Source organism: Halobacterium rubrum (assembly GCF_021729015.1).
In the GTDB taxonomy this organism is placed as follows: domain Archaea; phylum Halobacteriota; class Halobacteria; order Halobacteriales; family Halobacteriaceae; genus Halobacterium; species Halobacterium rubrum.
The window spans coordinates 220,301-274,355 of record NZ_JAJQQZ010000003.1; the positions used below are offsets into that span (position 1 = coordinate 220,301).

The 54,055-nt window shown below is 70.5% G+C and carries 63 protein-coding genes (2 of these 63 cut by a window edge); 38 read left to right on the forward strand and 25 right to left on the reverse strand.

Annotation, left to right across the window (positions count from 1 at the left end):
* A protein-coding gene (locus LT971_RS12525; RefSeq protein WP_237007275.1) for a 3-hydroxyacyl-CoA dehydrogenase family protein crosses the window boundary here: on the reverse strand, positions 1-633 show its 5' portion. 237 nt of this gene lie to the left of the window's left edge; only the first 633 of its 870 coding nucleotides appear in the window; its start codon is at positions 631-633; the stop codon falls past the left edge of the window.
* Between the two features lie 250 nt (positions 634-883).
* Between LT971_RS12525 and LT971_RS12530 the strand changes: the two genes are divergently transcribed.
* From LT971_RS12530 to LT971_RS12545, 4 genes are read left to right on the forward strand one after another with little or no spacing between them, the layout of a single operon-like run.
* A complete protein-coding gene (locus LT971_RS12530) occupies positions 884-1,108 on the forward strand; it encodes a hypothetical protein (protein ID WP_237007276.1) in 225 nt (74 codons plus the stop codon).
* Complete coding sequence (locus LT971_RS12535; RefSeq protein ID WP_237007277.1) at positions 1,083-1,358, forward strand: hypothetical protein; 276 nt, start codon at positions 1,083-1,085, stop codon at positions 1,356-1,358. Before LT971_RS12530 ends, LT971_RS12535 begins: the two co-directional genes overlap by 26 nt.
* A gap of 54 nt (positions 1,359-1,412) precedes the next feature.
* A complete protein-coding gene (locus LT971_RS12540) occupies positions 1,413-1,664 on the forward strand; it encodes a hypothetical protein (protein WP_237007278.1) in 252 nt (83 codons plus the stop codon).
* Positions 1,661-2,134 carry a PIN domain-containing protein gene (locus LT971_RS12545; protein ID WP_237007279.1) on the forward strand — a complete coding sequence of 158 codons (474 nt, stop codon included), beginning with the start codon at positions 1,661-1,663 and terminating at the stop codon, positions 2,132-2,134. Before LT971_RS12540 ends, LT971_RS12545 begins: the two co-directional genes overlap by 4 nt.
* A gap of 63 nt (positions 2,135-2,197) precedes the next feature.
* Here the strand turns inward: LT971_RS12545 and LT971_RS12550 are convergent, their stop codons facing one another.
* The 3 genes from LT971_RS12550 to LT971_RS12560 form a co-directional block, all read right to left on the reverse strand.
* Positions 2,198-3,493 (reverse strand): 5'-deoxyadenosine deaminase, encoded by a 1,296-nt coding sequence (locus LT971_RS12550; RefSeq protein ID WP_237007280.1) that lies wholly within the window; start codon positions 3,491-3,493, stop codon positions 2,198-2,200.
* Positions 3,494-3,558: 65 nt separating this feature from the next.
* Complete coding sequence (locus LT971_RS12555; protein ID WP_237007281.1) at positions 3,559-4,995, reverse strand: zinc ribbon domain-containing protein; 1,437 nt, start codon at positions 4,993-4,995, stop codon at positions 3,559-3,561.
* Positions 4,992-6,170 carry a thiolase domain-containing protein gene (locus tag LT971_RS12560; protein ID WP_237007282.1) on the reverse strand — a complete coding sequence of 393 codons (1,179 nt, stop codon included), beginning with the start codon at positions 6,168-6,170 and terminating at the stop codon, positions 4,992-4,994. The genes LT971_RS12555 and LT971_RS12560 overlap by 4 nt, the downstream gene beginning before the upstream one ends.
* 109 nt (positions 6,171-6,279) lie before the next feature.
* On the opposite strand from LT971_RS12560, the gene LT971_RS12565 reads away from it, so the two are divergent.
* The 7 genes from LT971_RS12565 to LT971_RS12595 all read left to right on the forward strand — a co-directional run bounded on the left by LT971_RS12565 (position 6,280) and on the right by LT971_RS12595 (position 11,227).
* Complete coding sequence (locus tag LT971_RS12565; protein WP_237007283.1) at positions 6,280-6,657, forward strand: hypothetical protein; 378 nt, start codon at positions 6,280-6,282, stop codon at positions 6,655-6,657.
* 159 nt (positions 6,658-6,816) lie between these two features.
* Positions 6,817-7,470 (forward strand): hypothetical protein, encoded by a 654-nt coding sequence (locus LT971_RS12570; protein WP_237007284.1) that lies wholly within the window; start codon positions 6,817-6,819, stop codon positions 7,468-7,470.
* A 55-nt stretch (positions 7,471-7,525) separates the two neighbouring features.
* A complete protein-coding gene (locus LT971_RS12575) occupies positions 7,526-8,152 on the forward strand; it encodes a plastocyanin/azurin family copper-binding protein (RefSeq protein ID WP_237007285.1) in 627 nt (208 codons plus the stop codon).
* Between the two features lie 87 nt (positions 8,153-8,239).
* Complete coding sequence (locus LT971_RS12580; RefSeq protein WP_237007286.1) at positions 8,240-8,890, forward strand: helix-turn-helix domain-containing protein; 651 nt, start codon at positions 8,240-8,242, stop codon at positions 8,888-8,890.
* 75 nt (positions 8,891-8,965) lie between these two features.
* Positions 8,966-9,433, forward strand: a complete 468-nt coding sequence (locus tag LT971_RS12585) for a MaoC/PaaZ C-terminal domain-containing protein (protein ID WP_237007287.1) — start codon at positions 8,966-8,968, stop codon at positions 9,431-9,433.
* Positions 9,434-9,543: 110 nt separating this feature from the next.
* On the forward strand, positions 9,544-10,209 hold the full coding sequence (locus LT971_RS12590; RefSeq protein ID WP_237007288.1) for an immunoglobulin-like domain-containing protein: 666 nt from the start codon (positions 9,544-9,546) through the stop codon (positions 10,207-10,209).
* Positions 10,210-10,354: 145 nt separating this feature from the next.
* The gene (locus tag LT971_RS12595) at positions 10,355-11,227 is read left to right on the forward strand and encodes an amidohydrolase family protein (protein ID WP_237007289.1); all 873 of its coding nucleotides are present in this window, start codon (positions 10,355-10,357) and stop codon (positions 11,225-11,227) included.
* Here LT971_RS12595 and LT971_RS12600 read toward each other — a convergent pair.
* Genes LT971_RS12600 through LT971_RS12610 form a run of 3 tightly spaced genes read right to left on the reverse strand, consistent with a single transcriptional unit; the run spans position 11,224 to position 12,659 of the window.
* Positions 11,224-11,517, reverse strand: a complete 294-nt coding sequence (locus LT971_RS12600; protein WP_237007290.1) for a zinc ribbon domain-containing protein — start codon at positions 11,515-11,517, stop codon at positions 11,224-11,226. The genes LT971_RS12595 and LT971_RS12600 overlap by 4 nt on opposite strands.
* A 46-nt stretch (positions 11,518-11,563) precedes the next feature.
* On the reverse strand, positions 11,564-11,992 hold the full coding sequence (locus LT971_RS12605) for a hypothetical protein (RefSeq protein ID WP_237007291.1): 429 nt from the start codon (positions 11,990-11,992) through the stop codon (positions 11,564-11,566).
* Positions 11,993-12,029: 37 nt separating this feature from the next.
* Positions 12,030-12,659 (reverse strand): helix-turn-helix domain-containing protein, encoded by a 630-nt coding sequence (locus LT971_RS12610; protein WP_237007292.1) that lies wholly within the window; start codon positions 12,657-12,659, stop codon positions 12,030-12,032.
* 83 nt (positions 12,660-12,742) lie between these two features.
* Here LT971_RS12610 and hutU point away from each other — a divergent pair, with 83 nt between their 5' ends.
* From hutU to LT971_RS12635, 5 genes are read left to right on the forward strand one after another with little or no spacing between them, the layout of a single operon-like run.
* Entirely contained in the window at positions 12,743-14,521 is a 1,779-nt protein-coding gene (gene hutU, locus LT971_RS12615; protein WP_237007293.1) for a urocanate hydratase, read from the forward strand.
* Entirely contained in the window at positions 14,521-15,438 is a 918-nt protein-coding gene (gene hutG, locus LT971_RS12620; RefSeq protein ID WP_237007294.1) for a formimidoylglutamase, read from the forward strand. The genes hutU and hutG overlap by 1 nt, the downstream gene beginning before the upstream one ends.
* A complete protein-coding gene (gene hutI / locus LT971_RS12625) occupies positions 15,435-16,676 on the forward strand; it encodes an imidazolonepropionase (RefSeq protein WP_237007295.1) in 1,242 nt (413 codons plus the stop codon). Before hutG ends, hutI begins: the two co-directional genes overlap by 4 nt.
* Positions 16,673-18,292 carry a histidine ammonia-lyase gene (gene hutH / locus LT971_RS12630; protein WP_237007296.1) on the forward strand — a complete coding sequence of 540 codons (1,620 nt, stop codon included), beginning with the start codon at positions 16,673-16,675 and terminating at the stop codon, positions 18,290-18,292. The genes hutI and hutH overlap by 4 nt, the downstream gene beginning before the upstream one ends.
* 53 nt (positions 18,293-18,345) lie before the next feature.
* The gene (locus LT971_RS12635) at positions 18,346-18,930 is read left to right on the forward strand and encodes a DUF8100 family protein (protein WP_237007297.1); all 585 of its coding nucleotides are present in this window, start codon (positions 18,346-18,348) and stop codon (positions 18,928-18,930) included.
* A gap of 27 nt (positions 18,931-18,957) precedes the next feature.
* Here the strand turns inward: LT971_RS12635 and LT971_RS12640 are convergent, their stop codons facing one another.
* Positions 18,958-19,719, reverse strand: a complete 762-nt coding sequence (locus LT971_RS12640) for an enoyl-CoA hydratase/isomerase family protein (RefSeq protein ID WP_237007298.1) — start codon at positions 19,717-19,719, stop codon at positions 18,958-18,960.
* 106 nt (positions 19,720-19,825) lie between these two features.
* On the opposite strand from LT971_RS12640, the gene LT971_RS12645 reads away from it, so the two are divergent.
* Positions 19,826-21,010, forward strand: coding sequence for an FAD-dependent monooxygenase (locus LT971_RS12645; RefSeq protein WP_237007299.1), 1,185 nt, complete (start codon positions 19,826-19,828; stop codon positions 21,008-21,010).
* A 195-nt stretch (positions 21,011-21,205) separates the two neighbouring features.
* On the opposite strand, the gene LT971_RS12650 is transcribed toward LT971_RS12645, so the two are convergent.
* The gene (locus LT971_RS12650; RefSeq protein WP_237007300.1) at positions 21,206-21,841 is read right to left on the reverse strand and encodes a helix-turn-helix domain-containing protein; all 636 of its coding nucleotides are present in this window, start codon (positions 21,839-21,841) and stop codon (positions 21,206-21,208) included.
* Between the two features lie 83 nt (positions 21,842-21,924).
* On the opposite strand from LT971_RS12650, the gene LT971_RS12655 reads away from it, so the two are divergent.
* The 5 genes from LT971_RS12655 to paaE are packed head-to-tail and all read left to right on the forward strand — an operon-like array spanning position 21,925 to position 24,536.
* Positions 21,925-22,872, forward strand: a complete 948-nt coding sequence (locus tag LT971_RS12655) for a Phenylacetic acid catabolic protein (RefSeq protein ID WP_237007301.1) — start codon at positions 21,925-21,927, stop codon at positions 22,870-22,872.
* Between the two features lie 2 nt (positions 22,873-22,874).
* The gene (paaB, locus tag LT971_RS12660) at positions 22,875-23,195 is read left to right on the forward strand and encodes a 1,2-phenylacetyl-CoA epoxidase subunit PaaB (RefSeq protein ID WP_237007302.1); all 321 of its coding nucleotides are present in this window, start codon (positions 22,875-22,877) and stop codon (positions 23,193-23,195) included.
* A gap of 2 nt (positions 23,196-23,197) precedes the next feature.
* A complete protein-coding gene (paaC, locus tag LT971_RS12665) occupies positions 23,198-23,980 on the forward strand; it encodes a 1,2-phenylacetyl-CoA epoxidase subunit PaaC (protein WP_237007303.1) in 783 nt (260 codons plus the stop codon).
* Positions 23,977-24,369: a 1,2-phenylacetyl-CoA epoxidase subunit PaaD gene (gene paaD, locus LT971_RS12670; protein WP_237007304.1), complete on the forward strand. Its 393-nt coding sequence runs from the start codon at positions 23,977-23,979 to the stop codon at positions 24,367-24,369. The genes paaC and paaD overlap by 4 nt, the downstream gene beginning before the upstream one ends.
* Positions 24,366-24,536 (forward strand): 1,2-phenylacetyl-CoA epoxidase subunit PaaE, encoded by a 171-nt coding sequence (gene paaE, locus LT971_RS12675; protein ID WP_237007305.1) that lies wholly within the window; start codon positions 24,366-24,368, stop codon positions 24,534-24,536. The genes paaD and paaE overlap by 4 nt, the downstream gene beginning before the upstream one ends.
* 182 nt (positions 24,537-24,718) lie before the next feature.
* Here the strand turns inward: paaE and LT971_RS12680 are convergent, their stop codons facing one another.
* Positions 24,719-25,036 (reverse strand): EthD family reductase, encoded by a 318-nt coding sequence (locus tag LT971_RS12680; RefSeq protein WP_237007306.1) that lies wholly within the window; start codon positions 25,034-25,036, stop codon positions 24,719-24,721.
* Between the two features lie 77 nt (positions 25,037-25,113).
* On the opposite strand from LT971_RS12680, the gene LT971_RS12685 reads away from it, so the two are divergent.
* Both LT971_RS12685 and thiC read left to right on the forward strand, forming a co-directional pair.
* Positions 25,114-25,866 (forward strand): ribonuclease H-like domain-containing protein, encoded by a 753-nt coding sequence (locus LT971_RS12685; RefSeq protein WP_237007307.1) that lies wholly within the window; start codon positions 25,114-25,116, stop codon positions 25,864-25,866.
* 136 nt (positions 25,867-26,002) lie between these two features.
* Positions 26,003-27,490 (forward strand): phosphomethylpyrimidine synthase ThiC, encoded by a 1,488-nt coding sequence (gene thiC, locus LT971_RS12690; protein ID WP_237007308.1) that lies wholly within the window; start codon positions 26,003-26,005, stop codon positions 27,488-27,490.
* Here thiC and LT971_RS12695 read toward each other — a convergent pair.
* Positions 27,487-29,121 (reverse strand): PAS domain-containing sensor histidine kinase, encoded by a 1,635-nt coding sequence (locus LT971_RS12695; RefSeq protein ID WP_237007309.1) that lies wholly within the window; start codon positions 29,119-29,121, stop codon positions 27,487-27,489. The genes thiC and LT971_RS12695 overlap by 4 nt on opposite strands.
* Positions 29,122-29,213: 92 nt before the next feature.
* Here LT971_RS12695 and LT971_RS12700 point away from each other — a divergent pair, with 92 nt between their 5' ends.
* Positions 29,214-29,540 (forward strand): DUF5789 family protein, encoded by a 327-nt coding sequence (locus LT971_RS12700; RefSeq protein WP_237007310.1) that lies wholly within the window; start codon positions 29,214-29,216, stop codon positions 29,538-29,540.
* 14 nt (positions 29,541-29,554) lie between these two features.
* A complete protein-coding gene (locus LT971_RS12705; protein ID WP_237007311.1) occupies positions 29,555-29,884 on the forward strand; it encodes an antibiotic biosynthesis monooxygenase family protein in 330 nt (109 codons plus the stop codon).
* Positions 29,885-29,934: 50 nt separating this feature from the next.
* Here LT971_RS12705 and LT971_RS12710 read toward each other — a convergent pair whose 3' ends face one another.
* The 4 genes from LT971_RS12710 to LT971_RS12725 all read right to left on the reverse strand — a co-directional run bounded on the left by LT971_RS12710 (position 29,935) and on the right by LT971_RS12725 (position 34,996).
* Positions 29,935-30,609 carry a phosphoglycolate phosphatase gene (locus LT971_RS12710; protein ID WP_237007312.1) on the reverse strand — a complete coding sequence of 225 codons (675 nt, stop codon included), beginning with the start codon at positions 30,607-30,609 and terminating at the stop codon, positions 29,935-29,937.
* Between the two features lie 34 nt (positions 30,610-30,643).
* The gene (locus LT971_RS12715; RefSeq protein WP_237007313.1) at positions 30,644-32,074 is read right to left on the reverse strand and encodes an MATE family efflux transporter; all 1,431 of its coding nucleotides are present in this window, start codon (positions 32,072-32,074) and stop codon (positions 30,644-30,646) included.
* Between the two features lie 105 nt (positions 32,075-32,179).
* Complete coding sequence (locus tag LT971_RS12720; protein ID WP_237007314.1) at positions 32,180-33,286, reverse strand: M24 family metallopeptidase; 1,107 nt, start codon at positions 33,284-33,286, stop codon at positions 32,180-32,182.
* A 69-nt stretch (positions 33,287-33,355) separates the two neighbouring features.
* Positions 33,356-34,996: a right-handed parallel beta-helix repeat-containing protein gene (locus tag LT971_RS12725; protein ID WP_237007315.1), complete on the reverse strand. Its 1,641-nt coding sequence runs from the start codon at positions 34,994-34,996 to the stop codon at positions 33,356-33,358.
* Between the two features lie 171 nt (positions 34,997-35,167).
* On the opposite strand from LT971_RS12725, the gene LT971_RS12730 reads away from it, so the two are divergent.
* Complete coding sequence (locus LT971_RS12730) at positions 35,168-35,425, forward strand: hypothetical protein (protein WP_237007316.1); 258 nt, start codon at positions 35,168-35,170, stop codon at positions 35,423-35,425.
* Positions 35,426-35,498: 73 nt separating this feature from the next.
* Positions 35,499-36,434 carry a winged helix-turn-helix domain-containing protein gene (locus LT971_RS12735; protein ID WP_237007317.1) on the forward strand — a complete coding sequence of 312 codons (936 nt, stop codon included), beginning with the start codon at positions 35,499-35,501 and terminating at the stop codon, positions 36,432-36,434.
* Between the two features lie 9 nt (positions 36,435-36,443).
* Here LT971_RS12735 and lhgD read toward each other — a convergent pair whose 3' ends face one another.
* Complete coding sequence (gene lhgD, locus LT971_RS12740) at positions 36,444-37,643, reverse strand: L-2-hydroxyglutarate dehydrogenase (protein WP_237007318.1); 1,200 nt, start codon at positions 37,641-37,643, stop codon at positions 36,444-36,446.
* Positions 37,644-37,838: 195 nt separating this feature from the next.
* On the opposite strand from lhgD, the gene LT971_RS12745 reads away from it, so the two are divergent.
* Positions 37,839-38,468: a DUF6663 family protein gene (locus LT971_RS12745; protein WP_237007319.1), complete on the forward strand. Its 630-nt coding sequence runs from the start codon at positions 37,839-37,841 to the stop codon at positions 38,466-38,468.
* Positions 38,469-38,477: 9 nt separating this feature from the next.
* On the opposite strand, the gene LT971_RS12750 is transcribed toward LT971_RS12745, so the two are convergent.
* Positions 38,478-39,404: a ketopantoate reductase family protein gene (locus tag LT971_RS12750; protein ID WP_237007320.1), complete on the reverse strand. Its 927-nt coding sequence runs from the start codon at positions 39,402-39,404 to the stop codon at positions 38,478-38,480.
* A gap of 76 nt (positions 39,405-39,480) precedes the next feature.
* On the opposite strand from LT971_RS12750, the gene LT971_RS12755 reads away from it, so the two are divergent.
* The 3 genes from LT971_RS12755 (at position 39,481) to LT971_RS12765 (ending at position 41,831) form a co-directional block, all read left to right on the forward strand.
* Positions 39,481-40,359 carry a DMT family transporter gene (locus LT971_RS12755; RefSeq protein WP_237007321.1) on the forward strand — a complete coding sequence of 293 codons (879 nt, stop codon included), beginning with the start codon at positions 39,481-39,483 and terminating at the stop codon, positions 40,357-40,359.
* Between the two features lie 32 nt (positions 40,360-40,391).
* On the forward strand, positions 40,392-41,294 hold the full coding sequence (locus LT971_RS12760; protein ID WP_237007322.1) for a DUF7261 family protein: 903 nt from the start codon (positions 40,392-40,394) through the stop codon (positions 41,292-41,294).
* A 66-nt stretch (positions 41,295-41,360) separates the two neighbouring features.
* Complete coding sequence (locus tag LT971_RS12765; RefSeq protein WP_237007323.1) at positions 41,361-41,831, forward strand: carotenoid biosynthesis protein; 471 nt, start codon at positions 41,361-41,363, stop codon at positions 41,829-41,831.
* Between the two features lie 65 nt (positions 41,832-41,896).
* Here the strand turns inward: LT971_RS12765 and rtcA are convergent, their stop codons facing one another.
* Positions 41,897-42,910 (reverse strand): RNA 3'-terminal phosphate cyclase, encoded by a 1,014-nt coding sequence (gene rtcA / locus LT971_RS12770; protein WP_237007324.1) that lies wholly within the window; start codon positions 42,908-42,910, stop codon positions 41,897-41,899.
* Between the two features lie 82 nt (positions 42,911-42,992).
* On the opposite strand from rtcA, the gene LT971_RS12775 reads away from it, so the two are divergent.
* A complete protein-coding gene (locus LT971_RS12775; protein WP_237007325.1) occupies positions 42,993-43,547 on the forward strand; it encodes a DUF1684 domain-containing protein in 555 nt (184 codons plus the stop codon).
* A 206-nt stretch (positions 43,548-43,753) separates the two neighbouring features.
* Here the strand turns inward: LT971_RS12775 and LT971_RS12780 are convergent, their stop codons facing one another.
* Positions 43,754-44,731 (reverse strand): transcription initiation factor IIB, encoded by a 978-nt coding sequence (locus LT971_RS12780; protein ID WP_237007326.1) that lies wholly within the window; start codon positions 44,729-44,731, stop codon positions 43,754-43,756.
* Between the two features lie 321 nt (positions 44,732-45,052).
* On the opposite strand from LT971_RS12780, the gene LT971_RS12785 reads away from it, so the two are divergent.
* Positions 45,053-45,637 (forward strand): response regulator, encoded by a 585-nt coding sequence (locus LT971_RS12785; RefSeq protein WP_237007327.1) that lies wholly within the window; start codon positions 45,053-45,055, stop codon positions 45,635-45,637.
* Positions 45,638-45,641: 4 nt separating this feature from the next.
* Positions 45,642-47,597 (forward strand): sensor histidine kinase, encoded by a 1,956-nt coding sequence (locus tag LT971_RS12790; RefSeq protein WP_237007328.1) that lies wholly within the window; start codon positions 45,642-45,644, stop codon positions 47,595-47,597.
* A 32-nt stretch (positions 47,598-47,629) separates the two neighbouring features.
* Here LT971_RS12790 and LT971_RS12795 read toward each other — a convergent pair whose 3' ends face one another.
* Positions 47,630-48,091 carry a DUF7112 family protein gene (locus LT971_RS12795; protein WP_237007329.1) on the reverse strand — a complete coding sequence of 154 codons (462 nt, stop codon included), beginning with the start codon at positions 48,089-48,091 and terminating at the stop codon, positions 47,630-47,632.
* A 48-nt stretch (positions 48,092-48,139) separates the two neighbouring features.
* Positions 48,140-48,436, reverse strand: coding sequence for a hypothetical protein (locus LT971_RS12800; RefSeq protein WP_237007330.1), 297 nt, complete (start codon positions 48,434-48,436; stop codon positions 48,140-48,142).
* A 260-nt stretch (positions 48,437-48,696) separates the two neighbouring features.
* On the opposite strand from LT971_RS12800, the gene LT971_RS12805 reads away from it, so the two are divergent.
* The gene (locus tag LT971_RS12805) at positions 48,697-48,927 is read left to right on the forward strand and encodes a DUF8142 family protein (RefSeq protein WP_237007331.1); all 231 of its coding nucleotides are present in this window, start codon (positions 48,697-48,699) and stop codon (positions 48,925-48,927) included.
* A 20-nt stretch (positions 48,928-48,947) separates the two neighbouring features.
* Here LT971_RS12805 and LT971_RS12810 read toward each other — a convergent pair whose 3' ends face one another.
* Positions 48,948-49,577 carry a cyclase family protein gene (locus LT971_RS12810; RefSeq protein ID WP_237007332.1) on the reverse strand — a complete coding sequence of 210 codons (630 nt, stop codon included), beginning with the start codon at positions 49,575-49,577 and terminating at the stop codon, positions 48,948-48,950.
* Positions 49,578-49,681: 104 nt separating this feature from the next.
* On the opposite strand from LT971_RS12810, the gene LT971_RS12815 reads away from it, so the two are divergent.
* On the forward strand, positions 49,682-49,984 hold the full coding sequence (locus LT971_RS12815; RefSeq protein WP_237007333.1) for a hypothetical protein: 303 nt from the start codon (positions 49,682-49,684) through the stop codon (positions 49,982-49,984).
* Here LT971_RS12815 and LT971_RS12820 read toward each other — a convergent pair.
* Complete coding sequence (locus tag LT971_RS12820) at positions 49,975-51,207, reverse strand: metal-dependent hydrolase family protein (RefSeq protein WP_237007334.1); 1,233 nt, start codon at positions 51,205-51,207, stop codon at positions 49,975-49,977. The genes LT971_RS12815 and LT971_RS12820 overlap by 10 nt on opposite strands.
* Positions 51,208-51,253: 46 nt before the next feature.
* Positions 51,254-51,955 (reverse strand): DICT sensory domain-containing protein, encoded by a 702-nt coding sequence (locus tag LT971_RS12825; protein ID WP_237007335.1) that lies wholly within the window; start codon positions 51,953-51,955, stop codon positions 51,254-51,256.
* 91 nt (positions 51,956-52,046) lie between these two features.
* Here LT971_RS12825 and LT971_RS12830 point away from each other — a divergent pair, with 91 nt between their 5' ends.
* Complete coding sequence (locus LT971_RS12830; protein ID WP_237007336.1) at positions 52,047-52,493, forward strand: universal stress protein; 447 nt, start codon at positions 52,047-52,049, stop codon at positions 52,491-52,493.
* A 126-nt stretch (positions 52,494-52,619) separates the two neighbouring features.
* On the opposite strand, the gene LT971_RS12835 is transcribed toward LT971_RS12830, so the two are convergent.
* Positions 52,620-54,055: the 3' portion of a SpoVR family protein gene (locus LT971_RS12835; protein ID WP_237007337.1), read on the reverse strand. It continues 547 nt past the right edge of the window; the window shows 1,436 of its 1,983 coding nt (coding positions 548-1,983); its start codon lies beyond the right edge, outside the window — the gene reads right to left on this strand; it ends in the stop codon at positions 52,620-52,622.

The window sequence follows — 54,055 nt, forward strand, 5'->3', positions numbered from 1 at the left end:
GTCCCGGGGGCTGGCGACGCCCTCCTGGACCATCCGCATCGCCTCGACGCCGAGGGCGACGCCGAGCCGCGAGGACGCGAAGCCCGGCGAGTCCGCCACCTCGATGGGCGTCTTCCCGACGTCCTCGACGAACTCGGTGGCGAACGCCAGCGTCTCCTCGCTCGTCTGCTCGGCGACGACCACCTCGACCAGCCCCATGATGTGGACGGGGTTGAAGAAGTGCAGGCCGACGAACTGCCCGGGCGCGTCGAGGGCGGCCGCAATCTCCGTGACCGGGAGGCTGGACGTGTTCGACGCGACGACGGCGCCGTCCGGCGCCACCTCCTCTGCCTCTCCGAGCACGTCCTGTTTCAGTTCGACGTCCTCGGGGACCGCCTCCACGACGAGGCCGGCGCCGTCGACGGCAGCGGCGAGGTCGGTCGTGCCCTCGATGCGGTTCAGCGTGGCCTCGCGCTCCTCGGGGGTGACTTTGTCTCGTTCGACCCCGCCCCGGAGGTTCTCGTCGACCGATTCGACGCCCGCCGCGACTCGCTCCTCGTCGACGTCCCGGAGCGCGACGTCGTGGCCCGCCATCGCCGCCACCTGGGCGATGCCGTGGCCCATCGTCCCCGCGCCGAGTACGGCTACGTGCATGCTCCGGGGTACTGCACCCCCGCTCAAAAAGGTGGACCCGTCACGCGAGCGCGCCGAGGACCTCCCCACACGTCGGACACGCTGGCTCGTCATCGGTGCTCGCGACCGAATCGGACTGCCCCGTCCAGCCGCAGGCGGGACACAGCACTGGCTCAGACATTCCGTCTTGACGTCCGAACGCCGGCCCGAAAAGTGTGGTGCAGCGTCGCACGCCCCGAAGGGATTTGCCGGTCCCGGCGGAACACTCGGTATGGTCGTCTCCACCGAGTCCGTCTGGGACCAGGCAGTCGAGGACGCACTGGAGGGGTTCGTCCGCGAGTACGAGTCGGCGGTCGTCTACGGCGACCGCGAGGGCGATGTCGTGCTCCACCAGGGCCCGGTGCGCCTGCTGGCGAACGGCTGGCTCGCGGTTCCGAGCGGCCGCCTGCTCTCCCCGGACGCCGTCCACCATGTCGACCCCGCACCAGCCGAGTAACGCAGGGTTCGAGTACCAGCGGGCCATCCAGCCGACGATGCCCGACGCCGAGCCCGCGACGGCCGACACCCGATTCTCCCCGCAGCGCGCCCTCGACTGGCTGCGCGCCCGCCTCGTCCCACGGATGGCGGCCAGCGACCGGGTGTCCGACGAACTCGCCGCGCTCGTCGAGGAACTGCTGCGAGCGGACCGCGACCCCGACCGGGCGACCGAGAAGCTCGACGACTGGGTCGACTCGCGGAAGGGGTAGTTGTGGCCAACAGTCGGACACGAATTTAAGAGTGGGGGCGCCCAAGCCGGAGGTATGGCTGCGGACATCTCTGACCGGGTTCGGGAGATTGCGGAGGCCCGCGACCTCCCCGAGTCCGAGGTCTTCGAGCGCGCGCTCGAACACGGACTGGAGCAACTCTGGGAGGACCTCGTGCTCGCACGCTACCTCGACGGAGAACTGGACCGGGAGGAAGCAGTCAGCCGGGTCGGCCGGACGAAGGTCGAGCGAGCCGAACGAGAGTGCGAAGCGGTTGAGGCGGACGTGGACTGGGGCCAGGACGCGTGACGACGGTAGCCGTCTCAGACGCGGGCCCACTCATTCACCTCGCGGAAATCGGCTCGCTCGAGCTGCTCGACGCGTTCGACACGCTGCTTGTTCCGGAAGTCGTCCACGACGAAGTCGAAGTCGGAGGGCTTCCGGATGGGCTATCGGAAGTCGCCGACAAGGTCGTGGCTGCTGACGGTGGCGATACCGGTGTCGGGGGCGAACTCGACGCAGGGGAGCGAGCCGCGATTTCGGTCGCTCGGGGGCGTGAACTCGTCCTTCTGACAGACGACCTCGCCGCCCGGGAAGTGGCGTCGGAGGCTGGCATTGACGTGCACGGTTCCATCGGCGTAATCGCCCTCGGGTACAGCCGTGGGTTGCTCGACAGAGACGAGGCGGCGTCCCGGATGCGCGCGCTCCAGCGGGAGACCAGTCTGTTCGTCACCGAGGCGGTGGTAGAGCGTGGCATCCGGCTGCTGGACGAGCGATAGAACGGGGCAGCCGACGGAGCGACGAGAATCTCGACAACTGTGCTGAGATGGAGAGCTCGCCCCTCAGAGTTCGGCGGCGAACTCCCGCGCTCGCTCCCGCACCTGCTCGGCGTCCATCCGGACGTGCTCGCCGTCCCGGTAGAGCACGTCGCCGTCGACCATCGTCAGGGTCACGTCGTCGCCGTGGGCGGCGTAGACGAGGTGCGAGTAGGGGTCGTGGATGGGCGTCGAGCGCGCGTTCTCCGTGGTGAGCCCGACGAGGTCGGCCGTCCAGCCCTCTCGGATGCGGCCGACGTCGTCGAAGCCCGCCGCCTTCGCGCCGTTCCGGGTCGCCATCTCGAAGACGGTGCGGGCCGCCAGCGCCGTCGGGTCCAGTTCTTCGACCTTCCCGAGCAGGCTCGCCTGACGCATCTCGGTGAAGGCGTCGAGGGTGTTGTTGCAGGGCGGGCCGTCGTTGCCGAGCGCGACGTTGATTCCCCGGCCGAGGTAGTCCTCGACGGGCGCCACGCCGGACGCGAGCTTCATGTTCGACGACGGGCAGTGCGTGACGTGTGTCCCGGTCTCGGCGAGCAGTTCGCGCTCGGTCTCGTCCGTCCACACGCAGTGCGCGAGCACCACGTCCTCGCCGGTGAGGCCGACCTCGTCCAGCCAGTGGATGTTGCGCTTGCCGGTCTCCGCCTCGACGGTCTCGATCTCGCCCTGGTTCTCGCTGGCGTGCGTGTGAATCCGGACGTCGTACTCGTCGGCGAGCTCGCGGCAGCCCCGCAGGCACGCCTCGGTGCAGGAGACGGCGAACCGCGGCGTGACGGCGTACTGGATGCGGCCGTCGCGGGCGCCGTCCCACTCCCGGATGAGCGCCTCCGTCTCGCCGAGCGCGTCGTCGGTGTCCTCCAGCAAGCCCTCGGGCGAGTCCTTGTCCATGAGGACCTTCCCGAGGCGGGCGCGCACGCCGCTGTCGGCCGCCGCCGCGAACGCCTCGCCGGCGTGGTCGACCGAGAGGTGGTCGACGACGCCGGTCGTCCCGGACTCCACGAACTCCAGGTACGCGAGGTCGGCTGCCGCCCGCATCTCCTCGGCGCCCATCGAGGCCTCCATCGGGAGCACGTGGTCGAACAGCCAGTCCAGCAGCTCCTGGTCGTCGGCGATGCCCCGGCCGAGGCTCTGCACCGAGTGGACGTGTGCGCCCACCAGCCCCGGCGCGAGCACGTCCACGTCGATTCGCTCGTGGTCGGGGTAGGCGTCGGCCAGCTCCTCGCGGTCGCCGACCGCCGCGACCCGGTCGCCCTCGACGACCACGGCCCCGTCGTGGAGCACGCTGTCGGCGTCCCGGACCACGGTGTCGGCGCGCAGTAGCGTCATTCCCTCACTCCGTACGGCGTCGACCCCTCTAAGGGGTTGCGGTCCAGCCGGCGGCCCTGCCGCCGTCAGCGCCGCCGGGCGTCGGCCGGCAGCCCCTTCGCGCCGTACCGCCGGACGCCCTCCTGGTCGTACAGCACCCGGGGTACCGCGACCACTTCGTCCCGGATTCCGGGAGTGTCGTCGTCGCCGGCGAGCACGACCTGCAGGGGGACGCTGACCTCGCGGTCGCCGCCCCCCTGCGCGCCGAAGGCGACGATAGCGCTCGCGTACTCGCCGCTGCGAGCCTGCTGGGCCGCGAACTCGGGCGGCGCACCGCCCTGCGAGATGGTCGTCGCGGTCTCGACGACTCCCCGCCGGCGGAGCGGTGCGTCCTCGTACCCGTCGGTCGCACTGCAGTCGGGACAGGCGCCCTCGGGGGGGAACTGGAGCGCGCCACAGGCCCGGCAGCGACCGGCGACGAGCCGCTGTCGCGCAGCGAGCGTCCGCCGGTACGAGGGAACGCTGACGTACGCGCCACCGCCCGCTGGCGTCCCCGAGTCGAAGTCCCCGCGACGGCGCCGGGCGGCCGCGAACGACAGCGTCTGGTCGCTGCCGAGCGCCGCCCGGACCGGGACGTCGCGCTCGCAGACGAGCCGGAACGCGTGGCTCGCAGCGCCGCTGCCGTAGGTCGCCAGCAGGACCTCGTCAGTGTCGTCCTCGCGGAGGGCGTCGGCGAGCCCGAGGAACGCGCTCGCCGCCCCGGCGTCGCCGACGCCCTCGACGACGCTGCCGGCTGCCACTGCCTCGGGGTTCACGCCGAGTGCGCCCGCCGAGCGGTACGGCAGGTCGCCGTCCGGCGCCTGGAGCGCGGCCGCGTCGACGCCCGAGACGTCGAGTTCGCCGACCGCTCCCGCCAGCGTCTCCCGGTAGGCCTGCCGGTCGTAGCTCGTGACGTCGAGGCCGGTCGTCTCGGTCTGGCCGCGCTCCCGGAACCTGGTCCCCGGGTACGTCGCGGTCTGGCTGGCCCGACCCGCGACCCGACCGGGGCCGTCTCGGGCGACGACGAGTGCTCCGGCGCCCGCGCCTGCGGCGTGTCCGAGCGCCTCGTCGTCGGCGCCCTGGGGCGCGTCGCTGGCGACGACGAGCACGGTGTCGGCCCCGCCGCCGCCGTCCAGCGCCGCTGCGAGCGCGGCGCCGCCGGCGTCAGTGCTGCCGCCGAACTGCGCGCTCGCCACGTTCTCTGGGAGTCCGAGCAGGCTCCGAAGTCGGCCCGTGCCCGCCTCCTCGTCGTACGGCAGGGACGTCGACGCGAGGTGGAGCGCGTCGACGGCGTCGGGGTCGACGCCCGCCGCGTCGAGTGCCCGCTGGGCGGCCTCGGCAGCCATCGTGAGCGCGTCCTCGTCGGCGTCCGGGACCGCGACCGCCTCGACGCCGCGGGCGTGGAACTGACCGAGCGCATCCGCGACTGCGTCGCCGGCGAGCCGGAACCGCGGCGTGTACGCCCCGACGCCCGCGACCCTCATCGCTGCCCCTCCGAACGCGGGGCCGCCAGAATCGTCACGACCGCCGCGCCGCCGCTGCCGCCGACGTTGTGCGCGAGCCCGACGTCCGGGTCGTCGAGCTGTCGGTCGCCCGCCCGCCCAGTAAGCTGGGTCCAGAGTTCGACAATCTGGCCGGCGCCGGTCGCACCGATGGGATGCCCCTTCGACTTGAGGCCGCCCGAGACGTTGACGGGCAGGTCGCCGTCCCGGTCGGTGACGCCCTCGCGGAGCAGCTCTGGGGCCTCGCCGCGCCCGCAGAACCCGAGGTCCTCGTACGCGAGCAGCTCGGCGATGGCGAAGCAGTCGTGGACCTCGGCGAAGTCGACGTCGTCGGGGCCGACACCCGCCATCTCGTAGGCCGCCTCGGCGGCGCGCTCGCTGGCCGGAATCGCGGTGTACGTGTCGCGCTCGAACAGGCCGACGCGGTCGCTGGCGGCGCCGACGCCTGCGATTCTCGCGGCGTCCAGCTCACTCTCGGCGACCACGTCCTCGCTGGCGACGAGCACTGCGGCCGCGCCGTCGGTGGTGGGACAGCAGTGGTACAGCGTCAGGGGGTCGGCGACCGTCGCGGCCTCGGTGGCGTCCTCGAGGCTGCACCCGAACTGGAGTTGCGCGTGCGGGTTCTGGCTGCCGTTGGCGTGGTTCTTCACGGCGACCCGTGAGAGGTCCTCGACCGTGGCGTCGTCGTGCTCGTCGAGGTACGCCCGCGCCATCTGGGCGTACGTTCCCGCGAACGTCGCGCCGGTGAGGCGCTCCCACTCGGTCTCCCCGCTGACGCCGAGCCAGTACTTCGTCGCGTCGCCGCTCGCGTCGGTCATCACCTCGTAGCCGCCCGCGAGCACGACGTCCGCCATCCCGGACTTGACCGCCTGTACGGCGTTCCGGACGGCGTACCCGCTGGCGGCGCAGGCGTTCTCGACTCGCGTCGTCGGCACCGACAGGCCGGCGTGTTCGGTGACCGCCGGCCCCGACAGCCCGAGCTGGCGGCCGCCGACCCCGAGCGTACCGACGACCGCCTCGTCGACGTCCTCGCGCGTCAGGCCGTCTGCACTCCCCAGCGCGTGCTCGACGGCAGTGGCGAACAGCGACCGGTAGGACTCGTCGGGGAACGACCCGAAGTCGGTCTGGCCCGCCCCGACGACGTACGCGTCTCGCATACCCGGTGGTTCGCGGCCGCCCCCCATAGTCGTCGGGGGCTGTCTGCCGGCAGTCGCAGTGCCTGCCGTCAGTCGGTAGTTTCACCCGGCTGGCCGCCAGTGACGGCGTATGACACTCCGTGAGCGCTTCCGGGCGTACCTCGGGAGCGCGGACTTCGTCGTGTCGGCGACCGCCATCGTCGTCGCGCTGGCCGCCGGTGCCGCCGCCTTCGAACAGCTGTCCGGTGGGTCCGACGGCTACTTCGTCGTCCTGCTGGCGGGCATCGGCGTGCCCAGCATCTACGAGAACCAGTGGCCGGCCGACCACGACAGCCGCGCCGCAGCGGTCGCCTGGACGCTCGGCGCGTGCCTCGTCCTGCTGACGACGTACGTCGTCCTGACGACGGCTCTCACCGCCCTCCTCGACGACTTCGTGTCGAGCGCCGTCGCGTTCGCGACCGCGTGGCTGCTCGGCGTGATGGGTGCACAGCGCTACGGCGACCGCTGACCTCGACGCGCGCTCTTGAAGACCCACAGTATGGTGGGTTCGGCGGGCTCGACTTGTCCCGCGAACAAATCTGGAGGCCGCACATTACGGGTGGGGTGCCTCGGTCCACATGCAATGGTGTCCAGAAAACCCATCGTGGCGATCGCACTGGTCGGTGTCATGCTACTCGCTGCGGTCGGCCCGGCCAGCGCGCACGGCTGGCAGACGACCGTCGAACAGGGACCGATGGAGCTCGGCGTCAGCAGCTCGCCGGCGACCCCGGTCGGCGGCCTGCAGACGGAGTTCTCGGCCCGCATCGCCGACAACGACGCGGCCGGCGACGAGGACCGCCTCGACTGGGGCGGCGTGACCAACCAGACGGTGGAGGTCCACATCCGCGGACCGAACGACTTCCACGACCACGTCAAGACTCAGATTCCGGAGGACGACGCACACTTCGAGTGGACGTACATGTTCCCCGACGAGGGGACGTACACGATGGCAGTGGTGACCGAACTGGAGGGCGAGGAGTACGCCTTCGAGTTCCAGCGGAACGTCTCGCTCATCCCGACGGAGGCGAAAGGCGAACGGGTCGAGCACCTCTCCGAGGAGGTCCACGGCGTGAACGAGAACGTCGACTCAGTCGGTGAGGACGTCAGCTCGGTCCAGACGCAGGTCGACGACCTGCAGACGCAGGTCGACGAGCTCCAGACCGAGCTCGAGGACACCCGGGAGGCGGAGGCGTCGAACTCCGGGTTCCCGGGCACCGGCATCTCGGCCGCCGTCGTGGCGGTGACGGGCGGGCTGGCGTTCGTCGCGGGCCGGCGGAGCTGACGGCCGCGCGAGAGACGCCCCGCACGACCAACACCTCACTTCGTTTCCGTACCCAATGACAGATACTACCCAATCCCGGCGACGGTTCGTCGTCAGCGTCGGTGGTGCAGCGCTCGCGGGGCTGGCCGGCTGCAGCAGTCAGTCCGACGGCCCCGGAGACTCGCAGACGACGACGGCGCCGCCGGACACGACCGACGCGACGACGACTGCCGAACCGACGACCTCCCAGCAGACGACCACCGGAGCCCAGAATCGGGGGTCCAGCGGGCAAGTCGTGGACATGGTCACGGACAACCAGGGGTCGTACTTCGACCCGGTCGGCCTCCTGGTCGAACCGGGGACGACGGTGACGTTCGTCAACGCCTCCGGGGACCACTCCGCGACGGCCTACCACCCGGACAGCGGCGACCAGCCGTTGCGAATCCCGGAGGACGCGGCGCCGTTCGACTCCGGCGTCTACACCGAGGACGGCGCGACCTTCGAGTACACCTTCGACGTCGAGGGCGTCTACGACTACTACTGCACGCCCCACGAGGCGATGGGGATGGTCGGTCGAATCGTGGTCGGAGCCCCGAACGGGGGGCCGGCTACCGAACCGCCCGACGACCTGCCGCCGGGCGCGCGCGACGCACTGCCGTCCGTCGGCACAATCGTCGAGCAGACGACCGTGGACGGGCCGTAGCAGCGCGCGCAGCCGGCGGCCGCCCCGATTTTCGCCGCGTGGAAATCGCAGCCGGGTTTTCGGTCCCGTGCGGGGAACGTCCACGTGATGAGCACGCCAATCCGGGCGGAGGTTCGGGCGAGCGACCTGCATCGCTGTCCGGTCGCCCGCGCGTCGGCCGACGCCGACGGGCGAGTCACCCACGTCGCCCGCTCGACGGCGACGACCCGGGACGGGTGCGTCACCGAGGAGTTCGCCGTCGAGGACGCCGCGTCGTCGCTGCCGCGGGAGGGCTTCGACGACGTCCTCGAGTTCGAGCGCCGCGACGTCTACCGGTTCGAGCGCCCCCAGAACCGGGGCTGTGTCTGCGAGTGCATCGAACGCCACGGCTGTCCGGTCGCGGACGTCCGCGCCCGTGACGGCGACCTCTACGTGTCGTTTTACGCGGCCGACGTCGAGACCGTGCAGGACGCGCTCGCGGACCTCCAGGACTGGTTCGACGACGTCACGGTCCGGCAGCTCACGCAGTCCAGCGACGACGACGACGACAGACGGGACGCGGTGGTCGTCGACCGCGGCCGGCTGACCGCCCGACAGCGCGAGGTCCTCGAGACCTGCGTCGAGATGGGGTACTTCGAGCACCCCCGGGAGGCGAACGGGACGGAGGTGGCGTCGGCGCTGGGCATCTCGCCCGCCACGTTCCGCGAGCACCTCGCCGCCGCCCAGCGAGGGCTCCTCGAGTCGGTTCTGGACTGCTGAGCGCGCCCGGCGGTGATCGCGCGCCGCGGCGACCCGGAGTACAATTATTTATCGTTCGGAATTCGGGGTGTGGGTATGGCATACAGCTACGAGCCACACCACTTCGAGGACTTCGAGGTCGGCGAGACCTTCGAGAGCGTCGGCCGCACCGTGACCGAGTCGGACTTCACGATGCACTCGATGTTCACGGGCGACTGGACGGAGCTGCACTCGAACGCCGAGTACGCCGACGACCAGGAGTTCGGCGAGCGCGTCGCCCACGGCCCGATGACGTTCGTGCTCGCGACCGGGTTCGTCTACCGGTGTGGCTTCCTCGAGCGCACCGTCGTCGCCTTCCTCGGCATGAACTACATGGACATCCCGGCGCCGGTGAAGATGGACGACACCATCTCGCTGGACATGGAGGTCACGGAGACGAAGGAACTCTCCTCCCGGGACGACGCCGGCCTCGTCACCATCGACACCGAGATGACGAACCAGCACGACGAGACCGTCTTCCAGGGGGACATGAAGTTCCTCGTGAAGCGCGACGGCAGCGAGTGACCGCGTTCGAGTACCTCCCGGAACGGCCGGCGGCCCCTCGTCGTCCCTACGGAACGAGAACGGTTCGTTAGACCCCAAAATATTCAGATTCGAATTGATGAAGTGATTACATGAACCGCCGCCAGGTCCTCCGACGGCTCTCCGTGGCCGGCATCGCTTCGCTGACCGCCGGGTGTCTGGGAGACCGAACCCCCGCTACCGAGTCCACTACACCACCACAGACAACCACTGAATCCACCACCTCGACTCGAACGACCCTGGACCCGTCACGTTTCTACAACGTCGTGGACGTGAAGGAGCTTCCCGCCAAACCTCCACAGACAGATGTTGCGTGCGGCGACGACACCCTGGACGACGTCGAACGTCCATACGAACACTCCCCCCCGCAGGAAGTCTCCGGACTGGAGCTGACCGCATCGAAGGACAACGTCGCTATCGGCGAGGACATCACGTTCTCGCTCAGGAACGTCACCGAGGAACCCATCGAAGTCGGGACGATATACAAGTACAACGTCCAGCGGCTGGAAAACGACCGGTGGACACCACTCTTCCAAACACCGACCAAGGCGTGGCACGACATCGCGTTCGGGCTCGCGCCAGGCGCTGGCTACGACTGGTCGTTCACCGTCGACCGCGAGGGCCTCGAACGCGAACACAAACCACACGAAGTCAGCTACCATGTCTGCTCGCCGCTCGAACCCGGAACCTACCGCTTCGCGTTCTGGGGTGTACTCGACGACGCGCTAGCCACCCGGCTCACCGTCGAATCGCCGTGAACCGTCCACAGTACACCTGAGAGTCCCCCGTCCACGCACACCACCGGGTCGTCGAGAACCCTCGCGACGAGCGATTTTGGGAGCAGTCGACGACGCGAGCAACGCCGGGCAGACTTTTCAGTCGGCGCTACGACACCTCGGCACGATGCCCCTCGCCGACCTGCTCGCCGAGACGCGCGCCGTCGACACGCACGCCCACCAGCCCACCGCCGAGTTCCTCGAGGACGCCGGCGGCCAGATGATGGCGGACGCTGCCGACAAGTTCGGCTCCGAGATGGACACGTGGGACTACGACGAGATGGTCGAGGAGTACCACGACGCCGGCGTCGGCCGCGCCGTCATGCTGGGCTGGGACGCCGAGACGAACACCGGGAACCCGCCCGTGCCGAACGACTACGTCGCCGAGGTTCGCGACGAGCACCCCGACTTCCTCGTCGGGTTCGCGTCCGTCGACCCCCTCAAAGACGACTGTGTCGAGGAGGCCTACCGGGCCGTCGAGGACCTCGACCTCTCCGGGTTCAAGTTCCAGCAGATCGCGCAGGGCTTCGACCCCAGCGACCCCGAGCACGACGACCTCTGGGACGCCATCGAGAACCTCGGCGTCCCCTGCGTGTTCCACGGCGGGAACTCCACGCTCGGCGCCGGCGCACCGGGTGGGCGGGGGCTGAAGGTCAAACACGGGAACCCGATGCTGCTGGACGACGTCGCCGCCGAACACCCCGAGCTACAGATACTCATCGCCCACCCCGCGTTCCCCTGGGAGAAAGAACAGCTCGCGATCTGCCAGCAGAAGGGCAACGTCAAGATGGACCTCTCGGGGTGGCTGCCGAAGTACATCGACGACCAGGTGTTGCAGTACGCCGGCAGCGTGCTCCAGGACGACGTGATGTTCGGCACGGACTACCCGATGATCGGCCCCGAGGAGTGGCTGGACTCGTTCGCCGAACACACCGACTACAGCGACGACGTCTACCGGAAGCTGCTCTGGGAGAACGCCGAGGACTTCCTCGGGCTCTAGCGCGTCAGCCAGCCGGGCGGGCTGGCCCGCTGCCGGGTCGACCCGGCGCCCGGCAGCTGGGCGACACAGGACCGACAGAACCGGTACTCGGGGTCGTTCTCGGTGCCACACCGCGGACACTCCACGCCGTCGTCGCCGGGCGCTGTCGACGACTGGTCGCCGTTCTCCACCGTGCGAGCGGTGACGGCTTGCCCGCTGTCGCCGCCGAGCCAGTCGAGGAGGGACGTGGCGGCGAGGTTCACCGCGAGCAGCGCCACGGCGACGCCGAACAGCCACGCTCCGGTGAGCATCGTTGCATTCGAACGTTGGTGTCGTTCGACAAAAAATCCAGCGCCGTCAGTCGGGTGCCGCCGTCGCCGCCCAGCCGCCGAGCCGGCCGCCGAGCGCGAACGCCGCCGCGACCAGCAGCGCCGCGGCCGCCACCACGACCCGGGGCACGTCGCGAATCAGCCGGCTGGGGACGCCGGCGGTCGCCAGCGCGTAGTGGAGGTGGTGGAAGACGCCCACCGTGTCGCCGTACAGCACCGCCCACCAGAACGCGACGGCGACGCCGACGCCCGCGCTCGCGCCGGCCGCGAGCGCTGCGCGCTCCCGCCGTCGGACCGCCAGTTTCGCGGCGACGTACCCGCCGAGGACGCCGACCGCGACGACCCGGAACGCCGTCGTCGCCGTGCTCGGGTGGTGTGGCGGGAGCGCCCGGAACGTCGCGAGCACGGCTGCCTGCACGAGCACGCCGGCGGCGACGGCGGCGACGAATCTGCGCACGTGTGTCTCTCGGCGGGCCGGAGACAGAAGCGTTGCGTTACCCCCGGAGCGCCGCCCGCGCGAGCTTCCCCTCGGCGCGCCGAAGGTGTTCTTCGAGCGTCGAGCGCGCGAGCCCGAACTGGTCGGCGAGGTCGGCGGTGGTCGCGCCCCGGGGGAGGTCGTAGAAGCCCGCTTCGACCGCTGCGCGCAGGACCGCCGCCTGCCTCGCAGTGAGGTCGGCGGCCGCCGCTCCGGGCGCCGCCGACGCCGGCGCGCTCACCTCGCGCTTGTCCGCGACGGTGACGTCGTAGTCCGCGCGCAGGTCGTGGTAGACGTCGGTGAGCGCCGCCGGCGAGAGCGCGAGCACCTGGAGGCGCTTCTCGCCGGCCTCGTAGGTCAGCGGCGGGACGAGCAGACAGCCGTGGGCGGCGAGCGTGTCCTCGACGCCGTCGTCGGACTCGGCGCGTAGACACGCCTCCGTCACGGCCAGGGTCGTGTCGCCTTCCGCGACTCGCTCGCCGACGCCGACGCGCTCGTCGACGGCGTCGAGCACGCGTTCGGCGCCGCCACCTCGGACTTCGAGCAGGTCGCAGTGGTCGTTGCACCAGAGCCGCATCCGTGCGTCCGTGTCGGCGGTCGCGGCGGCGTACGCCCCGCCGCCCGCGAGCCGGAAGGTCGCCTGCTGCACGGCGCCCCTTCCACGCCCACGTATAAATAGCCCGTCGTTAGGAGGGGTGCACGCCTTTGTGATGCGTCCCCGAACTACGGTGTATGGACGCACCAGACGCGGACTTCGAGGTGGGCGAGCCCTCTCCCGAGTGGGAGTCCTACCGGGGCGCGCCCACGGGAACGGACATCGAGTGCGAGGGGTGGCGACAGGAAGCCGCCCTACGGATGCTGAACAACAATCTGGACCCGGAGGTCGCCGAGCAGCCCGAGGACCTCGTCGTCTACGGCGGGACCGGCCGAGCAGCCCGCTCGTGGGACGCCTACGACGCCATCCTCGAGGAACTCCGGGACCTCGGCGACACCGAGACGCTGCTCGTGCAGTCCGGGAAGCCGGTCGGCGTCTTCGATACCCACGAGCGCGCGCCCAGGGTCCTCATCGCGAACTCGAACCTCGTCGGGAAGTGGGACAACTGGGAGCACTTCCACGAACTCGAAGCCGACGGCAAGATCATGTACGGCCAGATGACCGCCGGATCGTGGGCGTACATCGGCACGCAGGGCATCATCCAGGGCACCTTCGAGACGCTCGCCGAGCTCGCGCGCGAGCACTACCCCGAGAACGACGGCCTCCGCGGGAAGATTGTCGCCACCGGCGGCCTCGGCGGCATGGGCGGCGCGCAGCCGCTGGCTGTCACGATGAACCACGGGGTCTGCATCGCGGCCGAGGTCGACGAGGCCCGCATCGACCGCCGCATCGAGACCGGCTACTGCATGGAGAAGACCGACGACCTCGACGACGCTATCGAGCGCGCACGGGAGGCCGCCGAGGCCGGCGAGCCGTACTCCGTCGGCGTCCACGGCAACGCCGCCGACGTGCTGGAGGGCATGCTCGACAGGGGTTTCGTGCCCGACGTCGTTACCGACCAGACCAGCGCCCACGACGAACTGGAAGGGTACTACCCCAGCGGCTACACCGTCGACGAAGCCGACCAGCTCCGGGAGGACGACCCCGTTGCCTACCGCGAGGCGTCGATGGACACGATGGCGCGCCACGTCGCCGCCATCCTCGAGCTCCAGGACGAGGGCGCCGTCGCCTTCGAGTACGGCAACAACATCCGCGGACAGGTCGCCGACCACCGCGGGGACGTGACGACGACCGCCGGCGAGTCCCACGACCCGTTCGACTTCCCGGGGTTCGTGCCGGCGTACATCCGGCCGCTGTTCTGCCGCGGGAAGGGGCCGTTCCGGTGGGCGGCGCTGTCCGGGAACCCCGCGGACATCCACCGAACCGACGAGGCCGTCAAGGAGCTGTTCCCGGAGAAAGCCGACCTGCACCGCTGGATCGACCTCGCACAGGAGCAGGTCGAGTTCCAGGGACTACCCAGCCGGGTGTGCTGGCTCGGCTACCGCAGCGAAGACGACCCGGACGGCCTCACGGAGCGGGCCAGGTTCGCGCTCAGAATCAACGAACTCGTCGCCGACGACGAAATCGAGGCGCCAGTCGTCGTGACTCGTGACCACCTCGACGCCGGGAGCGTCGCCAGCCCCAACCGCGAGACGGAAGCCATGAAGGACGGGACGGACGCGGTGGCGGACTGGCCGATTCTGAACGCGCTGCTGAACACGGCTGCCGGCGCGGACATCGTCAGCGTCCACGACGGCGGCGGCGTCGGCATCGGGAACTCGCTGCACACCAACAACCACGTCGTCCTCGACGGCTCGGACCACGCAGCGGAGACGGCGCGACGGGTGTTCACGACCGACCCCGGCATGGGCGTGATTCGCCACGCTGACGCCGGCTACGACGAAGCGCTCGACGAGGCCGCCGACTCCGGCGTCACCGTCCCGATGCGCGACGAGCACGCGGAGGGCGAGCGGTGATGTTCCGGGACGCCTCCGACTGGGCGCCGACCAGCACGGACCCGAACGACGAGCAGTTCGGGGACGCCGTCGACCCGGTCGGCGTCGAGGACGCCGACAGCTACGACGCCGTCCTCGTCGGTGAACCCTACGACGGCGCCGTCATCGGCCGCGAGGGAGCGCGCGAGGGGCCCGCCGCAGTCCGGTCGTCGCTGGCGGGCGCGAAGACCAACCACTTCGAGGCCGGCCCAGTCGACAGCGTGGCGGACCTCGGAGACGTCGTGATTCCGGACGAGGACGTGGCTGGTGCGCAAGCCACCGTCAGGGAGGCCGCTGCGTCCGTCCACGAGACGGACGCGCTCCCGGTGTTCGTCGGCGGCGACAACTCGCTGTCGTACGCGAACGTCGCGCCGCTGCTCGACGACGGCGGTCATAGCGTCGGCGTCGTGAGCTTCGACGCCCACCTCGACTGCCGCGAGGTCGGCGACGACGGACCGACGAGCGGGACGCCCTATCGCCAGCTGTTCGACGCCGGGCTGGACTCGCTGGCCGTCGTCGGCGCCCGGCACTTCGAGACGAGCACGCCGTACGCTGGGTTCCTCCGAGAACAGGGCGGCCACGTCGTCACGAGCGAGGAGGTCGCCGTCGACCCGACCGGCGCGCTGGACGTCGCCCGGTCGGCGCTCGACGGTGTCGACCACGTCTACGTGAGCGTCGACGTCGACGTCCTCGACGCCGCCTACCCAGGTGCGAGCGCGCCGACACCCGGCGGCCTCCAGCCCCGCGAGCTGTTCCGACTCGTTCGGTCGCTGGCCGACAGCGACGACCGAATCCGGGGGTTCGAGGTGGTGGAGACGGCGCCGCCACTCGACACCGCGAATCGCACCGTCGACGCCGCGGCTCGAACGATTGCGCACTTCCTCGCGGGGGCACGATGAGCGACCTCGACGCCGTCGTCTACGGCGCCAGCGAAGTGGTGGTCGGCCCAGACGACGCTGGTGGACTGAACACGTGCGAGGACGGCGCAGTCGCGGTCGTCGACGGGACAGTCGCTGCCGCCGGTGAGACCGACGACGTGCTCGCCGAGTATCCGGCCGAGAACGCCGAGACGGCCATCGAGGCCGGAGGCAAAACCGTGCTGCCGGGATTCGTGGACCCCCACACGCACGCGCTGTTCGCGGGCGACCGCAGCGACGAGTTCGCCGCGAAGCTCCGGGGCAAGCCGTACCAGGAGATTCTCGCCGAGGGCGGCGGCATCCTGCGGACGGTCGAGGCGGTCCGTGCGGCCAGCGACGAGGAACTGGTCGCGAACCTCACCGACCAGCTCGACGCGATGCTGGCCCACGGGACGACGACGGCCGAGGTGAAGACCGGCTACGGGCTCGACACCGAGACCGAGCTCCGGATGCTGGACGCCGTCGAGGCCGCCGCCGCCGACCACCCGGTCGACGTGGTCGCGACGTTCCTCGGTGCGCACGCCGTCCCGGACGGCACCGACACCGACGACTACGTCGACGAGGTGGTCGACGAGCAGATTCCGGCCGCCGCGGAGCACGGCGCGGCCGAGTTCTGTGACGTGTTCTGCGAGGAGGGCGTGTTCACCGTCGAGCAGTCCCGGCGCGTCCTCGAAGCCGGCCGTGAGCACGGCCTCACGCCGAAGATTCACGCAGAGGAGTTTACCCGGCTTGGCAGCGCACAGCTGGCCGCGGACCTCGGCGCAGCCAGCGCCGACCACCTCCTGCACGCCAACCGAGAGGACGCCGAGGCACTTGCTGACGCAGACGTGAGGCCGGTGCTCCTCCCGGGGACGGCGTTCGCGCTCGGCGAGGACTACGCCGACCCCGAGCAGTTCGAAGCGGCCGGTGCGCCGGTCGCGCTCGCGACGGACCTGAACCCGAACTGCTACTCCCAGTCGATGGGGTTCGTCGTCGCGCTCGCCTGCAACGGGATGCGGATGGCGCCCGCCGACGCGCTGCTCGGCGCGACCACGCGGGCTGCCCGGGCGATCGACCGCGACGGCGACGGCACCGGGACGCTCCGCGAGGGGACCGCAGCCGACCTCCTCGTGGCCGACGGGCCGAGCCACGTCCACGTCCCGTACAACTTCGGCGTGAACAGCGTCGAGACCGTGCTGAAAGACGGTTCGGTCGTCGCCAGCGGGGGTGAGCGAGTGTGAGCGGCCAAACGGTGGTCGTCGACGGGGAGTCACTGTCCCCGGAGGACGTCGAAGCGGTCGCGCGGCACGGCGCGCCCGTCGCCATCGCCGACGACGCCCGCGAGGCGGTTCGGGCGTCCCGCGAGCGCGTCGAGGACGTCCTCGACAGCGACGAGGCCGTCTACGGCGTGAACACTGGCTTCGGGTCGCTGGTCGACACCCGCATCGACGCCGACGACCTCGAAGCGCTCCAGACGAACCTCCTGCGCAGCCACGCCGCCGGCGCCGGCGACGAACTCGGCGAGGAGGCCGTTCGCGCGCTCCTCCTGACGCGACTGAACGCGCTCGCGAAGGGGTACTCCGGCATCCGAGAGCGCGTGCTCGACCTGCTCGCGGACATGCTCAACGGGTCGGTTCACCCGGTGGTGCCGTCGCGCGGGAGCCTCGGCGCCAGCGGCGACCTCGCCCCGCTGGCGCACCTCTCGCTCGTGTTGATCGGCGAAGGTGCCGCCCGCGTGTCGCCACGCGACACGGACCGAGCGAGCGGGGAACCGCAAGCCGACGGCGACCGCCTGCCCGGCGACGAGGCGCTGGCGGCAGGCGGGCTGGAGCCGGTGACGCTGCGCGCGAAGGAGGGACTGGCGCTCATCAACGGGACCCAGTTGACCTCGGGGCTGGCGGCGCTCGCACTCGTCGACGCCGAGCGCGTGCTGCGAGCGGCGGACGCCGCCGGCGCGCTCACGACGGAGGTGACGATGTCGACGACGGCGAACTGCGACCCCGCCATCCACGAGGTCCGGCCACACGACGGGCAGGCTGCGAGCGCGCGCAACGTCAAACGCCTCACCGCCGACAGCGAGGTCGTGGAGAGCCACCGGAACTGCGACCGCGTGCAGGACGCGTACTCGATTCGCTGCCTCCCCCAGGTCCACGGCGCCGTCCGCGACGCCCTCGCCCACCTCCGGGACGCCGTCGAGACCGAGCTCAACAGCGCGACCGACAACCCCCTCGTGTTCGACGGCGACCGCGTGAACTCGCGGGCCAGCGGCACCGAGCGTGCCGCCGTCGTCTCCGGCGGGAACTTCCACGGCGAACCGCTGGCGCTCCGGCTGGACTACGCCGCGAGCGCGCTCGCCGAACTCGCCGCCGTCAGCGAGCGCCGCATCGACCGCCTGCTCAATCCCGAGACCCAGGAGACCCACCTGGTCCCGTTCCTCTCCCCGGAGAGCGGCCTGCACTCGGGGCTGATGATTCCCCAGTACACGGCGGCCTCGCTCGTCAACGACCTCCGGTCGCTCGGCCAGCCGGCAGTCGACAACACGCCTGTCTCCGGCAATCAGGAGGACCACGTCAGCATGAGCGGCGGGTCGGCGTACAACATCCGTGAGGCCGCCGAGAAGGCTGCCACCGTCGTCGGCGTCGAACTACTCTGCGCCGCGCAGGCCCGCGAGTTCGTCGACGACGGCCTCGCGCTCGGCACGGGCACGGCGGCCGTCTACGACCTCGTGCGGGAGGTCTCGGACCCCGTGACCGTCGACCGCTCGCTGTCGGGCGAGATGGAGACGCTCGCCGACCTGATTCGGGAGGGGATGGTGGACGAGTCAGTGGAACGCGCGCTCGGCGAGAGCTTGGAGTAGGCTGACTACCGGCTCTCGGTGTTTATTTCCCCACTGGCCGAGTGAGCGGAAGCATGAGTGTGCAGCGGCGAGTCCAGCTCGGCGCGATTGTAGCGACGTTGGTCGCCGTAGCGGGTACCCTCTTGGCCGCGGCGAGTGACTCGCTGGACTCGGTCGTCCTCCTCATCTTCCTGGGGTGCGCCGTCCTCGCTACCAGTGTCTACTGGGTCGCGTCCCGCTACCCGAGCTTCGTCGAGTTGACGCCCGACGTGGACCCGGGCAGTGACCGGATGCTCGCTGGCGGACTCTTCGGGCTTCTGGGCTTCTGTTTTCCGGCACTCGCCCTCGCGTACGTCTGGGTGGCCACCGGCTGGGTGAGCGACGCCGCGCTGACCGTCGTCCCACCGGGGCTCTCGACCGCAATCGCCGCTGTGCTCCCCGGCGTCTTCCTCGGTTTTGTCGTGCCCGTGCTGGCCGAACGCGAGGTGCTGTTCCACTGGTTCGACCAGTCGTACCGGAAGCGATTCGTCGGTAAATCCCTGCGGAGCGTCGTGTTCCTATCTCTGTTGGTCGTGCTCCCCACTGCAGTCGTCGGATTCGTCGGAACGTACGCCGGCAGTCGACTCGTCCTCCTGGCGTGGTGGCGTGCGAACGGCTGACTGCCCCGGTCGCCAATCGGGATTCGCTCAGAACTCCGGCTCTCTCCCTTCGAGGAACGCCGCAACGCCCTCCTCGTGTTCGTCGGTGTCGTAGGCCTGACTCTGCAGCAGATTCTCGTGGTCGAGGGCGTCGCCCCACTCCCTGCCGAGGTTGTCGTGGAGCGCCTGGCGGATGATACCGATAGTTTCGGTGGGTCGCGCTCGCAGCGTGTCGAGCAGGCGCTCGATGGTCTCGTCCAGTTCGTCCTCGGGGACGGCCTCGTTCACGAGCCCGAGTTCGGCGGCCGCCTCGGCGTCGACGAACTCGGCGGTGAACGCCAGCCGTTTCGCCGCGCGCAGGCCGACGAGCTTCGGGAGGAGGTAGCTGCCGCCGGTGTCGGGAATCAGGCCGACTCGCACGAACGCGCAGGAGAACCGGGCGTTCGGCGTGGCGTACGCGAAGTCCGAGAGCGCGACGACGGCGAGCCCGGCGCCGACAGCGTCGCCGTCCACCTTCGCGACGATGGGGACGCGGCTCTCCATCGCCGCCTCCGCGAGCCGGCCGAAGGCGTCCTCGACGGTCTCGTAGTACTCGCGGACGGTGCCGTCGCGCTCCGCCATCGTCTGCACGTCGCCGCCCGCGGAGAAAGCCGGCCCTTCGCCGGCGAGCACGACGGCGTCGTGGGTGTCGGGGTCGACGGCTTCCAGTTTGGCGGCGAGCTCGGCCGCCACCTCGGTCGTGAACGCGTTCATGACGTCCGGCCGGTCGAACGTGACTCGGCGGACGCCGTCGGTCGTCTCGGTGTGCACGTCCGGCGGTTACGCGGGCAGCGTGATAACTACCGACCCCGCCGGCACTTAAACTGCCGTTCCTGTGGCGCGGTCGAGTCTTCTCCCTGTGGTCCCTTCCTCCAGTATGAACAGCCACGACGCGGAGACGGCCCGCGAGCGCGACGTGGTGGTCGTCGGCGGCGGCATCTGCGGACTCACGACGGCGCTCGCCCTCGAACAGTTCGGCGCCACGCCGACCGTCTACGAGGCCGCCAGCGAGTACCGGCCCGTCGGCGCCGGCATCCTGCTGCAGACCAACGCCCTGCTCGTGTTCGACCGACTCGGCGTGGCCGACCGCGTCCGCGCGGCCGGCGTACCGCTCGACCGCGTCTCGATTCGCTCGCCGAACGGGCGACCGCTCGTCGGCTTCGACCTCGACGACGTGGAACGCAGCGAGTTCGAGTACGGCGCCGTGGCGATACACCGCGCGGCGCTCCAGCGCGTGCTCCTGGACGCCCTCGACGCCGATGTCCAGACGGGCAAAGCCTGCGTTCGGGTCACCGACCCCGAGCAGCCGACCGTCGCGTTCGCGGACGGCACTCGGGTCTGTCCCGATGTCGTGGTCGGTGCCGACGGCATCGACTCCGCGGTCCGCGACACCGTCGCGCCGGACGCCGAGACGCGAACGCTCCCGGCAGCCGTCTACCGGACGGTCGCTGACGTCTCGCTGCCCGCCGACCACGCTACCCGTGGCAGTGAGGTCTGGAGCCACGGCGCCTACACCGGCGGGGCACCGGTCGACGACGACCGGTTCTACTGGTTCGGGGTGCTGCCCGAGCGCGTCGCGCCCTCGCAGGGCGCCGAGGCGACGCTGCGCGCGCTCCGGGCCTCCTTCACCGACGCTCCGGAGCCGATTCCGCGCGTGCTCGACGCAGCCGACCCCGGAGACGTGTTCGCTACCGACCTCCGCGACCTGCCGTCGCTGCCTCGCTGGCACCGCGGCCGCGTCGCGCTCGCCGGAGACGCGGCCCACGCGATGCTCCCGTTCGCCGGACAGGGCGCCGCACAGGCCGTGGAGGACGCGGTGTCGCTGGCGCACGGACTCGCGACGGGCGACGACCACCGGGAGGCCTTCGAGGCCTACGTCGACGAGCGCCAGTCACGGGCTGACGCGGTGCGGGCGGAGTCCCGCGCACTCGGCCGGCTCGGCACGACTCAGTCGGGCGTGGTGTCGACCGCTCGGAACGCGGCGGCGCGACTGTTGCCCGGCCGTGTCGTCCGTCGGTTCCGGCGGGAGCGGGCGGCCGGAACGTCGCTCCCGCCGATGTGACCGACAGGCCTGTCAGGGTGCAGACCGCACTCGTTCACTCCCGCGGCTGTCTCCGTTCACGATTCCCGAGGCGGGCGGCAGTTTCCCTGCCGCGCCCGTCCGCGTCTCCTACCACTTCCCCGAGGCGGGGTCTCTCGTCTCCGGTGGCGCCCTGCGCTTCCCTGACGGCCTCGACGACTGCCTTGGGGGCGCCTCCTACAGCGCCCCGCCGAGCAGCCGGTCGAGCCCGCGCCGGAGGCGTTCGAGGAACGCGGACTTCGAGACGCCGAGGGCGGCGGCGACGTCGGCGGCGTCGGCGTCCCGGGGCACGGCGAAGTACCCGAGTTCGTGGGCGGTGCGGAGCGCGTCGGCCTGCGCGGGGGTGACGCCCCAGCGTTCGGCGACGGCGGCGTCGTCGCGCTCGCCGATGGGGTAGGTGCGTTCGAGCGTGACGCCGACGGCGTCGCCGGCGGCCGACAGCACTTCGTGCAACACGTCGCGGCCGACCACGGCGCCCGTGACTCGGGCGCTGCCGTCCCGGTAGTGGAGGCCGTCGACGAGCAAGCCGGCGTTCGAGAGTTCGTGTACCACGCAGGGGTGCTTGGAGAGACAGCGGTACGTGTACCGGCCGTCGTCGCGAGCGAGGTGGAGGTAGCGCACGCGGTCGTCGGTGTCGAGGGCGGCCGCGAGCGCGTCGCCGTTCGACGACGAGAACTGGAGGAGTGCGTTGCCGTCCGCGCGCAACTGCGGCGGTCGGGCGTCGACGGTGGCGCCGGTCGCTCGCGTCGCGTCTGCCAGCGGGCAGTCGTCGCCGTCGAGGTCGAACTCGACGAACAGGCACTCCCCGATCACGTGAACACGTTCGGCGCCGTTGCTTATCAACCCCGTGTATGTGCGGGTCAACGACTACCCACGCGTGTCCCTCACAAACGTACATGAATATCGAGGCGGTCAAGGAGCGCGCCGGTCCCCGGGAGTTCAGTCCCGCCGACGACCTCCCGAGAGAGTACCGTGAGGCCGCGACACGCATGATCCAGTTCCACGCGAACAGCGAGGTGATGGGCGGCTACCTCGACAAGGAGTTCACGCGGATGGCGCCCAGTCTGGACCGGAAGCTGGCGTGCACGGCGAAGTGCCAGGACGAGATCGGGCACGCCCAGTTGCTGTACCGGGCCGCCGAGAGTCTCGGCGTGAAGACGCGAGAACAGATGCTGGACGAACTCCAGGCCGGCGAGGGGAAGTTCCTGAACTGCTTCCACTACCCCGTCGACTCGTGGTACGAGGCGCCGATGATCGACTTCTTCGTCGACGGCGGGGCGATGCGCCGGCAGGCCACGCTGAAGAACACGTCTTGGGAGCCGTACGCCCACGCGATGGACAAGGTCTGCTTCGAGGAGGGGTTCCACGTCAAACACGGCGAGGACATCCTCCGGGAGCTGATGCGGTCCTCGAAGGCCAACCAGGAGCGCACGCAGGCGGCCTTCGACGAGTGGTGGCCGCGCATCCTCCAGTTCTTCGGGCCGACCAACGACGAGTCCCACCACGACGACTTCGCCCAGCAGGTCGGCCTGAAGACCGTCTCCAACGACGAACTCCGGAACTCCTTCCTGAACATGTACGTCCCGAAGGCCGAGAAGTACGGCCTCGAGATTCCGGAGTACCCCCGCATCTTCGAGCGCGACGACGGCACCATGGCAGTCCGAGAGGAGGACCTCGACTGGGACGAGTTCTGGACCATCGCGAAAAACGACTACCCCGGCAGCGAGGTCCAGATCGGGAGCCGCCGGGACCGCCAGGAGGCGGTCGCGTGGGTCCGCGAGTCGATGGACGACTGGGAGGCCAGTGCCGGCGACGACGGCCGGACGCCAGCGGGGGCGGACTGACCATGATCTGGGAGGTCTTCCGCCAGGAGGAGCCCGGCGACCGACACACGCACTGCGGGAACGTCCACGCACCGGACCGGGAGATGGCGACGCTGTTCGCGCAGGTCCAGCACGGCCGCCGGATGCAGACGAACTCGCTGTGGGTCGCGCCGAAAGACGAGATCGGCGAGGTGGACGCCGACGAGACCGAGTTCGGCGGGACGACGGACAAGTCCTACCGGTGGGCCATCACGTACAACAACATCGACGCGAGCTTCGCCGAGGAGGTCGCCGAGAGCGAGGCCGACCAGGAGGAACACGCCGAGAAGCGGGGTGGGACGTGACCATGGAGCCCGCCGAGGCCGAGCTGTTCCGGCTGGCCGACGACGAACTCGTGCTCGCCGAGCGGTACACCGAGTGGCAGATTTTCGCGCCGACGCCGGAGTCCGACCTCGCGCTGGCGAACATCGCACAGGACGAGTTCGGACACGCGCGGCTCTGGTACGACCTGCTGGAGGACGAGTTCGGCTACGACGAGGCCGACCTGGTCTGGGAGCGCGACCCCGACGACTTCGTCCACAGCACGCTCGTCGAACTCGAGACGCCGGAGGGCGACTGGGCGGACACCGTGGTCCGGGGGTACCTCTACGACGTGGCCGAGCGGCTGCGCCTCGAGGCACTCGAGGACTCGTCGTACGCCGCCATCGCCGACCGCGTGGCGAAGGTGCAGGGCGAAGAGGAGTACCACCGCGAGCACGCGCAGTCGTGGCTCGACCGCCTGACCGCCAGCGACGAGTCCCGGGAGCGCGTGCAGGCCGCCGTCGACCGGCTGTTCCCGCACGCGCTGACGCTGTTCGTGCCGACTGAGCACGAACACGACATTGTCGAGGCCGGCGTCCGCACGCGCTCGCTGGCCGAGCTCCGGGAGGACTGGCTGGACGAGGTCGTCCCCGCCCTCGAGTCACTCGACGTCGAGGTTCCCGAACCCGGAGCCGTCGTGCGGCCCGAACCCCTGGGGCGGGACGGCAGCCACACCGACGACTGGTTCGCCCTCCACGAGGAGTTCACCGCGACCTACCACGAGCTCGGGTTCGACGAGCCAGCCGAGCTCCGGGGTGAGAACGCGTGAGCTCGGACGCCTGTTCGTACACGGACTACGAGGACGGCGAGGTGCCGGAGGGCTTCCCCCGCACTGGCGAGGGGGCGACCGGCGCCGAGGCCGAGGTCTGGGACGCGCTCTGCGAGGTCGAGGACCCCGAGATGCCGGTGTCCATCGTGGACCTCGGGCTGGTCTACGACGTGACGGTCGCCGGCGACGAGGCCGAGGTGGAGATGACCCTGACGTACACGGGCTGCCCGGCGAAGGACATGCTGCAGAACGACGTTCGGTGTGCCGCCCTGACGGCGTCGGGCGTGCGGGACGCGTCTGTGTCGATTCAGTACTCGCCGCCGTGGTCCGTCGAGATGGTGACCGAGGACGGCAGAGAACAACTGCGGGAGTTCGGGCTGAGCGTATGAGGGGGGTCGACCCGAGCACGTCGACGTCCGGCGACGGCGAGGAACCGGCCGAGTGTCCCTACTGCGGGTCGACGAACACGCAGCGAGAGCACCCGAAGGGACCGGGGCTCTGTCGGTCGATGCACTTCTGTGTCGCCTGCGAGCAGCCGTTCGAGCAGTTCGGGTAGGGCTGCCCGGCCCGACGACCCTCGAGCGACACACCTTACCAGTAAGGGAGAAGATTGAGGTACTGGGATGTATTACCGGAGAATGTTCACCGGCCGATACGCAGTTCCGGTGGACGTGCCTCTGACATCGGGCGGCCGCTGCCCACGGCCGCTCACTTCTCGACTTCCCAGCGACGCGACTGTCAGGCCTCGTACTCGACCTGTTCTTCGACGTACAGCGTCTCGCCAGCGTCCATGTCGGCGAACTCGGCTGCGTCGGCCTGAACCGCCTCTCCGAGCTCGGAGTCGAAGGCAGCGGCCAGCGCGTCCATGTCCTCGAAGTACAGTTCGACGACGCCGTCGTGACTGGACCGCTCGGGGTCGTTCGGCACCGCCGTGACGTACTTCTGGAGCCCCGGCAGGTCTCGGGCCATGTCGGCGTGCTCGCCGCGCCACCGCTCGACGAACGCCTCGTGGCTGTAGTCGTCGCGCTTCACGAGTAACTGGACCATCTTCACCATACTGGCGAGTCGGCGGCCCGGGGGCTTGGTAGTTCGGGACCGCGGCGCCTATGTGCGGCGCCGTCCAGTGCTCGGGTATGCGCGTCGAGAACTCCTTCCTGCCCGCTTCGGGCGTGGGGGAGCGCACGGAACGACGGCTCTGGGAGGCGGGAGTCACCCACTGGGACGACTTCGACGGCGACGGTCCCGGCGTCGGGGACGTCACCGCCGAGAACATCTACTCGTTCATCGACGAGGCCGAGCGCGCCCTCGACGACGGCGACACGACGTTCTTCGGGGACGTCCTGCCGGACGGCGAGCTCTGGCGGCTGTACGAGAACGTCGCCGACGACGCGGCGTTCTTCGACATCGAGACGACGGGGCTGGACAAACGCAGCAGCGTGGTCACGACCGTGAGCGTCCACCGGGGCGGGGAGACGACGACGCTCGTCCGCGGTAGCGACCTCACCGACGACCGCCTGCGGGACCTGCTGGACGCGCCGATGGTGGTGTCGTTCAACGGGAAGCGCTTCGACGCGCCGTTCCTCGAGCACAACTTCGACGTCTCGCTGGACGGTCCCCACCTCGATCTGATGTACCCGTGTCGGCGCCTCGAGTTCACCGGCGGCCTGAAGCAGGTCGAGAAAGACCTCGGCGTCGCGCGCGACGGCGTGGAGGACGTCGACGGCCGGGAGGCCGTCCGGCTCTGGCGGCGCTACGAGAACCGCAACGACGAGGCCGCCCTCGACCGCCTGGTGGAGTACAACCGCTACGACACGCAGAACCTCCAGACGATTCTCGACGACGTCGCAGACCGCCTGCACCGGGACGTGTTCCAGCCCCACGTCTGAGGCGGCCGTTCACTCGAATCGACTCGCTTCTGCCTCGGTGACTGCCTGCCTGTCGACTGGCAGTGCTCCGGTCCCACGAGACCAGCGGGCTGTCGACCACCGACATTTATTATCCAGTTGTATAACTAGGTAATCGATGCCGACACAGCTCGAACGCGCCCGTGACGGAGCCGTCACCGACGCCGTGCGACGCGTCGCCGAACGCGAGAACCGCGACCCCGAGTTCGTCCGCCAGCAGGTCGCGGACGGACAGGCCGTCGTCCCCGCGAACCACCACCACGACGCCCTCGACCCGATGGGCATCGGCCGCGAGTTCGCCACCAAGGTCAACGCCAACATCGGGAACAGCGAGACCACCGGCGGGATCGACGAGGAACTCGAGAAGCTCCACACCGCCGTCCACTTCGGCGCCGACACCGTCATGGACCTCTCGACGGGTGACGACCTCGACGAGATCCGCACCGCGAACGTCGAGCACTCCCCGGTCCCGCTCGGCACCGTCCCCATCTACGAGGCGGTCACGCGCGTCGACGACGTCGCCGACATCACCGCCGACCTCCTGCTCGACGTCGTCGAGAAGCAGGCCGAACAGGGCGTCGACTACATGACGCTGCACGCCGGCGTGCTCGCCGAACACCTCCCGCTCACCGACGGCCGCACCACCGGCATCGTCTCCCGCGGCGGCTCCATCCTCGCGCAGTGGATGGAGGAACACGGCGACCAGAACCCCCTGTTCACCCACTACGACGAGCTCTGCGAGATTCTCCGGGAACACGACGTGACCATCTCGCTCGGCGACGGGCTCCGGCCCGGCTCGCTCGCCGACGCCAGCGACGACGCCCAGTTCGCCGAACTCGACACGCTCGGCGACCTCACGCGGCGCGCCTGGGACCACGGCGTCCAGGTGATGGTCGAAGGCCCCGGCCACGTCCCGATGGACCAGATTCGGGACAACGTCGAACGCCAGCAGGCGGTCTGTGACGGCGCGCCGTTCTACGTGCTCGGCCCGCTCGTCACCGACGTCGCGCCCGGCTACGACCACGTCACGAGCGCCATCGGCGCCACCGAGGCCGCTCGCGCCGGCGCCGCGATGCTGTGCTACGTCACGCCGAAAGAACACCTCGGGCTGCCCGACGCCGAGGACGTCCGGGACGGCATGGCCGCCTACCGCATCGCCGCCCACGCCGGCGACGTCGCCGCCGGGAAGCCCGGCGCCCGCGACTGGGACGACGCCGTCTCCGAGGCGCGCTACGACTTCGACTGGGAGCGCCAGTTCGACCTCTCGCTGGACCCCGAGCGCGCGCAGGCCTACCACGACCAGACGCTACCCGGTGACAACTACAGGGACGCCCGGTTCTGCTCGATGTGCGGCGTCGAGTTCTGCTCGATGCGCATCGACCAGGACGCCCGCGCGCTCGCCGACAGCGAGGGCGACGCCGAGGGCGCGACAGCCGGCGAGGACGGGACGGGGACCATGACGGAACTCGCCGGCGACACGGACCTCGAGGCCTCCGAGGCGGCCGAGGTGAACCTCCCGCCGACCGGGACGCACGACGCCGCCGACCTCCCCGAGGAGTCACCCGTCGAGGGCGAGCACGCCAGCGGGCACGGGGACGACGACTAGAGCTCGGGCTCGAACTCCACGCCCCGCACGTCGAAGCGCGCGCCGCCGTCCTCGCCGTTCCCCGCCGAAACCGTCCAGCCGTGGGCCTCGACGACCGCTTCGACGATACTGAGCCCGTAGCCCGTGCCCCCGGTGCGCGTCGTGAACCCCTGCTCGAACACGTCCCCGGGGTCGGTGTCCCCGAACCCGGGACCGTCGTCCGCGACGGAGAACCCCGCCTCGCCGCCCCCCGATTGTGGGTCGACGCTCGCCACCGTCACGGCCACGTCCTCGCCGCCGTGCTCGACGGCGTTCCGGAAGAGGTTCTCGAAGACGGTGCGGAGTCGCTCGGGGTCCGCCGCCAGCCGCTCGCCGGCGTCCGTGTCGACGGTCAGCGACGCCGTCTCGGGGAGTGCTGTCGACGCGGCGGCGGTCGCGACCTCCGCCAGCGACACGACCTCGAGGTCGCCGACAACCGTCCCCTGCGAGGCGAGCTCTCTGACCTCCTCGACGAGTTCGCTCATCCGGTCGACGGCCGACTGCGCCTCCGCGACTGACGCCGCGCCGTCCTCGCCCTCGTCGAGGCGTTCGGCCGCCAGCTCGAGGTGTCCGGAGGCGGCGTTCAGTGGGCTCCGGAGGTCGTGGCTGACGACGCCCGCGAACTCGTCGAGGCGGTCCGCCTGCCTGCCGAGCCGGTCGCGCTCGCGCTCGTGCTCGAGTTCGCGCTCCAGCCAGCTCGCGAGCAGGTCGACGAACGCCTCGTCGGCCGCCGTGATGGGTTCGGGATGAGCGTCCCTGTCGGCGAAACACACCGTCCCGTGGGTCGTGCCGTCGAGGCGGATCTCCGAGCCGACGTAGCACTCCAGCCCGAACACGTCGTACGCGCGGTCGTCGCCGAACGGCGACTCGCCGACGTCCTCCAGCACGTTCGGGGAGTCGGCCGCGATGGTGTCCTTGCAGTACGTGTCGAGGAGGTCGGCCTGCTCGCCCGGCTGCAGGAGCGGGTGGTCGCCGACGGACGCCCGGACGAACTGAGCGTCACCGTCGATCCTCGTGTAGAACCCCACCGGAAGCCCGAGGTAGTCGCTCCCGAGTTCGAGGACGGCCTGCACGCGCTCCGCGAAGCCGGTTTCCTCGCCGCTTGCCGTTCGCTCGAGGAGCGCACGCAGTGTCTCGAGGGCCGCAGCGACGTCGGCGGTCGCCGAGTCGTCGACCGGCTGCCCCGTCACCGCCACGGCGTGCGATTCCTCGTCGGTCTCCTCCCTGTCGGTCTCCTCCCCGTCGTCGACGGCCAGTGCCGGCATCGGCTGGAGTTCGAGGTCGACGGTCACCGTCTCGCCCTCTGCGTCGACGTGCGTCGACCTGAACTCGCAGGCCTCGCCGCCGACGGCGGCCGCGACCCGGTCCCGGACCGCCGCCTGGACCTCCGGGTCGTGTTCGAACCACGGCGTCTCCCAGAAGAACTCGCCGTCGACGTCCCCCTCGGACGCGCCGACGAGCTCCCGGGCGGCGTCGTTGGCGTACTCCAGGCGGCCGTCCGGTCCGACGACACCCGCGTACCACGACTGTGGCCCGAACAGCAGTTCGGCGATCTCCCGACGGAGTCCGCGGTCGGACTCGGACAGATTCCGGCGCAGGGGAGTGTCGCTCATCAGTTTGCCGGAAGGAGGACCGCCACCAGCGTAAGTCTGGCCCTCGGCGCGGGTGCCGTGGCTTTTTGCCCGCCAAGGCACTACGGGAGCGCATGGCTGCGCGTCCACCGACGGGTGACGACGAGAACGCCGACGCCGAGCCGGTCGTGTTCGGTATCGCCACCGTCGACGAGTACCTCCGCGACGCCGACGTCTCCTTCCCGGCGGCGGGCGACGAGGTCGTCGCCGCCGTCGGCGACCCCGACGTGAAGGTGGGGCCGACCGCACACACCGTCGCGCTCTCGACGGCCGTCGAGCGCACCGGCCGCAGCGAGTTCGAGACGCGACGCGAGTTCCTCGACGCGCTCCACGACGAGTTCGAGCGCGAACGCCACCAGAGCGGCGGCATCGTCTCCTGGCTGCGGTCGCTGGTGCCCTGACGAGCGTCGCCGCGATGTACCTCGTGACCTTCCGCATCGACCCGGGGGAGTACGACGAGGCGTTCCACGACCTGAACGACCGGATTCAGGCGGCCGCCGAGGCCACGGACGGGTACCGCGGCAAGCGCACGTGGAACGACCCGGAGAGCGGCGATGTCCTCGTCGTCTACTACTGGGAGTCGCTCGACGCCCTCGAGTCATTCGGTGCCGACGACGACCACGTCCGGGCGAAACAGCGGTGGGCGGAGTGGTACGACGCGTACGAAGTCACCGTCACCGAGGTCCTCGAGACCTACGGAAGCGGATTCGGAGATGACGCGGACCCGCCGGAGCAGCCGGAGTAGCCGTTCTTCGAGGCACGTCGCGAGCTCCGCAACCGAACCGACAGCGGCGGTCAGGAACGAATCCGGTCAACGGCGTCGAGGAAGCCGTCGCCGTACGAGCCGTCGACGACCTCGTCAGCCGTCCGCTTCGCGATGTCCTCGGCGTTCGCGACGGCGTACGACTCGCCCGCGACCTCGAACAGTTCGACGTCGTTGGGGGAGTCGCCGACGGCCGCGAAGTCCGCGACGTCGACGCCGAGGCGCTCTGCGACGGCGGGGAGCGCGTCACCCTTGCTCATCCCTTCGCTCTTGACGTGGTACGCGAACCCGGTGTCGACGACGTGGAGGCCGTGGCGTTCGGCAATCTCGGAGAGCACGTCCAGGGGCCTGTCGCGGCGGACGGCGAGCTCGGTCTCCCGCCAGCGGTTCGTGAGGTCGGCGTCGCCCCAGCCGAGGTCGTAACCCTCGGCCTCGAACGCCTCGGCAACCTGGTCGGCGGCCCGGCGGTCACCGAAGTACAGCAGTTCGTCGTCGACGTACGCGACGCCGCCGTTCTCGGCGACGACGCACTCCTCGACGCCGACGAACTGGCAGAGTGCGACGGGGTACGGCAGGGCTTTCCCCGTGGCAATCACGACGGGGGCGTCCCACCCGCGGAGCACGTCCATCACGCGGCTGTCGATGGAGCGGTCCTCGCGGCTGAGTGTGCCGTCGATGTCGACGGCCAGCGGCGGGTCTTCGGCCATACCCCGACTCGACGCCGCGCGCCCTTAGGGATTCTCAGTCGGCGGCGTCCGGCCGGTACTCGCGGCTGATGGCCTTCCACTTCCCGGTGCCGAACCGGTAGTAGTTGATGGCGGCCGGGATGGTGGTCTCGGCGAACAGCGAGAGGTACAGGCCTAGCATCCCCAGTTGCGTCGTCGCGCCGAGGTACACCAGTGGGATGGCGCCGCCGAACATCCCCAGTATCCGCGAGTAGAACGGCCACCGGGTGTCGCCGGTGGCGTCGAGCGCGCCGGCCGCAGCGGCGCTGACACCCTGGGGAATCACCGCGATTGCGGCGACGTAGACGAGGTCGACGGCGATGGGGACACTGGGATCGTTCGGTGACTCCACGAACAGCACGACGATGTCGGTCGCGAACAGCCCGACGACGCCCGCGAACAGGACGTAGGTGGCGACCGAGAACAGCGTGATTTCGCGGCCGTAGGCGGCCGCTGTGGACTCGTCGCCCTGTCCGAGTTCCTGCCCGACGAGGCTGGACGCGGCGAGCCCGAACCCCCAGCCGGGCGTGTTCATGATGCCGAGGATGCGGCGGGCGACGATGTAGGCGGCGACCACCGGCTCGCCGAGCAGCGCGACGAACGCCAGAAGCGGGAAGCGGGCCGCCGTCCAGACGGAGTTCCGGCCGACGACTGGCAGCCCGATTTCGACGATGTCCCGGCACTCCTCGCGTGCCCAGTAGCTGCCCCACGGCGAGATGGCGACGGGGAACGAGCCGACCAGGGGCAGGCCGCCGCGAGCGAAGCCGACGGCGAACGCGCCCGTGACGACGACGTTGCTGACGACGGTGCCGAGGCCGGCGCCGACGACGCCGAGGTCGAGGCCGAAGATGAACACGGCGTTCAGGCCGACGTTGATGACGGCGCCGCCGCCGCGCAGCAGCATCGCCGTGTAGGCGTCGTCGGCGCCGATGAGCGCGCGGCTGCCGATGAGGTTCAGCCCCGCGAACGGTACGCCGAACGCCAGCACGCGGAGGTAGTCGGCGCCGTACTGGATGGACTGCGGGCTGTCGGTGAGCAGGCCGATGAGGAACTCGGGGAAGAGGTAGAACGAGAGCGCGACCGGCAGCGTGGCGGCGACGGTGAGCGCCGCACTCGACCGGATTGCCTGCCCGAGTTCGTCGAAGGCCTCGGCGCCGAACCGCTGGGAGACGAGCGCGATGGTGCCGGCCGCCAGCCCGCCGCCGATGCTGAACGCCGCGCCCCAGTACGGTCCCGCGAACCCGACGCCGGCGATGGCCGTCGACCCGAGCGCCACGCCGACCATCGCCACGTCCGCCGCGCTCTTGGACATGCGCGCGACGCCCGTGACGATGCGCGGCCACGCCAGCTCGGAGGTCCGGCGCGCGCGCTCCTCGGAGATGAGGCCGAGTCGCGCGATGGCAACGCCGACTGCGCGAAGCAGCCAGCTGAACGGGTTGGGGACCACGAGTGTCAGTCGTTCCGGGTGGAACGGACAAAAGCGCACCTATTTCGGAACGAAACACCTCCAGTGCGTTTCACCGAGTCCGGGGGGTGGCCCGGTGCGGGCCGACTACGCCTGCCAGCCCCGGTCCGAGTCGTTGAGGCGCTCGCAGCCGTCGGCCGTGACGGCGACGAGGTCCTCGATGCGGACGCCGAACTCGCCGGGGAGGTAGACGCCGGGCTCGACGGAGAACACCATCCCCTCCTCGAGTTCGCGGTCGCTGCCGGCGACGATGTACGGCTCCTCGTGGACCTCCAGGCCGACGCCGTGCCCGGTGCGGTGGACGAACTCGTCGCCGTAGCCTGCCGCGTCGATGACGCTGCGCGCGGCGGCGTCCACTTCGCCGGCCGTCACGCCCGGTTTCACGGCGTCGACGGCGGCCTGCTGGGCCTCCCGGACGACGTCGTGGACCGCCTCGAAGCCCGCCGGCGGGTCGCCGGCGAAGACGACGGTCCGGGTCTGGTCGCTCGGGTAGCTGTCGACGCGCGTGCCGAAGTCACAGACCACCGGGTCGCCGGCCTCGATCTCGCGGTCGCCGTGCGTGTGGTGGGGTTTCGCGCCGTTCGGCCCGCTGCCGGTGATGACCTCGAAGGAGACGCCGGTGCCGCCGTGGGCTGCGAGTCGGTCGGCGACGTAGTCGGCGAGCTCGCGCTCGGTCATCCCGACGGCGTCCGCGCCGAGGTCCCGGACGTCGTCCATCGCGGCGTCGGCCGCCTCGCCGGCGCACCGGAGCGCGTCGAGTTCGGCGTCGTCCTTCCGCACGCGAAGCGGCGCGAGCACGTCGTCTGCGAGGGCCCAGGTGGCGTCGGGCAGCGTCTCCCGCAGCGACTGCGTGAACCGCGCCCACATCGTCGGGTCCACGAGCAGTTCGCCGCCGGTCAACCCCTTCTCCTCGGCGACCTCGGCGACCAGCGACTCGGGGTCCTCGCTGTCGGTGTACGTGCGGACGTCCGCCACCCACGTCTCCTCGTCGAGTTGCTCCTCGTAGAGCGCGGGTGCGACGAACGCCGGTTCGCCGTCGGCCGGCACGAACAGCAGGAGGTGGCGCTCCGAGGGCGTCTCCTCGAAGCCGGCGAGGTAGGAGAGGTTCGGACTCGGGAACAGGACGGCGCCCGCCGCGCCGGCGTCCCGGAGTCGCTGCTGGCAGTCTCGCGTCCGTGTCTCGAAGACGCTCATACCACAGCGTCGCGTCGAGCCGTCTTCAATCCCACCGGGGCGGGGCGCACCGCCGGCCGGCTCCCCGACTCACTCGTCCTCGTTCGGCTCCGGAATCTCGTCGGTGACGTCCTCGCCGTCCAGTTCGAGGACGTAGTCGGCTGCCGGTGCGGGCGTGTAGAACTCCACGACTTCGCCGTCTACCTCGAAGGCGTCCCCGGCGTTGCTCCCCGTCGACCCGACGACCGTGACCGTCCCGTCGCCGTTGTCGACGACCTGGTCGCCGCTGTCGGCGGCCACGTTCTCGGTCTCCGTTCCCTCGACGTCGCCGTCGACCACGAAGAGGTAGCCGAAGTCGCCGCTCGTGGTGGCCTGCACGACCAGCGTGCCGTCACCGACCGCTTCCTCGGCGTCGTTCTCCGCCTCCTCCGCCTCACTCTCGTCGCCGTCCTCCTCACTCCGGTCGCCGTCCTCCTGCTGGCTGGAGGCGTCCAGCGCGACGACGGTGCCGTCGCCGGTCACTGTGCCGGAGACGGTGCCGGCGTCGGTGTCCGTGCGCCGGTCGGCGACCCGCTGCCAGCCGCTGCCGTCGTACCGCCAGAGGCTGCTGGCCGCCGGGTCGTCGACGGAGAGCGTCGTCGTGACTGCGTTCTCGACGCTCGAGAGCGCGACGGCGTCCTCGGTCGCGAGCGGGCGCGGCGGCTCCGGGAGGCCGGTGGCGTCGGCCCGCTCGACGGTCACGGGGTTGGCGGGAAACGACAGCGACGCCGCGTCGCCGAGGTGGAGGCCGTCGGCGACGAACTCGCTGTCGAGTTCCGACGACTCGTGGCCGACCGCTGGGCCGCCGTTCGCCCGGACGGTGACGTTCCGGAGCGCGTCCTCGTACGCCGGCACGCCGAACACGCCGGCCCCGTCGTTGCCGGCCACGACGCTGTCCCGGAGCGTGTTCCCGAAGCTGTCGGAGAACTGCACGCCCGGGCCACGGTTGTCGCCGACGGTTGCGTCCGCGACGTCGTTGTCCCCGGTGTCCGTGGAGAAGTAGACGCCGGCGCCACGGTCCGACTCGCCGCCGTTTCCGGTCGCCGTGAGATTCCGGATGGTGTTCCCCCGGGCGACCTGGAGCAACGCGACGCCGTACTCGCCGTTCCCGCGGGCGGTGACGTCCCGAAGCGTCGAGTTCTGGACTTCCCAGAGCGTCACGCCGTCGTCGTTACTGGTGGCGGTGACGTTCCGCGCCGTGACGTTCTCGACGTCTGTCAGCCGCAGGCCGGCGTAGCGGTTCTCGCGAGCGGTCACGCCCGAGAGGTGCACGTCGGTCCCGCCGCCGTCGAGCTTGCCGACCGCGACGCCGTTCGACCAGTTCGTGGCGGTGAGGTTCCGGACGGTGACGTTCTCCAGCGCGCTCTCGGGGGTCGGGGAGCCGTCCTCACCACGGAACACCAGCACGCCGTCGCCGCTGGCGTTCTGGCCGGCGATGGTGTGGCCGTTGCCGTCGAGGACGACGTCGCTGGCGGCGACGTGGATGCAGGCGTCGGCAGCGCTGGCGGTCACGTTGCCGACGAGTTCGTACTCGCCGGGGTCGTCGATGACGCGACACGAGTCGACCTGCTGGGCCTGCTGTGTTGCGGCTGCCGTCGACGGCGGGGCCGCGACGGCGGCGACCGGCGCGAGGAGCGCGAGCACGACCACGACGACTGCGGCTGCCTGACCGCGGCCCGCTGTTCGTTGCATGGCTGATGTGACGCGCATCTACCACGTCGGCGTATCGTCAGGCTGCCTGCGGAGCGGCGTCGGAGGGCTCACCGTCTGCCGTCGGATGCGTACAGGGTGGTGGCCAGCTAACGTCGAGTAGCGGCCGAGAAGTGCCCAGTCTTATGCGTGCTGTCACCGTACCCGTACGCGATGAGTTTCGCAGCACGCCTGGGGGACGCAGCGACCCGACGACCGCTCGCGCTCGTTGGGCTGGCGTTCGCCGCCGCGGGAGTGACGCACTTCTACCAGTGGACCGACGGCGCGGCGCCCGGCCGCCAGTTCAGTGACGCGCTCGGACAGGGGAACTACGCGACTGCCGCGCCGGAGCTGGTGGCGTACGCCACCGGCCACCCGGCGTACGTCGCCGCCGTGGTGGTCGGCGTCGCGTTGCTGTTCCGCGGCGAGTGACCCGACCTCTCGGTTCGGTTACAAAAATCCGTTTGCGGGAACGATTATACGGGACGTCCACGAACGCGTTGGTATGAGCGGCTCCGAACAGTCCCCCGAGTCCGACGGCCCGGCGGTCGGCCCCGACGTCGACGACGGCCTGCCGGCCGCCGAGGCGTTCGCCCTCCTCGGGAACGAGACCCGAATCGACATCCTGCAGGCGCTCTGGCGCGCCCCCGACCACCCGGTGGCGTTCTCCGCGCTCCGCAAGCGCGTCGGCATGCGCGACTCCGCGCAGTTCAACTACCACCTCTCGAAGCTCACCGACCACTTCGTGCGGTCGACCGACGACGGCTACGAGTTCCAGTACGCGGGCGAGAAGGTCGTTCGCGCCATCCTCGCCGGGACGTTCACCGACCGGGTGTCGCTGGAGTTCCCCGTCGCCGGCGAGTGCTTCGAGTGCGGCGCAGCCCTGGAAGGCCGATACAGCGACGAGCGCCTCGGCGTCCGGTGTTCGGCCTGCGACACGACCTACGGCCGGTACGCGTTCCCGCCGGGCGGGCTGCGGGACCGCTCCGACGCCGAGGTCGCGGCGGCCTTCGACCAGCGCGTCCGCCACCTCCACTGTCTGGCCGCCGACGGCGTCTGCCCCGAGTGCGGCGGCAGAGTGGCCACCGAGATCACGCCGGACGACGACGACCGCCTCGACCTCGACGTGCGCGTCGACCACACCTGCCAGCAGTGCCAGCACACCATCTCGTCGCCCGTCGGCCTCTCCCTGCTGGACGACGCCACCGTCGTTGCCTTCCACGCCGAGCACGGCGTCGACCTGACGAGCACCGAACACTGGACGCTGGACTGGTGCGTGACCGACCAGACGACCGCCTACGACCCCGACCGCGACCGGGTGTCCGTCGGCATCACGCTGGGCGGCGAGACGCTGACGGTCACGCTCGACGGCGACCTCCGGGTCGTCGACACCGAGCGCCGCTGCGAGGGCGCCGACGGCGAGAGCGCCGCGACGGTCTGACGAGGCCCGCTACGCCATCGCTTCGACGCGTTCGGCGAGGTGGTCGCCGAACGGCAGCGAGCACGTCAACCCCGGGGAGACGGCATTCAGGACGTGTACGGCGCGGTCGTCGTCCTCGACGAACACCGGCTGTTTCACGAGGCCGCCGTCCCGGGAGACGACCTGCGCCCGGACGCCGGCGTAGCTCGGTGCGAGGTCCGACTCGGTGACCGCCGGGACGAGTTTTCTGGCGGCCGCCGCGAACCGGGCTTTCGAGAACGACTTGCCGAGCTCGGCGGCGCCGACGCGCAGCATCTTCGGCGAGCCGAACAGCCGCCAGAAACCCCCGTACGAGAGGGTGTCCCGGAGGTCCCCGAGGTCGACGTCGGTGTTCTCGTAGGCCTCCCGGCCGAACGCGAGGACGGCGTTCGGGCCGACGATGACCGAGCCGTCCGTCCGGCGCGTGTAGTGGACGCCGAGGAACGGCAACTCGGGGTCCGGGGTCGGGTACACCATCGAGTTCACCAGGTCACGACGGTCGGGCCGGAGTTCGTAGTACTCCCCCCGGAACGGCACGACGTGGTACTGCTCGCCGACGCCGACCGAGTGCGCGAGCCGGTCGGCGTGCAGCCCCGCCGCGTTCACGACCACGTCGGCGTGGATGGTCCCCGAATCCGTGCGGACGCTGTACCCGCCTGCGGTCCGGTCCAGCGACGTGACCTCGGTGTCGAGGTGGAGCGTGACGCCGCGCTCACGGGCCTCCCGGGCGAGCGCGTAGACGTACTGCTGGGCGTCGACGGACGCCGCCTCCGGACAGTGCAGGGCCGCGCGACCGGCGGCGTGTGGCTCCAGCTCGCGGAGTCGCTCGCCGTCCACGACCGTCGCCTCGACGCCGTTCGCGTCGGCCTGTGCCGCGAGGTCGTCGAGCCGCCGCACTTCCGGCTCCGAGCGCGCCGCGACGACAACGCCGACCTCCTCGCAGGGGACGCCGTGCTCGTCGCAGAACGCCTTCGTACGGCGTGTGCCCTCGACCGCGAACTCGGCCTTCCGGGTACCGGGTTCGTAGTTGAACCCCGGGTGGAGGACGCCCGAGTTCCGGCCGCTCTGGTGGGCTGCGAGGTGGTGTTCTTTCTCCACCACCGCCACGTCGAGGTCGGTCCGGCCGACGAGGTGGTAGGCCGTCGAGACGCCGACGCAGCCGCCGCCGACGACAACGACGTCGTGTTCCATGCTCGCCGCGTCGCACGCCGGCGTGGAGTACGTTTCGGACCACTCGGTGGTCAAACCGCGTCGTAAACGGGGCGGCGGTTTCCGAAAGCCGACTCCGTATACGTCAGCCTCCCGAAGTGACGGCGGCGGCTGTCAGAGGCACGCCAGCGCGAGCGGACGGACGACCTTTTCCCGGCGCCCGCGCTACCACCGACTATGCAGACCACGACGGCCGGCCAGTACCGGGTGCTCGGCGACGCCCCCGACCGCGACGGGCTCCTGTTGCTGGACCGCGCGGACCACGAACCAGTCCGGGTGGCCGCCGACGGCTACGACGCCGACAGCGATCTCGCCGCCGACGTCGCCGCCCTCCGGCCGGGCTACCTCGTCGACGCCACGCTCGCCTGGAGCGACGGCGACGCCCGCTTCGAGGCCGTCGACGTCGAGAAGCGCACGCTCCTGACGTTCTCCCGGGGCGTCTCCGGGCTCTTCGAGGCCGCCCTCGAGACGATGGAGGAAGCCCACCAGGAGGGCGTCGGGGTCACCGGCCGCCCGACGTTCAGCACCGACAACGAACCGAACGGCGCCGTCTACGCGTTCGCCCAGCAGTCCGGGCAGCGCGACATCTTCGACGAGATCCGGACCGGCGTCCTGCCCATCGAACCGCTGGTCGACCGGCTCGACGAGGAGGCCGACGACGCCCACGAGCTCTTCGTCTTCGACCCCATCGACCACGAGTTCGTGGTCGTCTACCTCGTGCTCCACCGGGACTCCGTGCTCGCGGACACCGTCCGCGACACCTACGACTGCCCCCGGCCGTCGGAAGTCGACCCGGCCGGGGACTGACCGCACCCGTCAGTTCTCGCCTCGTTCTGCGAGCCGCACGAGGTCGGCGAGCGTCTGGTTCACCGGCGCGTCGACGCCGTGTTCGTGAGCCCGGTCGGCGAGCGCGCCGTGCAGCGCCTCCACTTCCGTCCGGGAGCCGCGCTCGAGGTCCTGTCGCATCGAGGAGTGGTTCGACGCCGTCTGCTCCGCGACGCCGCGAGCTCGTTCGACGACGTCGTCGGGGACGTCGACGTCCTCGGCGCGGGCCACGCTCGCGCCCTCCTCGACGGCTCGCTCTAGCAGCCGCTCGCCAGTCTCCTGTTCGACGAGCGCGCCGTTCGGCACGCGAGCGAGCGCCGTCGCTGCGTTGATGCCGGCGTTCACGAGGACCTTCGTCCACACCGCACGCTGTGGGTCGTCGGTCACCGACGCGCCGAGCCCGGCGGCCGAGAGGGTGTCGGCGACCTCGCGGACAAACGCGTCGCTCTCACCCGCGTACCGGCCGACGGTCGTCTCGCCCTCGCCGGCGTGTCGCACGACACCGGGCGCTTCGCGGACCGCGCCGTTGGTCGTCGTCCCGGCGAGGACGACACCAGTCGGGATAGACTCGGCGAGCGTCTCGACGTTCCCGAGGCCGTTCTGAAGCGACAGGACGGCGGGCGGGTCCGTGCCGTCGACGTGGCCAGAGAGCCCCTCGGCCGCCGACTCAGTGTCGTAGCTCTTCACACAGACGACCACGAGGTCGGCGTCCGCGACGACCGCCGGGTCGGTCGCCGTCGCCGGGTGGGTCGTCGTCTGGCTGCCGTCGGAGTGCTCGACGACGAGCCCCTCGGCGGCCACCCGGTCGAGGTGGTCGCTGTCCGGCCGTCCGAGCAACACCACGTCCTCACCGGCGGCCGCGAGCAGCCCGCCGACGAGCGACCCCAGCGACCCCGGTCCCTGCACCACCACGCGCATACCACCGCCTACGCCGCCCCGGACAAATAGTGGTGGGTTCGCGAAGGCCTAAGCACCGCCAGCGGCCAGTGGGCGTGTGACGCTCCGCGACGCCGCCGCGCCGCTGGCCGCCAGCGCGCTCTGGGGCGGCATGTACGTCGTCTCCAAGTGGGTGTTCGTCGCGGTACCAGCGGTCACGCTGGCCTTCCTCCGGGTCGCGGTCGGCGGCGTCGCGCTGTACGCCGCGCTGCGGGCGCGCGGTGCCATCCCCGGCCTCTCGGGCCGCGACCGCCGGGCGGTGCTCCGCCTCGGCTTCTGGGTAGCCGTCACCCTCTCAACGCAGTTCGTCGGCACCGACCGAACGAACGCCAGCCAGGGGTCGCTGCTGACGATGCTCACGCCAGCGTTCACGATGTTGCTCGGCGTCTCACTGCTCGACGAACGCCTCACGGCCCGGTCGGTCGCCGGGATGGCGCTGGCGGCTGTCGGCACACTGCTGGTCGTCGCCGGCCAGTACGGCCTCGCGCTCGGCGGCGCGGACGGCGTCGGCCTGCTCGCGCTGCTCGCCGCCAGCGCCGCCTGGGCTGCCTACACGGTCGACGGCGCCCGCATCGTCCGAAAGCACGGCGCACTGCTCGCGGCCACGTACAGCGCGCTCGCCGCCGCGCCGATGCTCGCCGTCCCGGCCGCCGTCGAGCTCGCGTTCACCGACGCGACCGTCACGGTCACCCCGGGCGCCGTCGCCGCCGTCGCCTACCTCGGGCTCGCCAGCACGGCAGCGGCGTGGTGGCTCTGGTACCGGGGCGTCGCCCGCGGGTCGGCGACGCTCGTCGCCGCGACGTTCTTCGCGCAGCCGCTGGTCGGTGCCGGCCTCGGCGCGCTGCTGCTCGGCGAGACGCTCGGCCCCGGGTTCGTCGCCGGCGGCGTGTTCATGTGCGCTGGCGTCGGCCTCGTCAGCACAGCCCGGGCGCGGTAACGTTTTTCCCGGCGCGGAGCCTCCCACCCGCCATGTCACGGGACCGGCGCGGCCAGATGCTGCTCGTCGCGGCGCTCGGCCTCGCCGTCGCGTTCGTCGCGCTCGCGCTCGTCCTCAACGCCGTCGTCTTCACGGAGAACCTCGCCACCCGGAACCCCGACCCGGCCGACGACGCGCTCGCCTACGAGGGCGCCGTCACGGAGGGCGTCGGCGGCCTGCTCGCGGAGACGAACCGCTACGACGACACGGACTACGGCACGCTCGACGCCGCGTTCCGCACGGGGGTCACCGACTGGGACGCGAATGCCAGCCGGCTCGCCGCCGCCGACGGCCGAATCGCCGCCGTCGAACTGAACGAGACCACGAACGGCACTCGCATCCTGCAGGACGCCAGCAGCACCTTCACCAGCGACGGCGGCGCCAGCGACTGGACCGTCGCCGGCGGCGTCTCCGACACCCGGCGGTTCGTCGTCGTCGCCGAGCCGTCGTCGTCGTCACCAGTGACCTTCGAGGTCGACGACGGCTCCGGCAACGACTGGCAGGTCGAAATCGCCGAGGACGTCAGCGGGAACGCGACGGTCACGGTGGTCGACGACGGCACCGTCGTCGCCGACGTGACCCACGACGACGCCACTGTCGCTGTCGACCTCACAGAGGGCACGGTCAACGGCTCGGCAGTCGCGAACTGGACGTACGCCGAGGGCGTCACCACCCCCTACGACGTGACCGTCAGCGACGGCTCGCGGGCGAGTGGCCGCTACCAGCTGTTCGTCGACCGCGAGCAGGGGAGTTTCAGCACGGCGGCCGCGACCACCCGACCGGCGATCTACAGCGCCACCGTCGACGTGACGGTCCACCGCTCGTCGCTGACCTACGAGTCACCGGTCGTGCTCGCTCCGGCGGACGCCCCGGGCGAGGACGAACTGACGGAGTAGCCGCCGCCGCTCTGGGACCGCCCGCCACCGACCGATTTTTGCCCGTCCGGTGTCGCCGTCTGGCGTATGCCGAACACCCGGACGTTCGTCGGGAGCGTGCTCGCGCTCTGGGCGGTCGCGCTCGCCACCGCAGTTGTGACGTGGCCAGTCGAGGCAACCGTCGCGCTGTTCGCCGGTGGCGCCGTCGTCGCCTTCCTCGCGGAACTCGTCGTCGTTCGGGCCGGCTGGCTCGAACACCACGTCGGCCCGAAACTGCTCGGCGTCCCCCTCTACGTCCTCGCCGGCTGGACCGGCACCGTCTACGTCGCCTACCGGGTCGCGCTGCTCGTCGCCGAGGGCTGGCCGGCGGTGGCGCTCGCCGCCGTCCTCGCGACCGCCTACGACGTCGCGACGGACCCCCAGGGCGTCGCCGACGGCCACTGGACGTACCACACCGACCTCGGCGGCCCGAGCTACCGGTCGGTGCCGTGGTGGAACTTCGCCGGCTGGCTCGCCGTCGCCGCCACCACCGCCGGCCTCGCCGCGCCGTTCCTCTGAACGGTCGCAGCGCTTCGCAGTCCCAGCGAGCAGTCTACGACGACCCCGGTGCGGAGCCTCCAGAATCAGGCAGACAGCAGGACGGTGTCGCCCTCGTCGTCGACGGAGACGTCGTAGTCGAACTCCGCCAGCAGGTCGACGCAGGTCTCGACGTGCGACGTCACGTCGGGCGCCCGCACTTCGCCGCCCGCCACCGCCAGCACCGGCACGAGCTGGTCCGCGAGATGGCTGTCGACCGCCGCCTCGCCGGCCTCGAACTCGTCGAACGCCGCGGCGGCCTCCTCGCCGACCTCCTCGGCGCTGACGCCACGCCCACCCAGCCCGGTGAACCCGGCCCGGGAGTGCTCGTACTCGGCAGCCAGCACGACGGCCGACCCGGTCGAGTCCGCCTCGGCGTACTCGATCTCGTGGGTCGCGTCCTCGGCCGCCGCCGCGGCCTGCCGCTCGGCCACCTCGTCCTCCTCGAGGGACGCCTCCGCCACGGAGTACGCCGTCAGCGACGTCCGCGAGCCGCGCTCGGTCAGCGCGAGCGGGTCGAACTCCGACGGCCGCACCGTCAGCGTCGCCTCGCCGCCGCCGCGGGGGTAGAACCCGCGGCGGGCGACGGAGACGTCGGCGTCCAGCCCGTGCTCGCGCAGCAGCGGCAGCTTCACGCGCTGGAAGTAGTCGAACGGCGGCGCCCACTTCGCGTCGGTGCCGCCGGTCAGCGTCGCCTCCAGCGGCTCCTCGAGGGCGACCGCCAGCGGCAGCAGCGAGTCGAAGACGAGCGGAATCGAGCCCGCCGTCCCGACCTCGACGCTGGTCGACCCGCCCAGCACCGGTTCCTCCTCGTCGGCTTCCTCGGCGGCCACTCGCGGCTCGAACGTGAATGCCTCGGACCCGACCTCCACGCCGTCTGTCGCGGCGTCACAGATGTCGGCGACAGCCTCTACGGCGGCGCAGTGCTGGGCCTGCAGCCCAGGGTTCGACCGAGCGCGCCGCACGTACCGCATCCGGAAGGGCTCCCCGGAGACCGCCGCACACGTCAACGCAGTGCGGACGAGCTGACCGCCACCGGAACTCCCATCGAGAACGTGCATACCTAAACCAGGGACCGGACCAGTCAAAAGGGTGTCCGTCCGCGCCGCCACAGTTAGGGGGGTCGACCGAGTGCGTACACGCATGGACGAAGCCTTCGACGAGGACGCGTGGCGACAGCGCGTCCACGACTACCGGGCGGAGAAAGACGACTTCTTCGCCAGCCACGACCAGTCACCGATTCCGCCCGGCGACCGAGCGGACTTCGACAGCCTCGACTACTTTCCCCCCGACCCCGAGCTCCGGGTCAGCGCTCGGTACCGAACCGCCAACGACGGCGAAACGGTCGAGCTGGACACGACGAAGGGGCCGCCCGCCGAGTACACGCGGGCCGCCGTGCTCGGCTTCGACCTCGACGGCGACCACCACACGCTGACGGCGTTCCACGTCGAGGGCGAGGACACGCTTTTCGTCCCGTTCACGGACCCGACGAACGACCACGAGACCTACCACCGCGGCCGCTACCTCGACGTCGACCCGGGCGACGCCAGCGACGGCGACCGCGTGGCGCTGGACTTCAACCTCGCGTACAACCCCTTCTGTGCGTACAGCGACAACTTCGCGTGTGCGTTGCCACCACACGACAACCACGTGCCCGTCCGCGTCGAAGCCGGCGAGCGCGCGTACGACCAGTCCTGACCGAGATAGGGGGCCGCCCACAGCACTACCCCTGACCGAGGCAGAGGCCGCCCACAGCACGGGCGGCGCCGGCCCGTCACTACTCTTGCTGCTGTTCCGATGTCGGCGCGTGCGTCGCTACGCGCCGCTGGTCTCGGCTGTCGGGGGCGCGGTCAAAAACTACTCCGACGCAGTGACGCGAGTTCGAAGAACGTCGTTGCCGGAACTCAGGCCGCCGCCTCGGTCGCCTCCAGGAGCTCCTGGTAGCGGTTCCGGATGGTGACCTCGCTGACGTCGGTGACGTCGCTGACCTCGCTCTGGGTCACCTTGTGGTTGGTGAGCAGGCTGGACGCGTAGATGGCCGCCGCGGCGAGGCCGACCGGCGACTTTCCGGACGTGACGCCGTCCTTCTGGGCGTTCTCGAGGAGCTCCCGCGAGCGTCGCTCGACCTCGTCGGGGAGGTCGAGTTCGCTGGCGAACCGGGGGACGTACTGCGCGGGGTCGGCGGGCGCGACCTCGAGGTTGAGCTCGCGGACGATGTACCGGTACGTGCGCTTGAACTCCATCGCGTCGATACGGCTGACGTTCGCGACCTCGTCGATGGACCGCGGCGTGTTGAGCTGCCGAGCCGACGCGTAGAGCGCTGCGGTCGCGACGCCCTCGATGCTGCGGCCGGGCAGGAGGTCCTCGCCGAGCGCGCGGCGGTAGATGACCGACGCCGTCTCGCGTACCTCCTTCGGGAGGCCGAGGGCGGAGGCCATGCGTTCGATCTCGCCGAGCGCCTGCTTGAGGTTGCGCTCCTTGCTGTTTCGCGTGCGGAAGCGCTCGTTCCACTTGCGGAGGCGCTGCATCTTCTGGCGCTGGTTGCTGGACAGCGAGTTGCCGTAGGCGTCTTTGTCCTGCCAGCCGATGTTCGTCGACAGCCCCTTGTCGTGCATCATGTTCGTTGTCGGGGCGCCGACGCGGCTCTTCTGGTCTTTCTCGGCGGAGTCGAACGCGCGCCACTCGGGCCCGCGGTCGATGCCCTCCTCCTCGACGACGAGTCCGCACTCGACGCAGACCGACTCGCCGTGCTCCTCGTCGTCGACGACCTGCCCACCGCACTCGGGGCAGGTCAGGACGTCCTCGTCGGTGGTCGATACCGTGGACTCGTCTTCTGTCTGGCGCTGGTCGCTGCTGTAGGTTCGGATTGTGCTGTCACTCATTATGGTGGAAGTGTCGGGCGACAACCGTCTCCTCGCCCGACTCGTTGTGATGCAAAGTAACAGCGACAAGTATTTAAATCTTTCGCGATATTGTGCCTCGTTCACATGCGGAAAACCGGACTCAAGGAGTCTGTCACGGTCGTTGACTCGGCTTTTTGGGTGGCCTAACGATTACCGGTAGGTAACCCCGGGACAGCGAAAGCCTTTTATCTTTATCGCTGGGTTGTATTCCGCAGTCGTGGCTCCCGCACCTAGCGAACTGAGAACTAGGGAGAAACCTTTAACTGGGCCGCTCGGACACTCACTCGAACGACCAGTTCCATGACTGACGAAGGGGCCGAGGTGCTCGTGGTGGACGACGACGAAGCACTCACAGACGTCTACGCCGCCTGGCTCGCCGACGAATACGACGTGGAGACGGCCACGACGGGCTCCACTGCCCTCCAGACGCTGGACGGCAGCGTCGACGTGGTGTTGCTCGACCGGCGGATGCCCGGCCTCTCCGGCGAGGACGTCCTCGGCAAAATCCGGCAGGCCGAGTACGACTGCCGCGTCGCGATGGTCACCGGTGTCCGACCGAGCACGGACGTCGTCGAACTCGGCTTCGACGAGTACCTCCTCAAGCCCGTGGACCGTGATGACCTCCAGAGCACGGTCGAGACGCTACTCGACCGCATGGAGTACGACGACAAACTCCAGGAGCTGTACTCGCTGATGTCCAAGCGCGCCCTCCTCGAATCCGAGTCCGAGGACGGCAGCGTCACCCTCGACGACTCCTACGAGCAACTCGTGGACCGAATTCAGGACCTCCGCGCGCAGATCAACGAGACTGTGACGGAGTTCGGTCACGACGACTTCCGGGTGGCGTTCCGCGACCTGCCCAACGAGCAGACGGGCAGCGACTGACCGAATGGACCGACAAGGACGCTTCCTCTCGACCGTTCGCAGGGCCGCACACGATGCGGACCGTGTCACCGACCTGCACGACGACGTGTGTCGTGCAGTCGTCGACGCGGGGTCAGCGTACGCGTACGTGTACGGAGCACACGACGAGGGCGTGCTGGCAGCCGCAGGCATCGACGACCCGGACCCGCCGGCGTCGCCACCGCCGGACGACGCCGTCGAGACTGTCGACGGGCCGACTGGCGTCGAACTGCACGTGCCACTGACCGACAGCGACAACCGCCACGGCACGCTCGCGTTCTCGGCCGAGCACGGCGGGAACGGCGCGGCTGGCGACGACGACGACGACGACGACGAGCACGCCGACGGCGAGGCCGTCGAGTGGGAGGACACGGACCCGCTGCTCGACCTCGGCGGGACCGTCGCGCTGGCCGCCGGGAAGCTCGACGCCGAAGCCGCGCGCGACGACCTCGACGCCGAGCTCGCCGTCGAACGCCGCCAGTTCCGGAAGCTGCACAGCATCGCCGCCCAGATGGTCGGCTGCGAGGAGGAGCAGTCCATCTACCACCTCGCCATCGACGCCGCGGAGAACATCCTCGACTTCGACATCTGCGGCATCGACGTCGCCCGCGACGGCTCCCTCGTGCCGGTCGCGCTCTCGACGGGACTGGACTCCGAGGACTCCATCCAGCGTCCCGACGACGAGGGCGTCGCCGGACAGACCTACCAGGAGAACGAGCGAGTCATCGTCGACGACGTCGCGACCTACGAGGAAGCCGAACCCGCGAACGACGCCTACCGGTCGGTGCTCAGCGTCCCCATCCGGGAGGTCGGCGTGTTCCAGGCGGCCGCCAAACGCGAGGGCGCGTTCTCCGAGCGGGACGCAGAACTCGCGGAACTCCTCATGTCCCACGTCGGGGAGACGCTCAGCCGCCTGTGGTCCGACCAGGCGCTCCGGGAGAGCGAACAGAAGTACCGGACGCTCATCGAGCAGAGCCACGACGCCGTCACCATCCACCAGCAGGACGGCTACGAGTTCGTGAACCACCGGGGAACGGAGCTGTTCGGCCGCAGCGAGGACGACATCCTCGGGTCGTCCGTCCGCGACGTCGTCCACCCAGACGACCACGAGAAGCTCACGCGGACGGACGGCGGCACAGCAGCCGTCGGGGACAGAGAGACGTTCGAGGCGCGCATCAGGCGGCCGGACGGCATTGTTCGGCACTGCGAGTTCTCCACCACGGTCATCACGTACCAGGGCGAACCGGCCGTGCTGGCGTCCATCCGGGACATCACGGAGCGCAAGGAACGCGAGCGCGAGCTGGAACGCCAGAACGAGCGCCTCGACCAGTTCGCGGGCGTCGTCAGCCACGACCTCCGCAGTCCGCTGAACGTCGCGGAGGGCAGCCTCGAGCTCGCCCGGGAGACCGGCGACGAGGAACACTTCGACCGAGCCAGCGACGCCCTCGACCGGATGAACTCGCTCGTGGAAGACGTGCTCGCGCTCGCCCGGCAGGGCCGGCTCGTCGACGAGACCGAGCGCGTCGCGCTCGGCGAAGTGGCCGCCGACGCCTGGGAGTCGATCGACGCACCCGAAGCCGCAGTCGACTACGACGTCGGCGACGTGCACGTGGACGCCGACCCCGGCCGGCTCCAGGAGCTCTTCGAGAACCTCTTCCGGAACGCCGTCGAGCACGGCGGCGACGCGGTGTCCGTGCGCGTCGGCACCCTCCCCGACGGGTTCTACGTCGAGGACGACGGGCCGGGTATTCCGGGCGGCGACCACGACGCGGTCTTCGACCGCGGCTTCACGTCGACGGAGGACGGCACCGGGTTCGGGCTCGCCATCGTCCGGGAGATCGCCGAAGCCCACGACTGGCAGGTCGCCGCCGTCCCGACCGACGGCGAGGACGGTGGCGGCGGCGCGCGTTTCGAAGTCACCGACATCACGACGTTCGACTGACCAGCCCTCGGGCCACCGCCGCTACCGGCCGTTCACTCGATGCTCTCGTCTTCTTCGTCGTCGTTCTCGTGGAGGGAGGCAGCGATGTCCGCCAGTCCGTCGTCCGGCTGCCCGCGCGACTGGTAGGTCGCGTCCGCACCGGGCGCCCGCAGGCCGTACACGAACTCGGGCTCGACGACGTCGACGTGGACGGACCGGCCGGCCTCCAGTCCCTCGCGGTCGACCCACTCGCCGAGCCGGTTGTCGGCACCGCCGGGGTCCCGAGCGAGCCGCGGCGTGTCGTACGCCCCGCGGAACACCGGCGTGCCGTCCGCCGTACGGTCGACGCGCGCCCGATACTCGCTGCCGTCGACGACGACGCGAACCACGTCGCCGACGGGGAACGACGCCTCACCGTCCGTCGGCAGGCGGACTTCACGTCGCCGGGTGCCGCCCGCCCGGTCGACCGTGCCCACGACGGACGTCAGACTCTCGTGGGTTACGTGCTCGGTCACGCCCGACACTGGGAGCCCGCCGGGCAAAACGCTCGCGGTCCGGGACCGCTACTCCAACCCGTGGCGGCGCTGCTGGACGGCCGCCCAGAGCTTGATGATGCCGCCGAGAACCCCGCCGAACGTGGCGAAGACGACCGAGAACCAGACGAGTATCGCACTCATGTTGTTCCCGAACTGCTGGGTCGCCACCGAGTGCCACCCCAGCCCGAGCGCCGTCGTGAACGCGAAGACTGCGGCTACTTTGAGCGGCAGTGCGTACTGTTCCCCGAACCTGACTGCGCCTCGAAACCCGCGAACTAGTTCGGAGTCGGCCTCCGTCGCGGTCTCCGAGTCGAACAGTGCCATCGAGTCAGTCACTGTAGCGCCAGCCGGAAGAGGGCTGGGCCGACTTTCGCGCCCGTTCCGGGTTACAAACTGGAAACGAACGACGGACCAGACGGCCCGGCTGACAGACCGATGCGTTCGACCCGTCGAACGTGAAAAATTGTGGCGGCTCGCGAGGGCGACGCGGCGCAGGGCGGCATACGCAATGTGATATGGGTCTCGGCCCCGACCGGCTGCGCAGAGTCGGACGGCTTTTGCTGGTGGCCCTCGAAGATACGGGTATGGACGCGCCGACGCCGACCGAAGGGGGCTCGGGGAGCCGCAAACAGGCGGGGCTCGCGATTCTGCCGTTCCTGCTGCTCGGCCTCGCGGACGTCGTGCTCCTCCTCCAGTGGGGCCTGAACCCCCTGTGGGGGTTCGTCATCCTGCCGCCGATTCTGTTCATCAGCGTGCTCGGCTGGATTGCGTTCAAATCCGGGTTCATCCGCGACCGCGGGATGGCCGACGAGTAACACGACCACTCCCAGTCAGCTCACGCTTCGGCGACGACGCGAGCGGGCGCGCCGTCGGCGTCGACTGGCAGTGGGTACGCGTGGACGACGACACGCACGGGGAGCCCAGAGAGGTTCCGCAGGTTCTCCAGAATCGGCAGCCCAGCCGCCAGCAGCGCGTGGTGGGCTGGGTAGCCCGAGGGCTCGCCGTCGCTCGCGCGAGCAGTCGGCGTCGGGTCGACGCTGGGGGCGTCTAGCCCCACCGCACAGCCAGCGTCGGCGCAGCGCTCGGCAGTCTCGGCGGCGAGGTAGGGGTGGTCGAAGTAGTCGTCGTCGCCCCAGCGGCCCGCGAAGCCCGTGTTGAAGACGACGAGGTCGGCATCCGGCTTCGCCGGCACGCGCCCGGCGCGAATCGGCTCGCGGTCACCGACGTCGGTGCAGTCGACGACGTGGGCGTCGAAGTTGAACGCCGAGACGTCGAAGTCGCCCAGCGAGGCGCCGTCCTCGCGGAGGTGGCTGGGCGCGTCGACGTGCGTCCCCGAGTGCGTGCTGCAGGCGAGTGCCGCCACCCGGTACCCGTCCTCGGCCATCGCCGCGTGTGGCGTCACCGACGCCGGCGGGTCGCCGGGGTACGGCTGGCCGGACGTCAGGTCGTGTGAGAGGTCGCGCACGCGACCACCGACGCGCCCGCACCCCCTGAATCCCTGGGACGGCTGCGGTCGAACGAACTGGGACCAGCAGTAAGCGTTAAGCCGGCCCTGCCGCAGGCATGCGTATGGACGTGGTCGCTGCCCTCCCGTACGCCGCGCTGGCCGTGGCGCTGTTCGCCGGCGGGTGGGTGCTGTACCGTGCCGGCTCGATGACGGAAGTTCCCCTGTACGACGCCGAGACGGCCAGCGACCCGGCTTCGCTGTCTGTCGTGCTCGCTGCGTCACTGACGGCGTTCGGCGTCGTGACGCTGGCGTTCGCCGGCTTCCACGCCGCCGGCCGGAGCTCCGTCGTGGTCGTCGCTGGCTACGGCGTGGTCGTCCTCTGCATCGCGCTGGGGACGGCGTGGCGGACCCGCGCCTACGAGTAGTCGCCGTCGACCCGCCGGCCGTCCACGTACGTCTGTTCGACGTCCCGAACCGCCGAGATGTCCGCCAGCGGGTCCCCAGACAGCACCGCGAAGTCGGCGCACTGCCCAGGTTCGAGTGTCCCCACGTCGTCCCGAGAGAGGGTTCGAGCCGCCACGCGCGTCCCCGCCTGCAACGCGTCCATCTCCGTCATCCCGACCTCGTCGACGAACAGCTCCATCTCGAGGGCGTTCTCGCCGTGGGGCACCAGGGCCGGCCCCATGAAGTCGGTGCCCGCCGCGACCGGGACGCCGGCCTCGTACGCGCGCTCGACGGCGTCGAGGTGCGCCTCGCGGGCCGCCCGCGACTTCTCCAGCCCCCACTCCGGGACGCCATGCTCGTCGCCGCGCTCGGTGATGCGGTGCATGATGGCCAGCGTCGGCACGAACGTCGCGTCCCGCTCGGCCAGCAGCTCCAGCCCCTCCTCGTCGAGGTGGAAGCCGTGCTCGATGGTGTCGACGCCGTTGCGCAGCGCCGCCTTGATTCCGGCTGCGCCCTGCGCGTGTGACGCCACCTGGACACCGACGCGGTCGGCCTCCGTCGTCATCGCCGCAATCTCCGCGTCCCTGAACTGCCGGACGTCCGGCGTGTCGCGCTGACTCAACACGCCGCCCGTCGTCATTATCTTCAGGCAGTCGACGCCCTCCCGCAGCCGCTTGCGCGCCTCCTTTCGGCACTCCGCCTCGCCGTCGGCGAGCGTCGACAGCGGCGTCCCGTCCGCCACGCGCTCGTAGGAGACGCCGTGGACGTCGCCGTGGCCGGCCGTCTGCGAGATGGCGCGGCCGCTCGTGAACACGCGCGGCCCGCTCACCTCGCCGTCGCTGACAGCCGCCCGGAGCCCCAGCCCCACCGAGCTCCCGAGGTCGCGGACCGAGGTGAACCCGGCGTCCGCCAGCCGACGGAGGTCCGTCGTCGCTCGCGCCGCTGCCTCCGAGTCAGGCGTCGCCAGCCAGTTCTCGATGTTCATCGAGCGCGCGCCCTGCAGGTGCACGTGCGCGTCCACGAACCCGGGCACGACGGTCGCGTCCGGGAGCGACTCTCTGTCGGCGCCAGCCGGCGCCTCGACGTCTTCTCGCGGCCCCACGGCCGCCACGCTGCCGTCCTCGTCGTCGACGACCAGTCGTGCGTCCTCGATAGCCTCGTCGCGCCGCCCGTCTACCAGCCGCCCCGCGTCGAACACTCGCATACCGGTCGGTCGGCCGCCCGGGAGAAAAGCGTTGGCGCCCCCGCAATCACGCCGGCCGCCGGTACCCCTCGAGCGACTGCAGCGCGCGCTCGACGAGGTCCGGGTCGTACGTCCAGAACCCGTAGAAGCCGCCCGATTCGCGCTCCTCGGCCAGCAGCGCCGACGACTGCTCGCGGTTCCCACCGCCGTCGAACAGCACGAACCACGTCAGGGACAGCTCCTCGGCGTCCCGGCCGTGTACCGCGAACGGCGGGTCGCCGAGGTCCACGTCCGGCACCCCGTACACGTGCACGTCGAGGTCGCACTCCGCCAGCTGCTCGTACGTGTCTCGCTCCTTGCGGACGTTCGACAGCCGCTGGAAGCCCGTGTGGAGCTGGCCACTGTTCGCGCGCCACGCCCGGTCCTCGATCTCCCGGGACGCCATCGTCATCTGGCGGCGGTCGTAGGACGTGAACGTCGTCCCGTCGAGGTGCTCCAGCAGCGGACTGTACGGCGCCTCGTCGCCGACCCGGTGGAGGTCCCTGGAGGTCAGTTCCCGGAGCGCGCCGGCGTCGACGGTTGCCAGCTCGTCGTCGCCGTCGAACAGCACCGCCCGCGGGTTCTCGTCCGTGTGCTCGTGCTCGATGGCGACGTGCTGGGAGGCGAAGTACTCGCGCACCGCCGACACGACGTCGGCGTCGCGCGGCGCGTACACTGTGAGTGTCTTCTCGCGGCCCCGTACTTCGGCCATCAGGTGCCGGAGACTCATCAGCGACACTTCTCCCTTCCCCTACAAATGCGTTGTTCATATCCAGGGAGTCGCCCCACCTTTTATGGTCGCAGGCCGAGCCGTCCGGAGTATGGACCGAGCGATTGCAGTCGTCGAAGCCAGCGACTCGGCGAAGGAACTCGTACGGGAGGCGGGCGAGCTGGCCGCCGGTGTCGACGCGGAACTCGTCCTCCTGCACGTCACCACCGAAGACGAGTACAGCGAGCGCCGCGAGTCGATGGCGAGCATCCCCGACATCGACGTCAACTACACCATCGACGAGGCCCAGGACGGCGCCCGGAAGTTCGCGAAGGACATCGGGCGAGACGTGCTCTCGGACGTCGAAATCGACACCGAGTCCGTCGGTCGCGTCGGTGAGAAAGGCGACGAGATTCTCGAGCTCGCCGAGTCCACTGGCGCCGACCACATCTTCGTCGCGGGCCGCAAGCGCTCCCCGACCGGGAAGGCCATCTTCGGCGACGTCACCCAGCGAATCATCCTCGAGTTCGACGGCGCCGTCACCGTCGTCACGACCTGATTCTCCCCGAAGTTCATCCCACAGGGTGGGACTACTCCCGTCGTGACCTGAAGACAGCTCCCGGCCGCCTCGCGGGAGTGCGACGCACGGCCGGGAGTGCACGTCGCGAGCGTCGCCTGCCAGCCCTCACAGCCACTCGTCGGGCTTCGTGTCGTAGTCGAGGTCGTCGGCGGCCAGATGCTCGACGGTCCCCCAGTCGAGCTCCGTGTGCTCGACCTCCTCGCCGTCGTACCGCAACTCGAGGCCGACTTCCTCGGGTTCGGGCTCCCGGTCGTTGCGCCGCGCGCGCTTGCGCTCGGCGTCCGTCACGCGCTTCGTGACGGTGTGCAACACCACCGGCCGCCCCCAGAGGTCGAACAGCCGCTCGAGTGTGGCCTCAGCCTCTTCGAGGTCCAGCATCACGCCGTTGTACTCGTGGCCGAGCAACAGCTCCCCGCGGTTCTCGTGGTTCGCGTCGTAGACCGCGATGGTCGGCTTCCCGAGGTTCGTGAACCGCAACAGCAGCTTGCGTTTCACGTCCGCGGCGTCCGTGCTGGTCGCCCGGAAGTCGCCCCGGGTCTGGCTGAACTCGTACGCGAAGTAGTCGTTGGCGTCCACGAACTCCTGGGTGAGGAACTCGTCGACGAACGTCACGTCGTTGTGGCTCTCCCGGACGGCGTACATCCGGTCCCAGCCCGCGCTGAACTCGACGTCGTCGAGCGCGTCCCCGACGGTCGCGTACCGGTCCGTGTCGAAGAGGTACCGGCTCACGCCCTCCAGTTCGTCGCGAGTCACGCGCCCCAGGAACCCCCGGTACTGGGGTTTCGCCAGCGAGTAGTGCCGGCGCGCCAGCCCCTCGTACGTGAACAGCTTCCAGGGGTACTGTTCGACGTCGATATCGCGCTCCCGGGCGGCCGCCAGCGCACCGAAGTCGACGTACTCGCCCGGCAGGCTCTCGACTGCGTCGAGGTCGTCGGGGTCGACCGCCGCCAGCGCGTCCGGCGGCTCCAGTGCGTTCGCGACCGCCTCGAAGTCGACCGTGTCGTGGAAGTTCCGCCACGTCACGCCGTCGACGCGGAGCAGGCGCTCGAGGACCTCGCGGCGGTTCGCGCGATTCTCCACGTACTCCCAGAGCTCCTTCCCGAGCTTGTAGGGGTTGAACCCCGGGCTGTTCAGGACGCGGGCCTGGTGGTCGGCGTAGTCGAGGAACTCCTCGGCGGCCGCGAACGCCTCCTCGCCCATCATCATCGACTCCCAGTACGCCGCCCACCCCTCGTTCATCACCTTCGTCGTGCGCTGGGGCGCGAAGTAGTACGCCTCCCGGCGCAGCAACTCCAGGAGTTCGCGCTGCCAGTCCTCGAACGCCACGGCCTTCCCGGCGTCGTCGTCGTACGCCTGGCCGTGGTCGCGGAGGAACGCCAGCAGGTCGTACTCCGGCTCCTCGGGGAACCGGACGTCGTCGTCGACCGCCTCGACCTCGTCCAGCCACGTCTCGGTGAACACCTCCTCGCGGACCTCCTCGCTGACGCCCAGCGACGCCAGCGTCTCCGAGAGCGCTTCCGGATCACTGCCCTCGCTGTCTC

Coding starts and splice junctions, on each gene's coding strand:
- LT971_RS12530 (WP_237007276.1), top strand. CDS start 884: ATGGTCGTCTCCACCGAGTCCGTCTGGGACCAGGCAGTCGAGGACGCA.
- LT971_RS12535 (WP_237007277.1), top strand. CDS start 1,083: ATGTCGACCCCGCACCAGCCGAGTAACGCAGGGTTCGAGTACCAGCGG.
- LT971_RS12540 (WP_237007278.1), top strand. CDS start 1,413: ATGGCTGCGGACATCTCTGACCGGGTTCGGGAGATTGCGGAGGCCCGC.
- LT971_RS12550 (WP_237007280.1), bottom strand. CDS start 3,493: ATGACGCTACTGCGCGCCGACACCGTGGTCCGGGACGCCGACAGCGTG.
- LT971_RS12555 (WP_237007281.1), bottom strand. CDS start 4,995: ATGAGGGTCGCGGGCGTCGGGGCGTACACGCCGCGGTTCCGGCTCGCC.
- LT971_RS12560 (WP_237007282.1), bottom strand. CDS start 6,170: ATGCGAGACGCGTACGTCGTCGGGGCGGGCCAGACCGACTTCGGGTCG.
- LT971_RS12565 (WP_237007283.1), top strand. CDS start 6,280: ATGACACTCCGTGAGCGCTTCCGGGCGTACCTCGGGAGCGCGGACTTC.
- LT971_RS12570 (WP_237007284.1), top strand. CDS start 6,817: ATGCTACTCGCTGCGGTCGGCCCGGCCAGCGCGCACGGCTGGCAGACG.
- LT971_RS12575 (WP_237007285.1), top strand. CDS start 7,526: ATGACAGATACTACCCAATCCCGGCGACGGTTCGTCGTCAGCGTCGGT.
- LT971_RS12580 (WP_237007286.1), top strand. CDS start 8,240: ATGAGCACGCCAATCCGGGCGGAGGTTCGGGCGAGCGACCTGCATCGC.
- LT971_RS12585 (WP_237007287.1), top strand. CDS start 8,966: ATGGCATACAGCTACGAGCCACACCACTTCGAGGACTTCGAGGTCGGC.
- LT971_RS12590 (WP_237007288.1), top strand. CDS start 9,544: ATGAACCGCCGCCAGGTCCTCCGACGGCTCTCCGTGGCCGGCATCGCT.
- LT971_RS12595 (WP_237007289.1), top strand. CDS start 10,355: ATGCCCCTCGCCGACCTGCTCGCCGAGACGCGCGCCGTCGACACGCAC.
- LT971_RS12600 (WP_237007290.1), bottom strand. CDS start 11,517: ATGCTCACCGGAGCGTGGCTGTTCGGCGTCGCCGTGGCGCTGCTCGCG.
- hutU (WP_237007293.1), top strand. CDS start 12,743: ATGGACGCACCAGACGCGGACTTCGAGGTGGGCGAGCCCTCTCCCGAG.
- hutG (WP_237007294.1), top strand. CDS start 14,521: ATGTTCCGGGACGCCTCCGACTGGGCGCCGACCAGCACGGACCCGAAC.
- hutI (WP_237007295.1), top strand. CDS start 15,435: ATGAGCGACCTCGACGCCGTCGTCTACGGCGCCAGCGAAGTGGTGGTC.
- LT971_RS12635 (WP_237007297.1), top strand. CDS start 18,346: ATGAGTGTGCAGCGGCGAGTCCAGCTCGGCGCGATTGTAGCGACGTTG.
- LT971_RS12645 (WP_237007299.1), top strand. CDS start 19,826: ATGAACAGCCACGACGCGGAGACGGCCCGCGAGCGCGACGTGGTGGTC.
- LT971_RS12655 (WP_237007301.1), top strand. CDS start 21,925: ATGAATATCGAGGCGGTCAAGGAGCGCGCCGGTCCCCGGGAGTTCAGT.
- paaB (WP_237007302.1), top strand. CDS start 22,875: ATGATCTGGGAGGTCTTCCGCCAGGAGGAGCCCGGCGACCGACACACG.
- paaC (WP_237007303.1), top strand. CDS start 23,198: ATGGAGCCCGCCGAGGCCGAGCTGTTCCGGCTGGCCGACGACGAACTC.
- paaE (WP_237007305.1), top strand. CDS start 24,366: ATGAGGGGGGTCGACCCGAGCACGTCGACGTCCGGCGACGGCGAGGAA.
- LT971_RS12680 (WP_237007306.1), bottom strand. CDS start 25,036: ATGGTGAAGATGGTCCAGTTACTCGTGAAGCGCGACGACTACAGCCAC.
- LT971_RS12685 (WP_237007307.1), top strand. CDS start 25,114: ATGCGCGTCGAGAACTCCTTCCTGCCCGCTTCGGGCGTGGGGGAGCGC.
- thiC (WP_237007308.1), top strand. CDS start 26,003: ATGCCGACACAGCTCGAACGCGCCCGTGACGGAGCCGTCACCGACGCC.
- LT971_RS12695 (WP_237007309.1), bottom strand. CDS start 29,121: ATGAGCGACACTCCCCTGCGCCGGAATCTGTCCGAGTCCGACCGCGGA.
- LT971_RS12700 (WP_237007310.1), top strand. CDS start 29,214: ATGGCTGCGCGTCCACCGACGGGTGACGACGAGAACGCCGACGCCGAG.
- LT971_RS12705 (WP_237007311.1), top strand. CDS start 29,555: ATGTACCTCGTGACCTTCCGCATCGACCCGGGGGAGTACGACGAGGCG.
- LT971_RS12710 (WP_237007312.1), bottom strand. CDS start 30,609: ATGGCCGAAGACCCGCCGCTGGCCGTCGACATCGACGGCACACTCAGC.
- LT971_RS12720 (WP_237007314.1), bottom strand. CDS start 33,286: ATGAGCGTCTTCGAGACACGGACGCGAGACTGCCAGCAGCGACTCCGG.
- LT971_RS12725 (WP_237007315.1), bottom strand. CDS start 34,996: ATGCAACGAACAGCGGGCCGCGGTCAGGCAGCCGCAGTCGTCGTGGTC.
- LT971_RS12730 (WP_237007316.1), top strand. CDS start 35,168: ATGAGTTTCGCAGCACGCCTGGGGGACGCAGCGACCCGACGACCGCTC.
- LT971_RS12735 (WP_237007317.1), top strand. CDS start 35,499: ATGAGCGGCTCCGAACAGTCCCCCGAGTCCGACGGCCCGGCGGTCGGC.
- lhgD (WP_237007318.1), bottom strand. CDS start 37,643: ATGGAACACGACGTCGTTGTCGTCGGCGGCGGCTGCGTCGGCGTCTCG.
- LT971_RS12745 (WP_237007319.1), top strand. CDS start 37,839: ATGCAGACCACGACGGCCGGCCAGTACCGGGTGCTCGGCGACGCCCCC.
- LT971_RS12750 (WP_237007320.1), bottom strand. CDS start 39,404: ATGCGCGTGGTGGTGCAGGGACCGGGGTCGCTGGGGTCGCTCGTCGGC.
- LT971_RS12760 (WP_237007322.1), top strand. CDS start 40,392: ATGTCACGGGACCGGCGCGGCCAGATGCTGCTCGTCGCGGCGCTCGGC.
- LT971_RS12765 (WP_237007323.1), top strand. CDS start 41,361: ATGCCGAACACCCGGACGTTCGTCGGGAGCGTGCTCGCGCTCTGGGCG.
- rtcA (WP_237007324.1), bottom strand. CDS start 42,910: ATGCACGTTCTCGATGGGAGTTCCGGTGGCGGTCAGCTCGTCCGCACT.
- LT971_RS12775 (WP_237007325.1), top strand. CDS start 42,993: ATGGACGAAGCCTTCGACGAGGACGCGTGGCGACAGCGCGTCCACGAC.
- LT971_RS12780 (WP_237007326.1), bottom strand. CDS start 44,731: ATGAGTGACAGCACAATCCGAACCTACAGCAGCGACCAGCGCCAGACA.
- LT971_RS12785 (WP_237007327.1), top strand. CDS start 45,053: ATGACTGACGAAGGGGCCGAGGTGCTCGTGGTGGACGACGACGAAGCA.
- LT971_RS12790 (WP_237007328.1), top strand. CDS start 45,642: ATGGACCGACAAGGACGCTTCCTCTCGACCGTTCGCAGGGCCGCACAC.
- LT971_RS12800 (WP_237007330.1), bottom strand. CDS start 48,436: ATGGCACTGTTCGACTCGGAGACCGCGACGGAGGCCGACTCCGAACTA.
- LT971_RS12805 (WP_237007331.1), top strand. CDS start 48,697: ATGGACGCGCCGACGCCGACCGAAGGGGGCTCGGGGAGCCGCAAACAG.
- LT971_RS12815 (WP_237007333.1), top strand. CDS start 49,682: ATGGACGTGGTCGCTGCCCTCCCGTACGCCGCGCTGGCCGTGGCGCTG.
- LT971_RS12820 (WP_237007334.1), bottom strand. CDS start 51,207: ATGCGAGTGTTCGACGCGGGGCGGCTGGTAGACGGGCGGCGCGACGAG.
- LT971_RS12825 (WP_237007335.1), bottom strand. CDS start 51,955: ATGAGTCTCCGGCACCTGATGGCCGAAGTACGGGGCCGCGAGAAGACA.
- LT971_RS12830 (WP_237007336.1), top strand. CDS start 52,047: ATGGACCGAGCGATTGCAGTCGTCGAAGCCAGCGACTCGGCGAAGGAA.